Consider the following 57,671-nt stretch of genomic DNA (forward strand, 5'->3'; position numbering starts at 1 on the left):
ACCAAAGCTCGTACCTTTATCTACTGCTTTATGCAAATTCTCAATGACTTGCGGATTCTCATGTCCAAGAATTAATGGACCCCAGCTAAGTACATAATCAATATACTCATTGCCATCAATATCATAAATTTTAGAACCTTTACCATGGTCCATAAAAATTGCTGGCATATCTACAGATTTAAAAGCTCGGACAGGGCTGTTCACCCCGCCTGGCATCAATTGTTCTGCTTTCTTATAGGCTTCAATAGATTTTTCGTAACCCATCTTAATCCTCCTTCTGATCTAAATAACGACAAATATCTTTTGAGAAATAAGTGATAATCATATCAGCGCCTGCGCGTTTCATAGAAGTCATTTGTTCCATTACAATTTGTTCTTCGTTAATCCAACCTTGCATAGCAGCTGCTTTAGTCATGCTATATTCACCACTTACGTTGTATGCAATAACTGGCACATTTGTTCTTTCTCTGACATCTCTAATAATGTCTAGGAAACTTAATGCTGGTTTGACAATCATCATATCCGCGCCTTCATGTAAGTCGCTTTCTAATTCTAATAATGCTTCGCGACGGTTTGAAGGATCCATTTGATATGTTTTGCGGTCACCGAATGATGGTGCAGATTCAGCAGCATCACGGAATGGACCGTAGAAACTTGATGCATATTTAATACCATAACTCATAATAGGAATATTATAATATCCCGCTTCATCTAAACCTTTTCTGATTTCAGCAACGAATCCATCCATCATGTTACTTGGCGCGATAATATCTGCTCCTGCTTCAACTTGTGAAACAGCTGTTTTTACAAGCAATGGTAAAGATTTATCATTATCGACATCATGTGTATGTTCATCAATCAAACCACAATGGCCATGGTCTGTATATTCACATAAACATGTATCAGCAATCACTAACATATCTGGATATAATTGTTTAGATTTACGTGTTGCTTGTTGAATAATACCTTCATGTGCATATGCACCTGTACCTACGGAATCTTTTTCATTTGGAACACCAAAGAACATCACGCCTCTGATACCTAAATCATAAGCTTCTTTCAATTCTTCATCCAAACGATTCAAGCTAATTTGATAAATACCCGGCATGGAAGGGATTTCTTCTTTAACATCATCTCTTTCCACTACAAAAATTGGATAAATCAAATCTTCTTTTCTAACGTGATTTTCTCTGACAAGGCTACGAATTGTTTTATTGGCACGTAGTCTTCTATGTCTATCAAAACTCATTTATGATTCCTACTTTCTTTAATAATGTTTAACAATCCATCAATAGTTTGTTCATTAGCCATTTCAGCTTTATAACCAAACTGTTTTATTTTTTCAAAGGTAGGCTTTCCAATTGCATAATACGTATAATTTGCGCTTAAATTCGCCTCTTCAGCTTCTTCAAAAAAATAATTAGCAGCAGACGAACTTGCAAATGCGATTCCGCTTGCAAGTCCTCTTCTTAATAATGAAATGGCTTGTTCTATATTCTCAGTGTAAGCCTCAGGTTCATATAAATCTATTTTAACGACTTCGGCATTCTGTTCTTGAAGTTGAGTTTGTAGTAAAGGGCGTGCAGCCGCACTGCTAGGAATCAATATCCTATTACCTTTATTCACTGTAAATTCATTTATAAATCCTTCTTGTGAAAAATTTTCAGGAAAGAAATCCACAGTAATTCCATTCTGATTACAATACTTCTTGGTCTTCTCTCCGATAGCCGCTACATGAGTCGCATCAACCTTCGGATAATATTCATTGAAAAATTTCACAGCATTTTTAGAAGAAAAAATAATCCAATCATAATGGTCATTTAACAGTTCTTGATTAAATGATAACTTTTTCAATCTAATGAAAGGCAAATGGATTACTTCTTCAACATATTCATTTAAATTGCTGGTTTGTGTCATAATCACAGGTGCCGCCATTGCTACTCAACTCCAATGTTTATGAATTAAGATTCTTCATTCAGTGCATCGATAATTTCTTTTGCACCTTGTTCTTTTAAGATATTACTTACTTCTTTGCCTAATTCTACTGGGTCGTTTCCTGTAGCTGTTTGTTCATAACGTTCCTTGCCGTCTGTAGACATAATTAATCCCGTAAATGAAAGACGGCCATTCTCATCTTTTGTGGCATAACCGCCGATTGGTACTTGGCAGCTTCCATTCATTTCTTTTAAAAATGTACGCTCTGCTGTCACACATTCAGCCACGTCTTGATTATGAACTTTTTTCAGTAAATCTAATAACTCAGTATCATCACTACGGCACTCAATTCCAAGTGCTCCTTGACCGATTGCAGGCAAGAGCAATTCAGGATCAAGATATTCAGTAACGATATCATCTGACCAGCCCATTCTGCGTAAACCAGCGGCAGCTAAAATAATCGCATCATAATCGTCAGTTTCTAATTTGCTTAAGCGCGTATCAATATTACCTCTAATCCATTTAATTTCTAAATTAGGATATTTAGCGAGAATTTGAGCACCTCTGCGAAGAGAACTTGTTCCCACAATGCTTCCATCAGGTAAATCCGCTAATTGAACATGATTTTTAGAAATAAATGCATCGAACGGAATTTCTCTATCTGGTATACATCCTAAAGTTAATCCTTCAGGCAGTTCGCTTGGGACATCCTTTAATGAATGGATAGCCATATCTATTTCATGACTGAACAATTCTTGTTGGATTTCTTTTACGAATAAGCCCTTGCCTCCAACTTTAGACAATTGCTTGTCTACAATACGATCACCTTTAGTGACAATTTCTTTTATTTCTATTTCTAAGCCAGGTTCAGCTTCTTTTAACTTTTCTATAAATTGACGGCTTTGCGTCAATGCTAATTTACTTCTGCGCGAACCTACTACAAGCTTACGCATGCTCATTCCTCCGTTTCAATCTGGTCACTCACTAACCAAAGAAATTCGGAAAGTGAGAGATAAACAATAAATTAAACATACTTAACATATAAATCAGCATATTGAATAATACATAATTCAATGGGTTCACTAATCTTTTAGTTCTAATAATAATGTAAGCGACATAGCAAATCATTATTATAATAGATGAAATTACTTTGGGATCGAGGAGTATTTTAAAACCGATTGTCTGAAATCCCCACTGCGCACCTAGAATAACACCGATTATAAGAATAATTAAACCAATGAGTGTTGAATAAAACATAATCTTTTCTAAACTGAAGACACTGCCTATTCTAAAATACTTCTGATCAAAATGCTTCTGTTTAAGGTTACGATACTGAAGGATATATAATGCACCATTTACAAAAGCTAATGAAAAGAGCGCATAACTGATAATAGCTAATGAAACATGGATGATTAATAACTCATGGTTCACATTAAACTCAGCGTGACGTATAAATGACTCATTTGGTCGGAAAGTATGAATTGCCATTACTATAAAACCGATTGTATTAAATAAAAAGATGGAAAAATCAAGTTGCTTCACAACGCTGATGACTATCGAAATCGAGAGTATCAGCCAATTTAAAAAATAGAATACATCAAAAACTGAACCCAAAGGGACTGCATGTATACTATTGATATATAAAGATAAAGAGATTGTTTGACACAACCAAACAATCCCCAAAGTGTAGAAACCTACCATTCTAATTTTATGATTCTTTTTGAAGAAATCATAAAAATAGCAAGAAATACTAAGTAAATAAATCAGCAACGTTATTTCATGGAAACGTACGAAAAATACATCTTGCATATCATCACCATACTAAGGCTGTTTATTCAAAACCTAAAATATGTCGTGCCGAGAGTTTACGCTCTTTTTTCTCTAGACTTTTTTTGTATTCACTTTCAGCTTCAATATCAAAAATGTTTTGAAACAGCTCTAATTTTTCACTGCTATTCTTATCGTTACTCAATTCTTTAGCCTGTTTAATAGGATCTTTCAACATTTGGTTAATGATGCTTTTTGTATGTTTAGATATAACCTTGCGTTCACGCTCGCTTAAATCTGGTAATTTACGGTCGATACTCGCCATTGTATCTTGTTGGATATTCATGGCTTTTTCACGAAGTGCACGGATGACAGGAACAACACCTAACATATTGACCCAATCGTTATGTTCATTAATTTCGGTTGGTATTTGGTCCGCAATTTGTGCAGCAGCAGCTTCACGTTCTCTAAGGTTAGCATCCACCAATCCTTTCAAATCATCAATATCATAATTAAAGATATTCATATCAGATTCGATTGCTGGATCGATATCTCTAGGTACCGCTATATCAATTAAGACCATAGGCTCATGACGACGTTTTCTCAAAACTTTGTTCATCATATCTTGAGTAATAATATAATTTTGTGCACTTGTTGAACTGATAACTATGTCTGCATTTACAAGTAATTCATCTGAATCATTGATATCTGCATAATTTGTTTGATGTTTCTCAGCAAGTTGTTGTGCACGTTCTTTAGTTCTATTCACAACTGTAATATTTTCGAGGCCAGATCCTAGAAGATTAAGCAATGAAAGCTCACTCATTTCTCCAGCGCCAATAATAACTGCATGTTGTGATTTTAAATTTCCAAATACTTTTTTAGCTAATTCAACTGCAGCATATGATACACTGACCGCATTATCTGCGATATCTGTTTCATGATGCGCACGTTTAGCAAATGTAACCGCTTGTTTAAATAAATGATTAAAAATTGTACCAGTCGTACCTTCTTCTTGAGCAATAAAGAATGCATCACGCATTTGTCCTAGAATTTGCGTTTCCCCCAACACAATTGAATCTAGACCAGATGTCACTCTAAATAAATGCTCTACCGCTTCATCCCCTACCAAAGCTTCTGACATTGCTTTGATTTCTTCAACTTCTAAACCAAATTTACGTGCTAAAAAGCGTTGGATGTAATAACGTCCTGTGTGAATTTGGTCTGCTACCGCATAAACCTCTGTGCGGTTGCAAGTTGATAAAATAACATTTTCTAATATGGACTTAGTTTCAAATAAGTCCATATGTGATTCACGTATGGCATCAGCTTTGAAAGCAACTTTTTCTCTAAGTGCTACATCAGCGGTACGATGGTTGATGCTAATCGCAATTATATGCATTTATAACGCCCTCCATACTATTGACAATACTCATATTATAACACACATGTGACAACCTTAAAGTTATCAATCCACATTAATTATAAATATTCTAATCTAGCAAATGTTTCATTCATAATTTCGTCAAATTTCACCTATCACATATCTTTGCTGTCATAAAATTGTCAAATCTAGTTGTGGAAAATCATAAACAATGCTAAATCCGTTGTTATTTAAGCTTTCCCCACTTTTAGTATCATTAAAGCAAATTCTTCATTATAATTTTATCATGTAATAATTATTATAAATAACGTTGAATCGCATTCCAAATCGTCTGCTGATTTTTGTTATTAATAGATGAATAACTAATGATTGTATCTTCTTCTTCAAGTTCTAAGCGCTCCTTGATTGCTTTAAGATGCTTTTGAATTTTACCTTTAGCAATTTTGTCTTCTTTCGTAGCAATAACCAACACGGGCAGCTCATAATATTTTAAGAAATCATACATTAAAATATCATCTTCAGTAGGATTATGTCTGATGTCGATTAATTGGATGACTAATTTTAATTGTTCGCGTTGTGTAATGTACTTTTCAATCATTTTTCCAAACTGTTCGCGTTGTGTTTTACTTACTTTGGCATAGCCATACCCAGGCACGTCTACAAAAACTACCTGATCATCTATATTATAAAAATTTAAAGTTTGCGTTTTGCCTGGTTGTTGAGAAGTACGCGCCATATTTTTACGGCCTATCATACTATTGATAAACGTAGATTTACCTACATTAGAGCGGCCGCTTAATGCTACTTCTTCTAAACCCGTTTCAGGATATTGATCCGGCTTTACAGCACTAATCAATAATTCAATATTATTAGGATTTACTTCCATTTTCTCCCTCTTTCCTTTTAATAATTCTTATCTTAGTCGCGTTATATTATATCAGAATTTTACGAGGTTTTGATATTTTTTCTTCAAACAAAAAAATACACCCCAAACTACTCGTGATTGAGTAATTCGGAGTGTAGCATCAAATTATCAATTAAGCTGATGTTTTTTCTAAATTAACTTCATTACCTTCAGCATCATATAAATCTGGATTAGATTCGTTATTAATTGTATTTTCAGTAATAACCACTTTCGCAACATCTTCTGTTGATGGGATATCATACATAATTTCGATTAACGATTCTTCAATAATTGAGCGTAAACCACGAGCACCAGTTTTACGTTCGATTGCTTTTTCAGCAATTGCAGTTAACGCTTCTTCTGTGAATTCTAATTCAACGTGATCTAACTCAAGCATTTTTTTGTATTGTTTAACTAAAGCATTCTTAGGCTGAGTTAAGATATTTTTTAATGCAGCGATATCTAAAGTATCTAAGTTTGCAACGATTGGAATACGACCAATAAATTCTGGGATTAATCCGTATGATTGCAAATCTTCTGGACGAATGTGTTCAAGTAATGCACTTTCGTCGTATTTAGCTGCTTCATTGCTTGCAAAGCCGATTACTTTTTCACCTAAACGGCGTTTGATAACTTCGTCGATACCATCAAAGGCACCACCTAAGATGAACAAGATATTAGTTGTATCGATTTGAATAAATTCTTGGTTTGGATGCTTACGACCACCTTGTGGCGGTACACTTGCAGTAGTACCTTCTAAAATTTTAAGCAAGGCTTGTTGTACACCTTCACCAGATACATCACGTGTTATTGAAGTGTTTTCAGATTTACGTGCAATTTTATCGATTTCATCGACATAAATAATACCTTTTTCTGCTTTATCAATATCAAAGTCAGCTGCTTGTATTAAGCGCAGTAAGATGTTTTCAACGTCTTCACCCACATAACCTGCTTCAGTTAAGCTTGTAGCGTCAGCAATTGCAAACGGTACGTCTAACGTTTTAGCTAGTGTTTGAGCTAATAATGTTTTACCACTACCTGTTGGACCGATTAAGGCAACATTACTTTTTTGCAATTCTACCTCATCATCTTTAGGTCCAAGTTGTTGGATACGTTTGTAGTGATTATAAACAGCAACAGACAATGATTTTTTCGCTTTATCTTGTCCTATAACATAGTTATTTAATTGATCCATAATTTCTTTAGGAGTCGGTAAATCTGTGAATTCTTCTGTGGCTGTTTGAGCAAGTTCTTCTTCTACTATTTCAGAGCATAACTCAATACACTCGTTACAAATGTAGACACCGCTCCCTGCAACAAGTTTTTTAACTTGGTCTTGGTCCTTACCACAGAATGAGCATTTTAATTTTTCTTCATCTTCATTGAATTTGAACATTATTTTTTACACCCCTATTCCATAAAGACTATACTAAAACACTCTCAATGTTTCAATTGATGTGTTTATAACCTTTATATATATATTTCTATTTTGGGTATCCCTTTCTAATAAACTTTTGGGTAAATAAGCTTAAACAAGACACCACATCTCTTCGAAAAGATGGCTCGTATCGATAATATAATTTCATAATTTGAATATATCATTTACGCCAACTTATGCAACAAAATTGCTTACAAATACTATAACACAACTTAATCCAAATCAGAATTATTCCGATTATAAATCAAGTGTAGAGGATGAGATAGTAAATAATACTTATCTCACCCTCTACATGTCTAATTATAAATCTGATTCAATTTAATTATTGATCTTCTGATTTTTCTTCATCGTCTTTTGAAGGTTCAACTAATTTAGCTTCATCTAATAATAAGTCAATTACTTTTTTAACACGTACATCACCTTTAACGATATCAGTGCTGCCTAAAGTTTTCTTAATATCTTCAACTGAAATATTGAATTGAGTACTCATTGCTTCTAATTCTTTATCAACATCTTCTTCAGTTGCTTCAACTTCTTCTGCTTCTGCAATTGCAGTTAAAGTTAAATTAGTTTTAACGCGTTCTTCTGCGTCGTCTTTCATTTGTTCTCTCAATTGAGACTCGTCTTGTCCAGAAATTTGGAAGTAAGTTTCAAGATCTAAACCAGATTGTTGGATGCGTTGTGCAAATTCTTGCATCATACGATCTAATTCATTGTTAATCATAGCTTCAGGAATGTCTACTGTAGCATTATTAACTGCTTTGTTGATAGCTTCTTCTTTTTCATCGTTTTCAGCTTTGACTTTCTTTTCTTCAGCTAAACGTTTGCGAAGATTTTCTTTATATTCTTCAACGTTATCAGCTTCAGAGTCTAATTCATTAGCGATTTCATCGTCTAATTCTGGAACATTTTTATATTTGATTTCATTAATTTTAACTTTGAATGTTGCTTCTTTACCTGCTAATTCTTCAGCATGGTATTCTTCTGGGAATGTAACTTTAACGTCTTTTTCTTCACCAGTTTTTAAGCCAACAAGTTGTTCTTCAAAGCCAGGAATGAACATGCCAGATCCGATTTCTAAATCGTAACCTTCTGCTTGGCCGCCTTCGAATTGTTCGCCGTCAACATAACCATCGAAATCGATATTGACAGTGTCGCCTTCTTCAACTGCACCGTCTTCTTTAATTACCATTTCAGCTAAATGGCCTAAACTATGATCGATTGATTCTTGTAATTCTTCGTCAGTTAATTCAGCATTTTGTTTTTCAATTTCAAGGCCTTTATATTCACCAAGTTCAACTTCTGGTTGAACAGTTACAGTTGCATCGAATTTCAAATCTTTGCCTTTTTCGATTTGAGTCACGTCGATTTCTGGTTGATCAACAGGTTTGATACCTGTTTCTTCAATTGCTTCACCATAAGCTTCAGGAAGCAAAATATCTACTGCATCTTGGTATAAAGCTTCCACGCCAAAACGTTGTTCAAAAATTTGACGAGGTACTTTCCCTTTACGGAAACCAGGAATATTAACTTGTTTAACTACTTTCTTGAATGCTTGATCAATTGCTTGATCTACTTTTTCAGCTGGAACGGTAACTGATAAAACGCCTTGGTTACCTTCCTTTTTTTCCCATGTTGCTTTCATGTCCAAAAACCTCCATGATCTTCCTATTATAATTTTTTCAACTTCATCATTATAGCATACGTATAATGTGGTTACAAACGTTGTGTTTAAGGTGTTCAAGCACGATTAAACTTACCATACAATATTAATTTAGTACCCTATTTATTGCTTAATATTCTTTTCAACTTTTGAAATCCATGCATAGACTTCTTGGTTTAAATTATCAACAGATGCAAAGGATAAATTCAGCATTTGCTCAATATAATGATAAAATGTGTTCACCCATACGTTTACAGATGCTACTTCTTCTATCTCTAATGGATATAATGCAATTGCAAAACTTTGAAGCATTTGAGAAATTTCACTTCTTAATTGGTCACCATAGTTATCTTCGAATCTTTCTAACACTTTAGGTATCACGTGCTGTGTGAAAGAAGCGTACTCAAGTCCTGGCAATTGAGCCGGATAAACACTAAAATCGGTCTCATATTTGCTAAAGTCAACTTCTTTCTCGTATTGTCCTTTTTTGAGATACTCTAATATAATGGTTTGTACATTAGAATGAAAGTTGTGGCTGGATAGTAATTCTGCAAATGTATCTGTAAAGCCATATTGACCTTCATGCATTAAATCGAAAATTAAATATAATTGTTGATTCACATTTAATTCGGTAAATTGCTGTATTCTAGCAATATAATGTTTCTTGTTTTCATTTAACTGCATTTGTGCATCTTCTTTAATCGGATACAATTGCATCCGAATATTATGATCTTCAACTTGCTCAATAATTTGATTAAATACTTCTATACATTCATAGTACTGTCCTAATCCATGTAAACTTGTTATATAATAAATCATCAACTGATTGTATGCGTCGAAGCCTTGTTTTAATAGCACAATTGCTTCTTCTCTCAGCTCCAAATATTGTTCCATTCGCAACAGCATTTCACATTTTAATAATGCAAGTTCAGTTGTTAATTCAAATTCCTTTTCATATTTCATGAAAGTATCATACATTGGTTCATATTTTTCTTGTTCAAAATGTGTTTTAATATCTTTTATTAATTTTTCTTTGTTTTGCGGAAACGGAATGATATCTGACATTTATTACACCTACTTTTAATTAAAAGCTTTCAGTATTAAAGCACTCCACGTTTCAAAGTCATCGTAATTTTCAATACGTCCTTGGTGCATCCAGTTAATTTTAAGTGTATCTGTCTCTTTTACTTCTACATTTTGAGTATCCACTCTTATTTTGAACACAATACCTAAATGTACTTCTCCTACTTCGTTGGTATCATCGTTAATAAATCCAAGGTATTCCATGTTTTGAGTTTTGCTCGGACTTAACCCGATTTCTTCTTCTAATTCTCTTTGAGCATTGACGCGCAATACTTCATTAACATTTTGAGCATCCATGACATCATTCATATGTCCGCCGACGCCAATTGATGATTGACCATGCAAACGTTCTTCGCCGCCACCTGAAAGTCGTTCATATACTAAAGTTTCACCTTTTTCATTTTCTAACAGACAGTACGAAATCAATTGTTTATAATTCGGATCTTCTTCCATATCTCCACGTCGTTTAACTTCATATTGATCTAATGTATCAAAGATTTTTTCACCCATCGGATCATTTTTAGGTAAAAACCCATTAAAAGCGTTCTTTTCATGATTAAAAACAACTTCTCTAGGTACTACTATAATTTTTTCATCGAATTTAGACATCTTAATCTCCTTTAAGTTTTTGTTATGTACTTGCTTGTATTTTATCAAAAATTTCAAAAACCCGTAAAGTTGAACTCTATTATCATATAAAAAATACTCAATCATCGAATTTCTATCAATGATTGAGTATTTTAAAATAAGCTTATTTTAAAGCAGCTTTTGCTTTTTCTACTAATTCACCGAAAGCTTTGTCATCTGAAATAGCGATTTCAGAAAGCATTTTACGGTTGATATCGATGTCAGCTTGTTTCAAGCCGTTCATCAATTTAGAGTAGCTCATACCATGGTTACGAGCAGCCGCATTGATACGAGTGATCCATAATTTACGGAAATCACGTTTTCTTTGACGGCGGTCACGGAATGCGTATTGACCTGATTTCATTACTTGTTGTTTTGCTGTTTTATATAAAGTACGTTTAGCGCCGAAGTAACCTTTTGCTAATTTGATTACTTTTTTACGACGTGCTCTTGTTACTGTTCCACCTTTAACACGTGGCATATTAAATTCCTCCTTGGTTATGTTTATAACACTTATATTTTAGTTGTTTTAAGTGATGGCAACCTTTGTTTTAAAGCTGTTGCTCACTGATTTTGTCATCTATACGATCAATTATTTTTTGTAAGCTAATAATTGTTTTACGCGTTTCATATCACTTTTAGATACTAAGCTAGCTTTACGTAATTTACGTTTTTGTTTAGTGCTTTTGTTAGCGAATAAGTGAGATGTGAAAGCTCTTGAACGTTTTAATTTACCTGAAGCAGTTCTTTTAACACGTTTAGCTGCTCCGCGGTGTGTTTTCATTTTAGGCATAATGAAATTCCTCCTATAAATTTTAAAAAGTTATTTTTCTGCTGTTGGTGCAAGCATGATAAACATTTGACGGCCTTCCATTTTAGGTCGTTGTTCAACTGTAGCGATATCTTTGCATTCGTCTGCAAATTTTTCTAATACACGTTGACCAATTTCCTTATGCGTAATGGCACGTCCACGGAAACGAATTGAAACTTTACATTTATCACCTTTGTTCAAGAATTTACGTCCGTTTTTCAACTTAGTTTGGAAATCATGTTCCTCAATTGTTGGGCTTAAACGAATTTCTTTAACATTGATAACTTTTTGTTTCTTCTTCATTTCTTTTTCTTTTTTCTGTTGCTCGAATTTGTATTTGCCGTAATCCATGATACGAGCAACAGGAGGTTTAGCATTTGGTGCGACAACTACTAAATCTAAACCTACACGTTCAGCCATTTCTAATGCTTCACGTTTTTGTTTTACACCGATTTGTTCACCGTCTTGACCAATGACACGAATTTCTCTTGCGCGAATTCTTTCGTTAACTTGCGTTTGATCCTTTGCTATGGTTAACACCTCCGTTATATTTACGAAATATCCCAAGTAAAAAGAGCGGACACAGAAGTGCCCGCTCTTTTTCCATTACTCAACATGATAAGATTATCACGTTGTATTGGACCTGCCAACAGCTTTTATGCGTCGCTACAGGTGAGAAGCGGGAAGCTTCTACTTGGTTCGTTTCGTATTCAACGTATATAATCATATCAACTCTATTACACAAAGTCAATCATTATTTTATTTTTTATTTGAATTGGTTCATATCCACGTCTTGACGTAAGTCTACATCTTTTAATGGAATTTTTTTAGTTTTGTATCTTAGTTTATGATAAATGAAGAATGCTAAGAAAACTGGAATTCCCATATAAGTGATGATAAATCTATTCGGATCAAAATGACCTGTTTTAATGAAATCAACATCTTGTCCAATGATTACAATGACACATAATATACCTGCAAAAATCGGACCAAACGGGAACCATTTAGCTTTGTATTTCAATTCATATTTACTGTGCTGCTGTACATTAAATGCACGGCGGAAACGATAATGGCTGACTGCAATTCCGACCCAAGCGATAAAGCCTGTCATACCACTTGCTGCTACAATATACTCATAAGCATCTCCACTTAATTTTTGTACTAGGAAAATAATTACTACTACAAGTCCTGTAGCGAATAGTGAGATATAAGGCACCCCGCTATTGGATGTTTTTCCAAAGGCTTTCGATGCCAGTTTATCTTTACTCATTGAGTATAGCATTCTTGTAGAAGCGTACATTCCTGAGTTACCAGCCGATAATACTGATGTTAAGATAACAGCATTCATAAATGATGCTGCAAATGCTAATCCTGCATTTTTGAAAACTAATGTAAACGGTGAAGTAGCAATGCTATCTCCGCCGCCCATAAGTGCTGAGCTAGAATATGGAATTAACATACCAATAATGAAAATAGCTAAGATATAGAATAACAAAATTCTCCAGAATACTTGTTTAATCGCTTTCGGCACAGCTCTTTCAGGGTTCTCAGATTCTCCTGCAGTAATACCAATTAATTCAGTACCTTGGAATGAGAATCCAGCAATTAAGAACACACCTAAGATAGATAATAAACTGCCTCCTAAGCTGCCTCCGAGAATTGGACCGTCTCCGGATGTAAAGACTTCAAATCCGATAAATTTACCGCCCATAATACCGAAAATAGTTAATAAGCCGATAATGATAAAGATAACAACAGTTACCACTTTAATGAGCGCAAACCAATATTCACTTTCACCATAAACTCTTACTGATAATGAGTTCAAAGCAAAAATAATGATAATAAACAGAACGCTCCAGCCCCAAGCTGGCATTATTTTCATCGGTTCCCAATATTGAATCACTTGTGCTGCAATTGTCACGTCAGCCGCTACTGTAATCACCCAGTTAAACCAGTAGTTCCATCCTAGTGCAAATCCAAGTGATGGATCGACAAAGCGTGTCGCATAAGTACTGAACGAACCTGAAACTGGTAAATAAGTGGCCATTTCTCCAAGTGATGTCATTAAGAAGAATACCATGATGCCTATAATTGAATATGCAAGTAAAGCCCCTAACGGCCCTGCATCATGAATTGCACCGCCAGATGTCATAAATAAACCTGTTCCAATACATCCGCCGATTGCAATCATAGAAATATGGCGATCTTTCAGGCCTCTTTGTATGCCTGCATCTTGACTAGTTTTATTTTCCATAAACGTTTCCTTTCCTAGGATTAGAGGCTTGCAAATAAAATAAAAAACAATGGTTGCAAATCCAAGATATGCAACCATTGTTCGACTTTATAAATATACGGTAGCACATCACATTTTGTGACAGTCCAGCTTCTATTCGAAAACTGTCCCAATATACAATAGTTATGGTTATTATATATTTCGGCATCTTTGCCTTTAACTCATTCAACCTACGCTCCACACAGCTTCTGATAAGTTACTCATCAAAGATGCAACCTCTAACACTTTTTTTAATATTTATTCAACTACATTGTAATATACCTTAATACCTCAGTTATTTCAAGGTCTTATTGTTGTCTTTGTTTTTTCAAACGAATTTCATCAACTAAATTCCAAATGAATTCATCTTTTTCTACAGTTTCTTGATCTTTAGAACCATATTTTCTAACGTTTACTTCATTATTTTCAATTTCTTTATCACCAATTACAAGTTGATAAGGAATTTTATGCATTTGTGCTTCACGGATTTTATATCCCATTTTTTCATTACGGTCATCGATTTCCACACGTACGCCTTGAGATTTCAATTCATCTTGAATTTGTCTTGCATAGTCGTAGTGCAAATCAACGTTTACTGGAATAATTTCAACTTGTTTTGGTGCTAACCAAGTTGGGAATGCCCCTTTTGTTTCTTCAGTTAAGAAGGCAACAAAACGTTCCATTGTTGAAACCACACCACGGTGAATAACTACCGGACGATGTTCTTCACCATCTTTACCGATATAAGCAAGTTCGAATCTTTCAGGCAATAAGAAATCCAGTTGTGCAGTTGATAAAGTTTCTTCTTTACCCATAGCTGTTTTAACTTGAACATCTAATTTAGGACCGTAGAATGCCGCTTCACCAATTGCTTCTTCATATGGCAAGCCCATTTCATCAACGGCTTCTTTCAACATCGCTTCTGCTTTTTCCCACATTTCGTCATCGTCAAAGTATTTAGCTTTGTCTTCAGGGTCACGATAACTTAATCGGAAGCTGTAATTTTTAAATCCGAAGTCCTCATATACATCAAGAATTAATTCAACAACGCGTTTGAATTCTTCTTTGATTTGATCTGGTCTTACAAAGATATGAGAGTCATTTAAAGTCATACCGCGAACACGTTGTAAACCTGATACTGCACCACTTGCTTCATAACGATGCATTGTACCTAATTCTGCAATACGAATCGGCAAATCTCTGTATGAATGCGGTTTATTTTTGTAAATCATCATATGGTGCGGACAGTTCATTGGTCTCAAGACCATTTCTTCTGTTTCATCCAATTTCATTGGCGGGAACATGTCGTCTTGATAATGATCCCAGTGTCCGGATGTTCTATAAAGATCAACATTGGCTAGTACAGGAGTATATACGTGGTCATAGCCTAATGCAACTTCTTTATCTACAATATAGCGTTCAATTTCACGACGAATTGTAGCACCGTTCGGCAACCATAATGGTAAACCTGCACCTACAAGTTGACTATTCATAAATAAGTCTAATTCTTTACCGATTTTACGGTGGTCACGCTCTTTACGTTCTTCCAACATTTTCAAGTGTGCTTTTAAATCTTTTTTATCGAAGAAAGCTGTACCATAAATACGTTGCAGCATTTTATTGTTGCTGTCACCTCTCCAATAAGCACCTGCAGTTGATAATAATTTGAATTCTTTAATTTTAGAAGTAGATGGAACATGTACACCGCGACATAAATCAGTAAATTCGTCTTGTGTGTATAATGTTACTGATTCGTCTTCTGGTATCGCATCAATTAATTCCAATTTATAAGGATCATCTTTGAAGAATGCTTTTGCCTCTTCACGACTCACTACTTTACGTTCAATTTTATAATTTTCATTCACAATTTGCTTCATTGTTTTTTCAATTTCAGGAAAATCATCTGAAGAGATTTTGACATCTGTATCGAAATCATAATAGAAGCCGCCGTCAATTACTGGTCCTACTCCGAATTTCACGTCTCCATACAAACGTTTTAATGCTTGTGCCATTAAGTGAGCAGTAGAATGACGTAAAACTTCTAAAGCTTCGTCACTTCCTGGAGTTACAATTTCAATTGATCCATCTTCTTCTAATGGACGAGTCAAATCCACCATTTTGTCGTTGAATTTACCAGCCACTGCTTTTTTACGAAGTCCTGGGCTGATAGACTGAGCAATTTCCTCAGTAGTAATACCTTTATCAAACTCTGTACTGTTTCCGTCTGGGAAAGTAATATTGATTTTATCCATTCATAAACGCCTCCAATATATAATCCTCTACGTAAAAACAAAAAAACCTCCTCCCAATAAAGGGACGAGGTTATCGCGATACCACCCTAGTTCAGATAAAAACATGATTCCCGCATGTACTTATCTATCTCTGCATAAGATAACGGTCTTGAGCCGGATATTCATTACGAATATCGATATCAACGAGGGAGTAATCAATTGCTATGATAACTGTATTCTCATCACCAACAGTTTTCTGTGTATCAGGAAACAATTCATCTTATCCTCGATTTGTTTACGTTAATTCAGATTTAATTCTATTATAACTCATTTTTTCAAAATTTCAATCGTCACGATAATTCTCGCCGACAAGTTCATACGGTGCTGCCAATGATTTAATACGTTCCATAATTCTAGCGGCTTTGGTTTTTTCTGCACCATTACGTGTGATAGAAAGATGATGTTCAAGTTCATCAAAATCTAAATTTGAACTGAACAGCGTAGGAAGTTCGTGTACCATACGATAATGAAGTAATGGTCCGATGACTTCATCTCTCACCCATGGCGTTACTTCTTCTGCACCAATATCATCCAGCATCAATATATTCGCTTCTCTGATCCGTTGTAATTTCTTCTCAAATGAATCATCTTTGAATCCGTTTTTTAAAGTACGAATAAATTCAGGTAGATAAACGATAGTTGAAGGAATTTTTTGCGACTTTAATTGATTAGCAATAGCACCTAGAATAAAAGACTTACCCGTCCCAAAAGAACCATAAAGATATAAGCCTTTCACATTCTCTTTTCCTGCAATAACATCCTTACAAAACTTATCCGCTACCATTGCAACATTTAATCTGTCACGCTTGTCCATATAAATATCTTTTAATTTAGCATTCAAAGTATCTCGCTGCATATGATGAGAGGTAATGAGATGTGCTTCTCGCTGTTCCTCATCGTGTTTGATCTTACATGGACACGGAAGATATTTGATTTTAATCCGTCCATTTTCAATATAAAGTTCTGGTACATGTCCTTTCACAAAGTTAGGACAGTCAGCAAAATCATGTCCGTCATAATGCTTCTGCTGATCTTTATATTCTTGCAGAATATTTAAATCTTCATCAATCATTCGATTGGTTAATTCAGCTCGATGATTTTCTAAAAACTTTTTGACATCTGGATCGTTAATAACGTCCTTTTTAATCTTTTCGAATCGCTTTTGAAAATCAGGAGAAGTTTGCATTATATTACTGAAACGTTTCATTCGTCATCCTCCTTCCATGTTTCTTTTAAATGTTTAAGAAAGTTTGCTCTATCTTGAGCCAGGCTTTGATCTTCAGCATCATCTGCTTTTCTTTTATTTTTACCGCTTCTCTTCTTATGTTCTCCTTTAATCAGCCAATCAGGAGTAAGTTCCTTCGAGGCAACTTGCTGACCATAATTCTTAAATCTTGGCGGATTAGTATTTTGTTTAGCTTTACGTTGTTTTTCAGCTTCTTTCATATCCATCACATGTGCATGTGCTTCAGCGGCTGAAGATAGTTCTTTCTTCTTCCAATTAGAAGCTATTTCTTGGATATAAGTCTTCGGCAATTGCATATCATTATTGAGCATTACGTATTGAAGCAGCATATTGATAACACCAAACGGCAATTGTTCTCTCACTATTAAATCTTCCACCAGATATTTCTGTTTCAATGTAGGTTCAGATTTTGCCCAACTTGTCAGCATATCAATCGGACTTGTAGCATCCATCAACTTAAACCAGCTCTCATATTCTTCTGGTGTCTGAGGTGCTCTAGTCAACTCAATAACTTCTTCTTGCTGTTGGGGCGTTGTAGGTACATTGGCTTTAGCTTCTAAAGCGGGCAATTGATTTTCATGCTCAATGGCATAAAAAGACCGCGCTTGTTTGCGCAACTCTTCATATGAGATACGTTGATTGCTGGTAAGCGATTTTAAAATAAGTCCTTTCATTCCTTCTGGTGTAATACCATATAAAACGGCAAGTTGTGTTATCAGACCTTTCGCTTGCTCTTCAACAATTTCTGAACTGACAAAGTGATTGCTCAATAGTTGGTAAAGTGATTCAAAGTCAAATTGCACTCTATCTAAATTAATTCCTTTGTAAGAAGCGGTTTGAGTAATATTATTTTTCTGAACATTATCGAAAGCTTGATTAGGAACTTTGAAAACATCTGTAAAATTACGTGTAACCTCTTGATAATCACTTAAATCCATTTGAGTATGTTCAAAGTAACGTTTCAATTGGTGATAACGTTTATTCTCTACTTCTTTATAGAGATAAACAGAAAGCATAGGATCATTGAAAAATTGTTTAGGAGTTGGCGGTTGCACTAATTCATATACAAAATGTGAATTATCTTTGTTATGTTTCACAAATGTTTTAATTAAACCAATTGCTTCTAACCGGTTCATTTCCTCACGAAAAACTCCTAGATTAATTTTCAATTCACTCATAATGACATAATGAGTGGATGCTTGATTATGCTTAGGATTCGCAAACTGTGATAAGTAATGATATACACCAATCGCTCTCGTACCGATTAATGGAGTAAACAAACGGTTCAAAACCTCTAATTGGGCTTCTGATAATTTTTCAGATTGTAACACATTAAACGGATCTTGAGGTCGAATACCGAAATCGTCTTGGTTAAACATAATTAATTGTCACTCCGATTATTCTTTTCTTGCAAGATGCCTTGCATAGATTCCAGTAATTGGTCAACATCTTTAAATTCTTTATAAACAGAGGCGAAACGAACATAGGAAACTTGATCAACATGCATCAGCAAATTCATCACATGTTCCCCGATTTCTCGAGATGAAACTTCGGCTTGTCCTTCATCTCTTAAACGCCATTCTACTTTATTCGTAATATCTTCTAATTGCTGATAACCGACTGGACGTTTCTCACATGAACGAACTAGCCCATTTAAAATCTTTTCTCTTAAGAATTGCTCACGTGTCCCATCTTTTTTCACAACGATTAACGGACTCATTTCGATATGTTCGAATGTAGTAAATCGGGTACCGCAATTTTCACATTCTCGTCGTCTGCGAATTGCATTGGCTTCGTCTGCATGTCTTGAATCCACTACACGAGAATGTGTTGAATTACATTTAGGGCATTTCATTCATTTTCACCTCTCATATTAATTATGCCTATTATACTATAATCTTACTTAACACAAAAGAAAGCGGAACTTTTCAAATTTTTCAAAGCAAAAACCAGCTGATTGGAGCCCTACTTCCAATCAGCTGGTTTAATATATGACAGCAGCAATGATTAAGCTGTTGCTTTTTCTTTAGTATTCAATAATTCTCCGATTTCTACTGCGATATCAACGACACGGTTTGAGTAACCCCATTCGTTATCGTACCAAGCGATTACTTTTACTTTTTTATCATCCATTACTAATGTAGACATTGCATCAACAATAGCTGAGTTAGGATTTGTATTAAAGTCTACTGAAACTAACGGCTCGTCTGAAACAGCTAAGACACCATTTAAATCAGCATCTTCAAATGCTTGGTTCACTTCTTCAGCTGTAACTTCTTTTTTCAAGTCTACAACTAAGTCGACTAATGAGACGTTTTTAGTTGGTACACGAAGTGCCATACCATGTAATTTACCTTCTAATTCTGGTAAAACTTCTTTAAGTGCTTTTGCAGCGCCAGTTGATGTAGGGATAATACTTTCGTTGCAAGAGCGCGCACGACGTAAATCTTTATGTGGGTTATCAATATTTTTTTGGTCATTTGTAATAGCATGTACTGTTGTCATCAATCCGTTTTCAATACCGAAATTATCATTTAATACTTTGGCAACTGGACCGATACAGTTTGTTGTACATGAAGCATTACTGAAAATGTCATACTCTTCAACATCTAAGTTATCGTTATTTACGCCTTTAACAACCATTTGTACATGACCACCTTTTGAAGGCCCTGTCAATAATACTTTTTTAGCGCCAGCATTGATATGTGCTACTGCTTTGTCACCATGGTTGAATTTACCTGTAGCTTCTATGACAATATCGATATCTAATTCTTTCCAAGGTAAGTTTTCTGGGTTACGGTCTGAAACTAATTTAATATCATGACCATCGATACGAATACCGTTTTCAGTCGGTACTACCTCACCATCATATTTACCATGAGTCGTATCGTATTTTACTAAATGTGCAATTGTTTCTGGAGGATAGCTCGCATTAATCGCTACTACATTTAAATCATCATTTTTAGAAGCGATACGTAGTACCATACGCCCAATACGTCCCATTCCGTTAATTGCAATATTCGTTGTCATAAAAAGCACCCCTCGTTTTATATGTGTTATACTTTATGGAATCAGTATAGCATAATTCCGTAAAAATGAAAGCGTTTTACAAAAATAAACAAAAAAATTACTTATCATTTATGATAAGTAATTTTACTAAGGATATACGAGGATGAAAAGGCTTACTTATTTTCCTATTTCTTCTTGATTCTCCGCAGTTTGTTGAATATATCCTTCATCCATCAATAATTGTTCTAGATTTTGTTTTAATTCTAATAAAGTGCCGCGGTTATCGATGACATGGTCGGCCATACGTTGTTTTTTATCAATAGAAATTTGACTATAAACTCTAGCTTTAGCTTCTTCTTGAGATAAATCATTACGTTCCATTAATCTTTCTACTTGGATACTTTCAGAAGCATATACCAACCAAGTTTCATCAACGGTATCTTGAAGATTATTTTCAAAAAGCAAAGGAATGTCCATAATCACATTGTAACCTTCACTTAAATATTTCTCTTTTTGATTCTCCATAATTTCTCTAACAATAGGATGTACAATTTGGTTCAGCTCTTTACGTTTCTCAGCATCATTAAAAACAATTTCTCCGATATATTTGCGATTCATTTCTCCGTTGTCATCAATAGCTTCTTCCCCGAAGACTTGTTTTACTTGCTGTAAACCTTCAGATCCTTTTTCAACCGCTTCTCTAGATGCTACATCCGCATCTACAATTTTAAATCCATGTGCTGCTAACAACTCTGATACTGTCGATTTCCCAGTACCAATTCCGCCTGTTAAACCAATTACTTTTCCCATAACATGTCTCCTTCGTTCTATTTTTGACAATGCGGGCAGTAATGTGAGTTTCTGCCTGCTATCACTTTAGTATGAATAGGTCCGCCACATACTGGACAGACTTTCTTTTTATAAACCTTTAAATAATGCTGCATTTGACCCGTTTTGCCATCAGCATGACGGTATGAAGATACACTTGTACCGCCATTTTCAATACCTAAACATAAAACTTTTACTACTTCATTAAAGACACGCTCTTGTTCCTCTTCTGTTAATGAATAAACAGGACGTTCAGGGTCGATCTTTGCATTGAATAAAGCCTCGCAAGCATAAATATTTCCGCAACCCGCAATGACTTTATGATCTAATATCACCTGTTTAATAGGTTTCTTATGATAAGTTTTTGTATTCAACTGATGTTTGTAATGCGCAAATGCATTTTCATCAAACGGTTCAGGCGCCATGTCGGAAAAAGAAGAATGTACAGATAAATCTGCTACATTCTTAATTTCTCCGAAACGACGTATGTCTGAAAAGATAAGCTGTTTGCCATTACTCAACTTAAAATTAACATGCCAGTGTTTTTTATAGTTCGGGACAATAATATCATCTAACGTATCTACAATGAAAAAGCCGCCTGACATCCCTAAATGACTCACAAGCACCCTTTTATCTTCGTCTGTTTCAATATAAAAGAGAATATACTTGCTTCTACGCTCTATACGTGTAATTTTATATCCTTCTGAATACATTTTAAACATCGGCAAATCCATTTGTTTAATAATCGTATCTTTGCCGATTTCTTTACCTTTAATCACAGCATCTGAAAATTCTACTTCTTCAATATACTGATTTATTGCTAACGGTTCAATGCCGCGTTTTACATGTTCTACTTCTGGTAATTCCGGCATTTATATACCTTCTTTCTATTTTGCATCATACCAAGTTGGACCATAGTTGGTATCCACTTGTAATGGTACATCTAAATCTATTGCATTATCCATAATATCTTCAATAAACTTGCTGAAAGCTTCAACTTCTGCTTCTGGAAGTTCAAAAATCAATTCATCGTGTACTTGTAAAAGTAAATGTGCATGAAAGTCTTGATTCTGAATTTCCTTATCAAAATTGACCATTGCTAATTTGATAATATCCGCAGCACTACCTTGTATCGGTGTATTCATGGCAGTTCTTTCTGCAAAACTTCTGCGGTTAAAGTTACGGCTCGTAATATCAGGAATATATCTGCGACGATGTAAGAGTGTTTCTACATACCCTTTCGCTTTCGCATCTTTAACAATATCGCTCATGTATTGTTTGACCCCTGGGAAACTATCTAAATAGTCATCGATAAATTGTTTTGCAGCTTTTCTAGAAATTCCGAGACTTTGGCTTAAGCCGTAATCACTAATACCATAAACAATACCGAAGTTGACTGCTTTAGCTTGGCGACGCATTAATCCATCGACTTCATCCGGTTCTACACCAAACACTTTCATGGCAGTGGCCGTATGGATATCATGCCCCTCTCTAAAGGCTTTAATCATACTTTCATCTTGTGTAATATGTGCCAGCACTCGTAATTCGATTTGTGAATAGTCAGCTGAGAGAATGACATTACCTGGTTCTGCAGGTTTAAATGCTTTTCTTATTCTTCTTCCTTCTTCTAAGCGGACTGGAATATTTTGTAAGTTCGGATCAACAGAAGATAAGCGTCCAGTCTGTGCCAAAGTTTGATTAAAGTGCGTATGAATACGATGGTCTTTTTGTATTACCTTTTGCAGTCCTTCTATATAAGTGGACTGTAATTTAGAGAGCTGACGATATTCAAGTATATCATCAATAATAGGATGTTCTCCTTGTAATTGCTCAAGCACATCTACTGCAGTAGAGTAACCTGTTTTAGTCTTTTTAATCACCGGTAATTCAAGTTTTTCAAATAGTACAACTCCCAGTTGTTTTGGTGAATTGATATTAAAATCTTCCCCAGCTGCCTCATGAATGCGTTCAATAAGGGTATCCAACTTTCCTTGAATTTCTTTTTCCATTTCTTGCAGTTCGTCAACATCTGTATAAATTCCTAGTTCTTCCATTTCTCCTAAAATACGAGCGAGTGGAAGTTCTAATGACTTAAAGAGTTCAAGTTGATTGTATTCTTCCAGTTGGTCATACATTAGCGGTGTGCTTGCAGAGATAGCATCTAAAATGGCTGCAATATAAGGGTTCATCACTTCATCGTCAGGTATTAGACGTTTACGGCCTTTACCGTAAATATTGACCGCTTCAGCCACATAATTCTGGCCATAATGCTGAACAACAGAATAGACATCATCGATACTTCTGGAAGGATCTAAGATATAACTTGCTAACATGACATCAAAAGCAATATTTTGAATATTTATATTTAATCGATGCGCTTCAGCATATGTTTTCTTAGCGTCATAAACCAATTTTCGCGTGTTTTTATCTTCCAGCCATTTGACCAATTCAGGATAATTTCGAATAGTATCGGCATCGATTACAACAAAGTGACCATCAGCCTTTAATCCGAATTTAAGAATATCAGCTGTTAAATAGTCTCCTTCACCTACTTCAAAATGCACTGCTGCTTCAGATAAATCATTGAAATCAATATTATTAAAGTCGTGTTCCACTTCATATTCACGTTTTTCTTCAGTTTTATCTTCTGCATCTACATCAATTTGATTCAACATTTGTTTGAAATCTAATTCTTTAAATAAATCAATTTTCGCTGTTTGGTCCACTTCTTCAGGGAGTTTTGTGTCTTTTAAAGTGACTTCAATTGGACTGTCTCGTTTGATAGTCGCTAACTGTTTGCTCATTAAAGCATCATCATGACCATTTTCGAGTTTTTCTTTTAATTTTTTACCTGAAACTTCATCTATATGTTGATAGAGATTTTCTACAGAGTCATATTGATTCAGTAATTTGATTGCTGTTTTTTCACCGACACCAGCTATTCCAGGGATATTATCAGAAGTATCTCCCATTAATCCTTTCATATCAATAATCTGTGAAGGTTGTAGGCCGTTATACTTTTCAGCAATGAATTCAGGTGTGTAATGGTCGACATCTGTTACGCCTTTTTTTGTATAATATATCGTTACATTTTCAGAAGCTAATTGCGTCAAGTCACGATCTCCTGTAACAATAATCGTTTTGATACCTGCTTTATCTGCTTCTTTACTCAAAGTCCCAATAATATCATCTGCTTCATAATTCTCCAGCTCGTAATGCTTAATTTGATACGCATCTAATAATTGGCGAATTAAAGGGAACTGCTCGCTCAATTCTGGTGGTGTCTTTTGACGTCCACCTTTATAATCACTGAAAGTTTGATGTCTGAATGTGGTTTTACCTGCATCAAATGCTACTAAAAAGTGCGTCGGCTTCTCTTCTTTTTTAATTTTTTCTAATAACATCGCGAAACCATAAATAGCATTGGTATGGATACCCGCACGATTTGTCAAAAGAGGTAAAGCATAAAATGCGCGGAAACTTAAACTATTTCCATCAATTAATACTAACTTTTCCACGTTATAACCTCCTGAATTGATTTAATTCTATTTTATCATAAGTATATCTGTGCTCATAAAATTAGCGCCGGATTTATATCCGACGCTATTACATATTATGAATTTCGTGTTTTATTATCGAAGAAAATAATACGGAAAGTGGTACCGACATCTAGTTCACTTTCAATTTGTATGCGGCCTTGGTAAGCTTCAACAATATGTTTAGTGATTGATAAACCAAGTCCTGTACCTCCAGAGTCTCTGCTGCGCGCCTTATCCACTCTATAAAAGCGTTCAAAAACATGCTTTTGATCTTCAGGAGCTATACCGATGCCATGGTCTTCCACTTCTAAAATTTTCTTATCACCTTGACTAGCAACTCTTACAAAGACAGTACTTTCATTCGGTGAATAATTAATCGCATTACTGACTAAGTTTGTAACCACTTGTGCAATCTTAGAAGCTTCAGCATCAATATGAACGTCCTCTTGTATATTGGCGTCTATAGTAATATCTTTTCTTTGAGCGTAAGCATATAACGTATCAACAGTGGTTTGTGTAACTTCTGATAAGTTTACACGTTCTGTTCTGATTTCAGTTTGTTGCTCAATATGTGATAAGTCCAACAAATCTTCAACCAGAGATTCAATACGGTTAGATTCTTTTAAAATGATATTTAAAAATTCATCTAACAAATGTTCATCTTCTTTTGCCCCGTCAATTAATGTTTCAGCAAATCCCTTTATCGAAGTAATAGGTGTCTTCAATTCATGGGATACATTCGCTACGAATTCACGACGCAGATTTTCGAGTTTCTTGAGACTTGTAATATCATGGAGTACAACCACCATACCTTGAAGCCTTTTTTTATTACGAGATAAAATCGGAACACATGCTGTGTCGAAATACTTTTCATGAACATTATTAATATAAATTTCAACTTGTTCATTAATCGTCTTTTCAGTTTTAAAGGCGTTTATAATCAACGTATTTAACTTGCCTTTAATTACGCGATTATAATTTTTATTCACTACGCTCGCTTCAGGATTGAACATATCGTAATAAGCAGTGTTGGCTACTACAATTTTACCGTATTTATCAATCATTAATACTGAGCTTGGAATATTTTCTAAGGTCGTTTTCAAACGATTAGATTGAATCTTTTGTTCATTATGCATCTTTTGCAAACGACGTGCCAGTTCATTGGTCGTTACAAAGAGATCTCGTGTTTCTTTCACATTACTTTCTGGAACACGGATATGATAATGTCCTTGAGCCAACAGTTTAGTTGCGTAAGTTACATCATTAATAGGTCTGATATAAGTTCTATTGATGTTTCTAACAATTAAAAATACCACTGCCAATATAAACATTCCTATAATTACGATGTATTTCCAAGCTTCAAACTGCAACTGGGAAATTTCATTATTGTATCCTGAAATAATAATATGATGGTCATTATCAATATATTTATAGGTAAACCGATGATTTCCTTTATGCGTGTCATAAATTAAATTGGATGGATTACCGACAACATTAATATTTTCATTTGCAGGTACATTATTCCCCGCTTTGAATAAAACTTTATGATTTGAATTGCTATGTATAGAAATCGCAAAATCATTCAATCGTGCGTATTCTTCAATAGCTTTGTTTTGATGTGCTTTATAAGATGCGTTTACTCTTTCTGAATCATTCTTTAAGTTTTCACTATCTCTGCTTGATATCGTCGTATAAATAGCATGATTGATGAGCAAACCTAAAGCAATGAGACAAGAGACAATCAGTGTTACCAGTGTAAGCAGTAATCGGGTATAAAACTTCAATTAGCAGATTTAGGTCTTTCTAATTTATAACCTAAACCACGGACCGTTTTAATTAATTTTGGCTGCTTAGGGTTTTCTTCTAATTTATCTCTCAAGTGACTGATATGCACATCTACAATACGCGAATCACCTGTAAATTCATAATTCCATACAGAGTTCAGCATATGTTCTCTAGTAATTACGCGGCCTTGACGTTCGATTAAATACAATAACAATTCAAATTCTTTAGGTGTCAGCTCTAATAATTCATTATTTTTATATACTTCAAAATACTCGGGTCTAATCTTGATAGAACCAATGATAACATCCTCATTATCATTTTCTTCTTCTTGAACACTTTGAACTTGTTGAGAACGTCGCAAAATAGCTTTTACACGCGCAACTACTTCTCTTGGTGAAAATGGTTTAGTCATATAATCATCTGCACCAAGCTCTAAGCCTAGCACACGATCAAACTCGTCATCTTTGGCAGTCAACATTAGAATAGGAACTAAGTTCTTATCTGAACGAATCGTTTTACAAACTTCAATGCCGTCTAATTTTGGAAGCATTACATCTAAAACTACTAAATCTGGCTGTACATCATTTACTTTTTGAAGCGCCTCTTCTCCATCATAAGCAACTTCTACAATGTAACCTGCAGTTTCCAAATTATATTTCAGTAAAGTTACAATTGATTGTTCATCGTCGACTACTAAAATTTTTTGTGACATGGTCGTACCCCCTGTGTATTTTTCAACCTAATTATAACTTATATTTTCATAAAGATAACATACTATGTATTAACTTTACAGAAACTTAACAATTGATTAACATTCTATAATTTTTATTTTGAAAAAGAAATAAGAGGAGATGGGACAAATGAATGTCTCAAACTCCTCCTTTTTGAAGTGGTAGCAACTAAGTGAATAGAAAATAATCTTGATTCATATTATTCTGTGCCACTTACCACATTAGATTATAGATTTTTAATTAATTCTTCAGCAAATTCTGATGTTTTAACTTCAGTTGCACCATCCATTAAACGAGCAAAGTCGTAAGTTACAACTTTAGATGCAATTGTTTTTTCAATTGAAGCTGTAATTAAGTCAGCTGCTTCTTGCCAACCTAAGTGTTCTAACATCAATACAGCACTTAATAATTCAGATGAAGGGTTAACTTTATCTAAATCAGTATATTTAGGTGCAGTACCGTGTGTTGCTTCAAAAATCGCGTGACCAGTGTCATAGTTGATGTTCGCACCTGGAGCAATACCGATTCCTCCAACTTGAGCTGCTAATGCATCAGATACATAGTCACCATTTAAGTTCATAGTTGCAACTACATCGTATTCAGCTGGACGAGTCAAGATTTGTTGTAAGAAAATGTCAGCAATAGAATCTTTAATGATGATTTTACCATCTGCTACGGCTTGATCTTGAATTTTGTTTGCTTCTTCTTTACCTTTTTCATCCACTAAACGATCATATTGTTGCCATGTGAATACTTTGTCGCCGAATTCATTTTCAGCTAAATCGTAACCCCATTGTTTGAAAGCACCTTCAGTGAATTTCATGATGTTACCTTTGTGTACTAAAGTTACTGATTTGCGGTTGTTATCTAAAGCGTATTGGATTGCAGCACGCACAAGACGTTCTGTACCTTCTTTAGAAACTGGTTTCACACCGATACCTGAAGTTTCAGGGAAGCGGATGTTTGTTGCACCCATTTCTTCTTGTAAGAATTTAATTAATTTCTTAGCTTCTGGAGTGCCTTCTTTGAATTCAATACCTGCGTAGATATCTTCTGTGTTTTCACGGAAAATAACCATATCAGTATCTTCTGGACGTTTAACAGGTGAAGGTACACCTTTGAACCAACGTACAGGACGTAAGCAAGTAAATAAATCTAATTCTTGACGTAATGCAACGTTTAATGAACGAATTCCGCCACCGATTGGTGTAGTTAGCGGTCCTTTGATAGCAATTAAATATTCTCTGATTGCTTCAAGTGTTTCTTCAGGAAGCCATTTCCCAGTATTATCATACGCTTTTTGGCCTGCTAAAATTTCTTTCCATTCAATTTTCTTGTCGCCATTATAAGCTTTTTCAACTGCAGCGTCTAAAACACGACGAGATGCTCTCCAGATGTCTGGGCCGATTCCATCACCAATGATGAATGGAATAATTGGATTGTTCGGTACTAATAAACCGTCTTCTTGTTTAACAATTTTTTCTGGTGCCATTAATAATTCCTCCGTAACTTAATTAATAAGGTGTTTCAATTTCAGAATCAAAAATAATATATTCTATCTTTCTTCGATTGGAACATATACACGATTAGTTTCGCCAATATATTTTGCACGTGGTCTCATAATACGATTATCTCTGTATTGTTCAAAGATATGTGCTAACCAACCTGAAGTACGGCTGACCGCAAATATTGGAGTAAATAAATCATGCGGAATATTCATACTATGATAAACAGTCGCACTATAGAAATCGACGTTGGCAATAATACCAGTACGTTCTTTCATAATATCTTCAATTTTCACTGAGATATCATATAAGTGTTTTTGACCTGTTTCATCTGTAATTTTCTTACTCATTGTTTTCAAGTATTTCGCACGTGGATCGCCATCTTTATAAACACGGTGACCGAAGCCCATAATTTTTTCTTTATTTGCGAATTTTTTGTCTAAATATGGTTCTACATCATCAACTGATTTGATTTCAGAAAGCATATTCATTACGCGTTCATTAGCACCGCCATGTAAAGGCCCTTTCAATGAACCGACTGCAGCTACGATACCTGAGTACATATCTGATAATGAAGATACTGCACAACGTGCTGTAAATGCAGAAGCATTCAATTCATGGTCAGCGTGTAATACCAATGCTTTGTTAAATGCTTCTTCTTCGATATCAGTAGGCACTTCCCCACGTAACATGTACAAGAAGTTTGCTGCATAGCTTAAACCTTCTTTAGGTTTAATAGGTTCTTTTCCTTCACGAACGCGTTGGAAAGAAGCTACTAACGAAGCCATTTTAGCTTGAATTCTAATAGCGCGTTCTAATTTTTCTTCATCAGTTTCACCTTCAGCATTTTCATCAAAATGCGCAATGTATGAAACTGAAGTTCTTAATGCTGTCATCGGATGTACATTATTAGTAGCATAGTCTTCAAAGTGTTCATATACTTTGTCATCTAATGTAGCATACTCGTATAACTTTCTTTTCAATTCATCTAACTCGTCTTGCGTAGGAAGTCTATAGTTCCATAATAAAAAGATAATTTCTTCAAATGATGCGTTTTCTGCTAAATCATCGATGTCGTAACCGGCATATGTCAGTTGGCTATCGATAATTGAGCTCACTTTTGTTTCAGCTGCAATTACCCCTTCTAAACCTTTTTGCAATTCTGCCATATTAATTTCCCCTTTTCTATAACAAATTGAAATGGCTTTCATTTAGTATTATATCCAATTATCGCGATTTTGTGAACAATTAAGCAACTCTTATAAACATGTAAATCTACATACTTATCAAGTGTTTATGGAAGAATAGTCTAGTTATAGCCTTGCATACGTGCACTTATTACATTTTAATTGTTTTAAGTTCCTTAAAACATAGTTTTAGGATATGTCATTTTAAATATTTATCATTCATAATAACTATATTTCATTGCGAATTGCATGAAAATTTGTATTATTCTCAAAAAACATTTGTCATTACCTTCAAATATGTGCATAATATTGATGAGGTGCAAAAAGGGAGTTGTTTGAATATGGCAAATAATAATTTACAAAGAGAACTGAGCAATCGTCACATTCAACTGATTGCTATCGGCGGAGCAATTGGTACAGGGTTATTCTTAGGGGCTGGACAAACGATTGCTATGACAGGTCCTTCCATATTACTAACATACATTATCGTTGGATTAATGTTGTTTATGTTTATGAGAGGATTAGGAGAAATTTTAATTTCAAACACCAATTTTAAGTCTTTCGCAGATGTTACAAATGAATATATCGGGCCTTTTGCAGGATTTGTAACAGGATGGACATATTGGTTCTGCTGGATTATCACTGGAATGGCCGAAGTTACAGCCGTTGCGAAATATATAAGTTTCTGGTGGCCGGCTATACCTAACTGGGTAAGCGCACTATTCTGTGTACTATTACTTATGGTATTTAACTTATTCAGTGCTAAAATTTTCGGGGAATTAGAATTTTGGTTTGCAATCATCAAAGTTACTACTATTATCGTACTTATCGTTGTAGGCCTTGTCATGATCTTCATGGCCTATAAAACACAATTCGGGCATGCTTCATTTACTAATTTATATGAACATGGTATTTTCCCTAAAGGAGCTACAGGATTCTTCATGTCCTTCCAAATGGCAGTGTTCTCCTTTGTTGGTATAGAAATCATCGGGGTAACTGCTGGAGAAACTAAAGATCCTACTAAGACAATACCTAAAGCAATTAACAGTGTACCAATGCGTATCCTTTTATTCTACGTCGGTTCATTAGCGGTGATTATGTCAATCATTCCATGGAATAAAATGGATCCTTCAGAAAGTCCATTTGTTCGTTTGTTTGCCTTAGTCGGCATTCCGTTTGCAGCTGGAATTATCAACTTTGTAGTATTAACTGCTGCTGCATCATCTTGTAACAGTGGTATTTTCTCTAACAGCCGTATGTTATTTGGTTTAGCGAGACAAGAACAAGCACCACCGATTTTCAGATCTACAAATAAAAATGGTGTACCTCATATCGCAATTTTAGTTTCTTGTGCGCTATTATTAGTGGCTGCTTTACTTAACTATATCTTCCCAGATGCTACATTAGTATTTACTTATGTTACTACTATTTCAACAGTACTATTCTTAGTAGTATGGGGATTAATCACTTATGCATATATTCGTTATCAAAAACGTGATCCAGAACAACATAAAAATTCAATTTATAAATTACCTGGCGGAAAAATTTCTGGTTACATCATTTTATTATTCTTCGTCTTTGTACTAGGATTACTTTTCGTCAACCCAGTAACACGCGTAGCAATCTTTATTTCACCTGTTTGGTTTATTCTTCTAGGATTTATGTATTGGAGATATACGCAACAAGTGAAGAAACATAATGGTTAAATTTTTATAGAAACAAGCACCTTTATCCATTAAATACGAATGAGCACCTTCTATAGAATTGTGGCGGTTCCAAAAGTTCAACTTTTCAGGACAGCTACACTTTCTACAGAAGGTGCTCTTTTTTTATTTCTCATTTTCATTAATATAAGTCGGCAGCAGTTGTGTAAAGTAATCAATGAATTGCAAATAGGTAGCCTTGTTAACGTACTCATTTACTTGATGTGCAGTAGCACCAGGTCCAAAGGTTAAGAATGGATAGTCTTCATCTTTACCACGTAACAAATTCGAAGCATCCGTTACCCCAGGCATCGGTGTGATACCTAATGTTTTATTAAACATTGCTTCCCCTAGTCGATGTCCTAATTCTATTAGCTTATTTTTACCAGTGGTCAGGGCTGGTTCTAAGTCAAGATAAATATCCGCTTCTAATTGTGCTCCTTGCTCATTTTCCTTATCTAAATAGTGTTGAAATAATTGTTTTACTTGTTCATTATTGTATTCAGGCACCGTCCGGATATTAAACTCTGCAGTAGCTTTATCTGGAACAGAATTGACTTGAGTGCCTCCATTGAATATTGTATTAGTAATAACCAGACCAGATAACATGTTTCTGACTTTGTTCATATCGGTATCATTATCAAGTACTGAAGCCAATCGTTTTTCAAATTTTGAACAATCTATTTGATTCATTGGCTGAGTTTGTATAATTTCTTCGTAAGCGTTATCTATATTTTGTACGAAATTCATTAATGGTTTAATGGCATTTTGTCCTGCAATAGGCATAGAACTATGCGCAGCTTTTCCGGTAGAATTAACTCTATAATCCATTGATCCTTTATTCGCATATATCAAGTTGTTTTCTGTTGGCTCTGCAATTAATAACGCATCTACATTATCCATATAACCTTTTTCATAGAGTTGTTTGGAGCCCAATTGTTCCATTTCTTCACCTGAAGTAGCCATGAATTGAATAGATCCTTTTTTCAATAAATGCTGCTCATGTATCTCTATGAAAGCGATGGCAAGTGCTGCTAAGCCAGATTTCATATCTGCTGCTCCACGACCATAAAGCTTTTCATTCTCTTCAGTAAGTTCGAATGGAGGATAATCCCATTTATCGATATCTCCTTCCGATACCACATCCATATGGTCTGAAATGCCCATAACCGGATGACCTTCACCAATTTTTGCAATTAAATTCGCTCTGTTAGGACTGATTGAATCAATTTCTGATTCAATACCATGCTGAGCAAACAATTCTTTTAAGTAGTTAGCGACTTTAATTTCATTGTCATTCACACGTTTTATTTTTACGATATCTGCTAGGATTTGTACTTTTTCTTCATTTGAAAAGACTGCTGTCAAAGTGTCTCAACCTCCTGTAACTGGCCTGAAATTTAAATTAATCTAGTTCGCGTCTTATAATCAATCAAAAATTCATCGTTTTTATGGTGCATAGAGAAAAAGCTGAAGCCACGATATAAAACTCAGTCTATTTTCCCACACAAGCACTTTAACATTTATAGTTAGCTAAGCAAACTAATTTGATAAGCAATAAATATAATAAAAAACGAACTGCATCTTCAATTTTCATGAAGTATACAGTTCGTTTAATTGATTAATATTTAATTACATTCGGTTATTATAGCACGTTTGCATAACCATCATAGACGCGACCAGTATTTGCATCAACTGTAATCACTACATCATTAGCAATTAATTTAGTAGCATTATTAGCACCTACAATTGTTGGAATACCTTGTTCTAAACCGATGATAGCACTTGGAGAAGTAATTCCGCCTTCTTCAGCTACTAATCCAGCAGCTTGTTCGATATATGGTACAAATGTTTCATCTGTAGAGTGTGTCACAATAATTTTATTTGAAAGATCTTTGCCTTCTAATTCAATAGCATCTTGGACTACGACTGCATTTCCTACTACTGAGTTACGGCCGACACCTTGACCTTTCACAATTTCATCGCCTACTAAATGTAATTTCATCATGTTAGTAGTACCTTTTTCACCAGTTGGAACACCAGCAGTGATGATTAATAAATCACCGTTTTGTACGCGACCTGTTTCGATAGCTGTAGCTACTGCATTGTTTAATAATGCATCAGTAGTTTTACGTCCTTTTTTAACTACTGGGAATACGCCCCAAACTAACGCTAATTGTCGAGCAGTTTCTGGACTTGGTGTAACAGCGATAATATCTGAATGTGGACGGAATTTAGAAATTGTTCTAGCAGTTGAACCACTTTCAGTTGCAGCCACAATTGCTTTTACTTTTAAGTTTAAAGCTGTGTGTGCTACAGAAACACCAATTGCATTTACAAGGTTAGTTTCTTCAAGTTTAGTTCTGTCATTCAATAATTTTTTATAATCTTGAGCTGCTTCAGCAGCAACCGCGATATTTCTCATTGCTTTCACTGCTTCTTCAGGATATAAACCTGCAGCAGTTTCACCTGATAACATTACGGCATCTGTTCCATCGTAGATAGCGTTGGCAACATCACTTGCTTCGGCTCTTGTAGCACGCGGGTTACGTTGCATAGAATCTAACATTTGAGTTGCTGTAATAACAGGTTTACCTAATCTATTACATTGTCTGATTAAGTCTTTTTGGATAACTGGTACATTTTCTGGTGGAATTTCTACACCCATGTCACCACGAGCTACCATCAAGCCATCAGATACTTCTAAGATTTCTTTAATGTTATCAATACCTTCTTGGTTTTCAATTTTAGGAAGAATACTGATGTTAGTATTGCGTTCTTCTTCTAAAATTTTACGGATATCTAACACGTCACTTGGACGACGCACAAAGCTTGCTGCGATGAAGTCTACATGTTCATCGATACCGAAGCGGATATCGTCTGCGTCTTTTTCAGTGATACCTGGTAAATTAACTTTGACATTTGGCAAGTTAACGCCTTTTTTGTTTTTAATTTCACCAGAGTTTAATACTTCGCAAAGTACTTCGCCCTTTTCTTTATCTTTAGCTTTAACTTCTAATTCTACTAAACCATCATCAAGTAAAATGAAAGAACCAATTTCAACGTCGTTAATTAGATCTTCATAAGTTACTGAGAATTTTTCAGCAGTACCTAATACTTTATTCATGCTGACAATAACTTCATTGCCTTTTTCTAAATTAATCACGCCGTTTTCCATATCATGAGTACGGATTTCTGGGCCTTTAGTATCAAGCATGATAGCAATTGTTTTCTCTAAACGCTGTGAAACTTTACGAATGCGGTCGATACGCGCTTTGTGTTCAGCATGATCACCATGTGAGAAGTTCAAACGCGCAACATTCATTCCAGCTTTCATTAATTTTTCTAACATTTCTTCAGATTCTGATGCAGGTCCAATCGTACATACGATTTTAGTTTTTCTCATTATTAAAGCCTCCTAATAAATTCACTATAAATTAAATAGATAGTTCTTGAGCAAGTCTATACATTTCTGTATCGAATTTACTTACTTTAGTATTGAAGATTTCTTCAAACTTAGTTTGAGTAAGCTGGTTTTGCTTGATGCCTACGCCCAATGCTGTTTTACCTTCCATCAGCAGTTCTACTGCATGGCCGCCCAATCTTGAAGACAATACTCTGTCTTGTCCAGTAGGGCTGCCGCCACGTTGCATGTGTCCTAGAACTGAAACACGTGCATCTACATGAATATATTTTGCTAATTCATCAGCACATTCTTGTCCGCTCATCACTCCTTCTGCCACGATGACAATAGAGTGTTTCTTACCGCGTTTGATACCCGTTTCAATTTTTTCAGCCACATCTTTAATATCTGTTTTTTCTTCAGGAACGATAATTGTTTCTGCTCCTACAGCTAAACCAGCCCAAAGTGCAAGATCACCACAATCTCTACCCATTACTTCAACAATAAAAGTACGAGCATGGCTTGATGCCGTATCTCTGATTTTATCGACAGATTCAATAATTGTATTCAATGCTGAATCAAAACCGATTGTAAAATCAGTGCCTGGTATGTCGTTGTCAATTGTACCCGGTATACCGATAGTTTGAATTTCAGGACACTCTTCGCTAATGCGTTGGGCTCCTCGATAACTACCGTCACCACCGATAACAACAAGACCGTCTATACCTCGTGACCGTAAATTCTTAATTGCACGTGCACGTACCTCTTTGTCCTTGAATTCAGGGCAACGTGCTGAGAATAAGAAAGTACCGCCTCTTTGGATAATATCTCCGACAGATCCTAATTCAAGTTTCTTAAGATCATCATTGATTAATCCAAGATAGCCTTGATACACACCATAAACTTCAATCCCATTATAAATGGCAGTACGCACAACTGCTCGAACAGCAGCATTCATTCCCGGTGCGTCTCCGCCACTTGTTAAAACTGCAATTTTTTTCATGACGACTGACCTTCCTAACTTGTATGATTTACATTAAAAATACCATAAAAATAGTGGCTTATCCATAGAAATACAATGCATTCTATAATGTAAACGTTTTATATTTATGATTTCAAAATATAGCCATAATCTTTATTATATTTTTGCGTAAAACTATAGATAATAATAGTTTATTTTATAAAAAACATCAGATTCATTGTTTATCATTAGTATCAAACTGCAGACTATTAATTCAAATAAAAAAGAGACACTACACATCTTCTAAAATAACGTGTAGAATCTCTTTACCCTTATTATTCTTTAAATTCACCAATTTGGCGGAATTTTTCAAAACGGTCATCTGCTAATGCTTGACCAGATAAGTCTTTAAGTTCTGCTAATTGCTTAGTGAAAGCGCTTTTAATTTTTTCAGCTTGCGTAGCAATGTCTTTGTGCGCTCCACCTAAAGGTTCTTGAACAACCTCATCAATAATTTGTAATTCTTTCAAATCAGGTGCAGTAATTTTCATTGTTTCGGCAGCAATTTTAGAAAGATTGCTATCTTTCCATAGAAGTGCGGCTGCTCCTTCTGGAGAAATCACAGAATATGTACTGTTTTCCAGCATCAATACACGGTTAGCAATACCAATACCTAAAGCACCGCCGCTACCGCCTTCACCTATTACAATTGTAATAACCGGCACTTGCAAACTTGCCATTTCAATCAAGTTTCGTGCGATAGATTCACTTTGACCTCTTTCTTCAGCCGCTTTACCAGGGTAAGCCCCCTTAGTATCTATAAAAGTAAAAATAGGACGGCCGAATTTCTCAGCTTGTTTCATTAATCTCAAAGCTTTGCGATAACCTTCCGGATGAGCCATTCCGAAATTACGATAGATATTATCTTTAGTATCTTTACCACGTTGTTGACCGACTACAGTAACTGGTTGACCATTTAAATAGCCGATGCCGCCAATCATTGCAGGATCATCACGATAATTTCTGTCCCCATGCAACTCCATAAATTCATCAAAGATATATGGAATATAATCTAAAGTTGTTGGTCTTTCTTGCAATCTTGCTAATTGAACACGATCCCAAGGTTTTAAATGCATGTAAATTTTTTCAGTTTCTCTTTCTAAAGACGCTTCAAGCATATCGATTTCATCTTGTAAATCAACATCATTTTTCTCTTGAGATTCTTTCAAAGCATCTATTTTATTTTTAATATCAAATAATGGCTTTTCAAAATCAAGCATCTTTGTTCACCTCTTGTCCCTCATGCATTTTCAGAATTGATTCTAAAGTACTGCGCATTTCTTTACGGTGTACCACTTTATCTAATTGGCCGTGTTCTAACAAGAATTCAGCAGTTTGGAAATCATCCGGCAGTTTTTCATTGATTGTTTGTTCAATCACTCGGCGACCTGCAAATCCAATTAAAGCTTTAGGCTCTGATAAATTGATATCTCCAACTGAAGCGAAACTTGCAGATACACCACCTGTAGTCGGATTTGTAATGTATGAAATATATAATAAACCAGCATCAGAATGACGTTTCAAGGATACACTGGTTTTCCCCATTTGCATCAATGAGATAATCCCTTCTTGCATTCTGGCACCACCACTTGCTGAGAATAAAATAAATGGTAAGCGATGCTCTGTACAATAATCTATAATACGACATATTTTTTCACCTACTACAGAACCCATGCTTCCCATTCTGAAACGGGCATCCATCACTGCTACCCCATATGGGATGCCTCCAAGTTCTGCAGTACCTGTTACGACTGCTTCATCCAATCCTGTTTTTTCCTGATCTTTTTTTATTTTTTCTTCATATCCAGGAAAATCTAAAGGATTTGCAGAAGTCATACCTTTATCAAACTCTTTAAAAGTACCTTCATCTGAAATAGCCTCAATACGTTTATATGCAGTTAATGACAAGTGATGGTCACAATTGAAACATACATTGAGATTTTCAGAAAGTTCTTTAGTATACATGATTTTTTTACATTTCGGACATTTTGTCATGATACCTGTTGGAACATCGTTCTGTTTCGAATCTTGAACAGTAACATATTTTTTCTTTTTACTGCCACGATTAAAAAAATCTTTAAACATTGGTCAACCTCCACATCACTATTATGCCGCTTCAAACCGCATAACAGCTCTTTGAAAAATAAATTTCTAATTAAATATCAGTTAATCTCATCGTTTTATTGTATATTTCATCTGGATCAACTTCAACCCTAGACACTCCAGACTCCATTGCTGCACGTGCTACATTGCGTGCAACTGATGGTGCAACACGTCTGTCAAATGGCGCTGGAATACAATAATCTGGTGATAATTCATCAGGCTGAATTAAATCTGCAATTGCTGAAACCGCTGCTTGTTTCATTTTTTCATTGATATGCGTCGCTTCCACATCTAATGACCCTCTGAAAATACCTGGAAAAGCTAAAACGTTATTAATTTGGTTAGGGTAATCAGAACGTCCTGTACCCACTACTTTAGCCCCTGCTGCTTTAGCATCATCCGGTAGAATTTCAGGATTCGGATTCGCCATTGCAAAAATAATACTGTCTTCATTCATTGATTTTACCATATCTTTGGAAAGCGCGTTTGCTACAGATACACCGATAAACACATCTGCTCCCTGAATGACATCAGAAAGTTTGCCCTCTTGTTTATCTTTATTCGTCCATTCAGCCACAAAATCTTTAGTTGGATTCATGCCATAAGAACGTCCTTCATAAATAGCACCCTTAGAGTCGCACATAATCATATTTCTCACGCCATAAGAGTATAAGAGTTTAACTATAGCGATACCTGCTGCTCCTGCCCCGTTTAGGACTACTTTAATATCTGATAGAGATTTGTCTGTAACTCTTAATGCATTGATTAAACCTGCCATAGTTACAATAGCTGTACCATGTTGATCATCATGAAAGACTGGAATTTTCGTTTCTTTTTTCAAGCGATTTTCAATTTCAAAACAACGTGGTGCTGAAATATCTTCTAAATTGATACCGCCATAATTAGGTTGGAGATATTTGACTGTTTTAATAATTTCTTCTGTGTCAGTAGTATCTAAGGCAATCGGCACGCCATTGATACCCGCAAAGCTTTTAAATAATACAGATTTACCTTCCATAACAGGAATACTTGCTTCTGCTCCGATATTACCAAGTCCTAATACTGCAGTACCATCAGTTACTACTGCAACTGTATTGCCTTTAGCAGTGTAATCAAAGACTTTACGCGGATCTTCATAGATTTCTTTACAGGGCTCTGCGACACCTGGAGAATAAGCTAAACTCAATTCTTCTTTGTTCGTAACTTTAACTTTCGGGGTAACTTCTAGTTTCCCTTGATGCTTTTTGTGCATTTCAAGTGCTTCATCTCTTAATGACAAGTCAATCGCTCCTTTTTCAACATTTATGTGATTTGAATGAATCCATTCATTTTAGTCTTAATAATAATATATGATTCAATATAAAAACTGTGTTTATACCTTTATATCATACATTTTTTTGAATTAATTTCAAAATATAGACGATTATAACACATCAACTACTCTTTCAATGAGTGCTTTCTAATTACTTGAGGTACCATCGTTAATATTTTATAAAAAACGGGCTTAAGACAAATTAATGTCCTAGCCCGTCGTTAAATAATTCTAATGTTTTCAGGAGGAATAGTGGCCATAAAGTCCTCAAGTGCTTGAATATCTCGCTCTATATAGCCTATTTTCTCCATTTGGTTGTTTTTTGTGTGATAAAGATTAACCGGGATAGAATTGTTACTTGCCTCATCATCTGAAGCTAAATTCAATTCTTCCTCAGCGATATTACGCAAAACCAGCATTTTAGCATGTTGAAATTTTTGTTTTTCATAATGATCTAACGTATCAAGATGATTAATAATTAACTGCATTTGGTTCTGTCGCTTTTCAAATTTACCGCTCCCAATGAACATTTTGCTTTCTTCTAATATATCTTCTATTTGTTTAAAAACATTAGGGAAAATGACTCCGTCTAATGTATTGGTGCCATCATTTAAAGTTACGAATGCCATAGGTTGACCATTTTTAGTACGGATTCTATTAATTTTATCTATTTGTACTAAAATCGGCTGATTATTTTGAGCATTAGAAAGCTTATAAATCCCTAATAATTGCTTGTTCTTAAACATTTTTTCTACTGGGTGTTTAGAGATATAAAATCCAAGATGCTCTTTTTCAAAATCACTGAGCACCTGATCTGGCAATTCTTCTTTTTCTTCATAACTTTCTTTAGGCGTTACAAATTCAAATAACAATTCATCTTGTTCAACATTGCTAGCACCATCTAAGACTTGGTCTAAGGTTGATAAAAGGGTTGCACGATTTTCTTTGAAGTGGTCAAACGCACCTACTAGTATGAGTGCTTCAAGCAGTTTACGTGTCTTCACTCTATTTGGTAATCTTCTAGTTAAGTCAAAGAAATCTTTATATTTTCCACGTGCATAACGTTCATCTACAATGGCCTTCACGCTTTGAAAACCCACTCCCTTTACGGCGCCCAATGATAAGTATATTCCTTCTGATGTTGCTTTATAGTACCAGTGGCTTTCATTAATATCCGGTGGTAATATTTTTAAGTCCATAGATTTAGCTTCTGTTATCATTAACTCAGTCTTTTTCTCGTTGCCGATAGAATTCGTAAGGATATTAGCATAGAAATAATTAGGATAATGCACCTTTAAATAAGCCATAATATAAGCGACTTTAGAATAACTTACAGCATGTGCTCTTGGAAAACCGTAATCGGCAAATTTCAGTATTAAATCAAAGATTTGCTTGCTCAGTTGCTCTGAATATCCATTTTGATTGGCACCTTCAACAAAATGTTGTCTTTCACTTTCTAAGACTGCTCTGTTCTTCTTACTCATGGCACGTCTCAATATGTCCGCTTCGCCATAGCTGAACCCAGCGAACTTACTGGCAATTTGCATAATCTGTTCTTGATAAATAATGACACCGTAAGTATTTTTCAGAATGGGTTCCAAATCAGGATGCAAATACTGCACTTTCGAAGGATCATGGCGACGCGCAATGTAAGTCGGAATTTCTTCCATTGGACCAGGTCGATAAAGTGAAGTCATCGCCACAATATCTTCAAAGTGCTGTGGCTGCAATCTCTTCAAAGCCTGTCTTACACCATCTGATTCTAATTGGAACAATCCCGTAGTATCGCCGCGAGAAAGCATTTCAAACACTTGGTTGTCATCAAAAGGGATCGCTTCAGTATCAATAGACACGTTTAAATCTTTCTTAACTTGATCAATAATTTGATGAATGATAGAAAGGTTTCTTAATCCTAAAAAGTCAATTTTCAATAAGCCTAACTTCTCATCTTCAGTCATCGTCCACTGAGTCAGCAGTCCAGTATCCCCCATTAATAAAGGGACATGCTCATATAAAGGACGATCATTGATAATGATACCCGCAGCATGTGTTGAAGTATGGCGTGGTAAACCTTCTAATTTCTTACTTAATTCAAACCATTTTTCATGACGATGGTTACGATGTACAAATGCCTTAAAATCTTCATTTTGATATGCTTCGTTCAAGGTAATACCTAATTTAGAAGGAATTAATTTAGAAATTTCACTTAAAGTTTTTTCTTCGAAACCCATAATTCTACCAACATCTCTAGCTACAGCCTTTGCGAGCAAATGACCGAAAGTTACAATACCTGAAACGTGATATTCACCATATTTTTCTTGAACATATTGAATGACCTTTTCTCGACGCGTATCTTCAAAATCAATATCAATATCTGGCATTGTGACACGTTCTGGATTTAAAAAACGCTCAAAAAGCAGGTTATAGTGCAATGGATCAATCGTTGTAATGTTCAACAAGTAACTCACTAATGAACCTGCAGACGAACCCCGTCCTGGACCGACCATTACATTATGTGTTTTAGCGTAATGTATTAAGTCACTTACGATTAGAAAGTAATCTTCGTACCCCATCTTAGTGATAATATCGAATTCATATTCTAATCGTTCACGGTAAGCAGGTTGATCTAAATCCATTTCTTGTAAAGATTGTTCCAACAGACGCCATAAATATGTTTTAGAAGAAACATTGTCTGGTATTGAATATTGAGGGAGAAGCGGCTGGTGATAGCTTATTTCAGCAGTACAAATATCTGCCAGCGATTCAGTGTTTTCTATAATATCTGCAGAAAGTCCTAAATCTTGTACTTCGCTTTGAGAGTAAAAATGCGCATGTTCATCATTCTCTGGATGAACTAAATCTATCGTTTGATTATCTTTAATCGCTTTCAAAGCACTTACAGTATCCGCATCGTCCGGATTCAAATATCTGGCTTCTTGCATGTAAACTCGGTTTAAATCCAGTCTCTCAGCTGCTCCGCTACTTTGATGGTCTACATAGACATCTTGATACTCAACGAAATTTTGTACCAGATTTAATTGTTCAGAAGTGACATTCTTAAAAATAAGCGCTAAATCTTCTTGATAGCGTTTCAGCCATTCTAACGGTGTAACTTGCTTTTCCTGCACTTTGATAGCGGATGATAATTGATACAGTGATTTTAAACCTGTTTCATTTTTAGCTAGCAAAACTGTTTCTACTTCTGTCAAACCATCACTTAAATAAATGGTCATACCGAAGATTGGCTTAATCCCTGCCTTAATACTTTCATCATAAAATTGAGGAACAGCATGCAGTACGTTTGTATCTGTAATGGCTAAAGCTTCGTATCCTTCTTGTGCAGCCTTTTGGATAATATCCGAAACTTTCAAACTTGAATTCAACAAGTCATAAGCGGTATGAATATTCAGATGTGCTTTCACTGCAAACAGTCCCCCTTTTTTATTGGTTGTCTAGCGCTCTTTGATTCAATTCTGCGACAAGTTTATCAAACGCTTGCCAATTGTCTACAGAGACTCCTGATGCGTTCGGATGGCCGCCTCCGCCGAATTGTTGAGCAATATCATTGATAACAATACCTTTTGAGCGTAATCTGCAACGAATCTCTGTACCTTCATCTACTGCAAATACCCATATTTTCAAGCCTCGCAAATCAGAAATAGTATTCACAAATTGAGAAGCTTCATTAGGCACTAAGCCATATTGATCTAAGACATCTTTAGTAATTTGAACTTTGGCAAATCCATTCTCGTTGAGATCAAAATTTTGTAAAACATAACCTTGGAAAGGAGCCAATTTAGGATCTTTTTCAGCCATTTTGTTTAACTCTGCACTGTGGTCAAATGGATATTTCAGTAATTGCGCTGCAACTTGCATAGTATGCGGCGTGGTATTATTAAAGAAGAAACGTCCTGTGTCTCCTACAATTCCTAAATACAATAAGCGTGCAGTGTTTTCATCAATAATTGATGTGTCATTAAAATGTGTAATCATATCAAAGATAATTTCACTAGTAGATGAAGCCTCAGTATTTACATAATTGATTTCTCCGTATTGATCTACTGGAGGATGATGATCAATTTTTATTAACGCTTGGCCTTTATCATAACGTTGATCGTCAATTCTAGGAGCGTTAGCTGTATCACAGACAACCACTAATGCTCCTTTATAGTCATCATCTTTCACTGCATCAAATGTTCCCATAAAATCTAGTGAAGGTTCACTTTCTCCTACTGCAAAAATATTTTTATCTGGAAATTTCAATTGCAGATAAGATTTCAAACCTAATTGTGAACCGTATGCATCCGGATCTGGACGCACATGTCGATGAATAATAATTGTGTCGTATTGAGAAATTTTATCCATTATTTCATTAAAGTTATTCATTTTTCTTTTCATTCTCCTTTTCTAACTTTCAAGCATCTGACAGATTGTTAATGCTTTAGCTACAGGTGTTTGCCCGTTCATCATACTGACTTCTATTTTAGCAAAGTGTCTGCCTATATCTAACATGTTGTATTGTATTTCTAATTCTGTTTCTATAGAAACTGTTTTCAAATACATAATACTTAAGCTTTCTATCATGACTTCTTGCTTCTTAAGCTGTCGCATCTTATAACGAATAGTTTCTTCGATAATCGCTACGAAGGCCCCTTTACTTAAAGTGCCGTATTGACTAGTTAATTGAGGCGCTACATCTACAGTAATACTATCTTTATTAATTGAAATATATTTTGCGACCTGATCATTGATCGTTTCACCGACTTGAGGTTGTCTGCCAATAAGCTGCATGGCGCGCAAGACGTCTTCTCGAGATACTACGCCTAACAGCTTTTTGTTAATAGTTGTAACAGGCAATAATTCAATCCCTTCCCAAATCATCATATGTGCACAGCTCGCGACTGTAGTAGAGTTCTGTACATTCAACACTGGTTTAGTCATAACACGTTGTATACTTTCATCTGAATCTTTAGCAATAATATCTTTACTGGTAACGATACCGACTAATTTCCAGTCTTTATCTACAACAGGAAATCTGGAATGTCCGGTTTTTTGAGATTGTTGTTTTAAATCTGATACCAGCATATCTTCTTTAGCAACTGTCTCTTCTGTTACCGGTTTAACGATATCTTCAACAATTAAAATCTCTTTACGTATAATTTGATTATACATTGCTCTGTTAATCATATTGGCCACTAAATAAGAATCGTAATTTGAAGATAGAATCGGTAAATTATGCTCGTCAGCATATTTCTTGATTTCAGGCGTCGTATTAAAGCCGCCTGTGATAAGGACTGCACTACCGTGTTTTAAAGCTTCTAATTGTACATCTGTTCGATTTCCTACTATCAATAAAGTATGCTTCGTTAAGTATTTCACCACGTTTTCTAATTTCATGGCTGCAATCGCAAACTTAGTCAACGTATTATGCAAACCGTCTCTGCCTGCTAATACTTGTCCATCAATAATTTTCACAATTTCACCGAACGTCAGATGTTCAATTTGTTCGCGACTCTTTTTTTCAATTCTAACTGTTCCTACTCTATCGATTGTTGCGACTAGTCCTAATTGCTCAGCATCTTTGATTGCGCGATAAGCTGTGCCTTCAGAGACTTCTAAATCTTTGGCTATTTTTCGTACAGAGATTTTCTTACCTACTGCTAAAGATTCAATATGCGCAAGAATTTGTTCATGTTTTGTCATCTAACTTCCCTCATTCTCTGCTTTCTCTTATTCTTTATTATAACTTGCTTTACTCGAAAAATCGAAACAATATCACAAGTGATTTTAACATTTAGTTACTGCGTTCTCTAATATAAGAATTTAATTTACCTAGAAATAGGTTATTAATTATTAGAAGATAAATTTAATTGGAAAAATTGTTACATCTTTATTAGAATAAGAAGTAAGGAGGGGTTGAGATGTATAAAAACATTTTACTCGGTGTTGATACGGATTTGGAAAATAAAAAAGCACTAAAAAATGTCCAAAAATTATCTGGTGAAGGCACAATAGTTACAATTTTAAATGCAATTTCAGAACAAGATGCTCAAGCATCTATCAAAGGCGGTACTCACTTAAATGAATTAACTGCCGAACGCAGCAAAGATTTACAGCCGACTCGTGATATTTTAGATGAATATGGCATTGATTATGATGAAATTATTGTTCGCGGCAACCCTAAAGATGAACTCGTGAAATTTGCGAATAGTGGCGACTATGATATTTTAGTTGTCAGCAACCGCAAAGCACAAGAGAAAAAGAAATTTGTATTAGGCAGTGTCAGCCATAAGGTCGCTAAGCGTGCTTCCATTCCTGTATTAATCGTGAAATAGTAAAAAAGCTTGTACAGAATTTTGCTGTACAAGCTTTTTTGATAAATTTAGAAATTTAATCAAATTTCACTTCTTCACCTGGTTTTAAAATTTGAACTTCACCTTTATTAACTAACTTTTTAAATTCCTCAGGATCTTGTTCAATGTAAGGGAAAGTATTGTAATGAATTGGAACCGTAATTTTAGGCTGAATAAATTCATTAATAGCATAGCTTGCATCATCAATTCCCATTGTGAAATTGTCACCGATTGGTACGAAGCATACATCGACTGGGTGACGATCAGCAATCAATTTCATATCACTGAATAATCCAGTATCGCCACAATGATAAATTGTTTTGCCATCAATTTCTAAAATAAGTCCTGTTGACGCACCTAAATAAGCAGGAATACCATCTTCATTCGTTAAACTAGAACTATGGAAGGCTTGTACATATTTCACTGAGCCGAATTCAAATTCCCATTTACCGCCGATATTCATTGGATGTACATTTTCCACACCTTGTGAGGTAGAAAGATAATCGGCAACTTCAGCGAGCCCTACTACCGTCGCATTATTTTTCTTCGCAATGTCAACTGTGTCTCCGAAGTGATCGCCGTGGCCATGCGTTAGTACAATATAATCAACTTCTACGTCTTCTGGGTTTAAATCAGATAACTCATTACCACTAATAAATGGATCTACAATAACTTTCTTACCGTTTGCTTCAAAATAAATTGTTGATTGTCCATGAAATGATAGTTTCATTCATTAATCCCCCTATGTTCATTTTGTTATTTATAGTATAACATCTTCCCTCTTTTCCTTAAAAACAATCCCGCACCTTTTGAATTATACTGAAATGTAGACTAAACTATAATTAATTATGAAAATGGAGGTTGAAGGATTGTGAAGATTGATGAAATTGTAAAGGAAATTCGTAATCAAGATGCGGATGCTGCTTGGATTACCACACCATTGAACGTATTTTATTTTTCAGGATACTTAAGTGAACCGCATGAACGCTTATTAGCTTTATTAATTACTGCGGAAGGTGAACAAGTCTTATTCGTACCGAAATTAGAAGTAGAAGAAGTTAAAGCTTCTCCATTTAAAGGTAAAATCGTCGGCAATGCTGACGGTGAAGATCCATTCAAATTAGTCAATTATCATTTCGACAAACTACTTGTTGAAAATGAACACTTAACATTAAAACGTCAAAAAGAATTAATCGATGGTTTCGGTGTAGAAACATTCGGCGATATTGACGGAGCTATTAAAGCACTTAGAAATGTGAAAACTCCGGAAGAAATAGACAAAATTAAAAAAGCAGCTGAACTTGCTGACAAATGTATTGAAATCGGGGTGGATTTCTTAAAAGAAGGTGTCACTGAAAAACAAGTTGTCCGTCATATTGAATATGAAATCCAAACTAAATACGGCGTAGATCAAATGAGCTTCGATACTATGGTGTTATTTGGCGATCACGCAGCATCACCTCATGGTATCCCAGGCGAACGTACGCTTAAAAACGATGAATATGTATTGTTTGATTTAGGCGTGGTTTATGAACAATATTGCAGTGACATGACGCGTACAGTTGCTTTCGGCACACCTGATAAAAAAGCCAAAGAAGTATATGATATTGTACTTAAAGCTGAAAAAGAAGCTATCAACATGATTAAACCTGGTGTTGTCATTGGTGATGTAGATAGAAAAGCGCGTGGTATTATTGAAGAAGCGGGCTATGGCGAATATTTCTTACACCGCTTAGGTCATGGATTAGGATTAGAAGAACATGAATATCAAGACGTAGCAGGCCATAACACAAATAAATTTGTTCCTGGAATGGTCGTTACTGTTGAACCTGGTATTTATGTACCAGAACTAGTTGGCGTTCGTATTGAAGATGACATTTTAGTTACAGAAGATGGTCATGAAGTTTTGACACACTATGAAAAATAAAGATTTTTAAGTAGAGAGCGCAAGAGAAATTGTATTTGCTGAAATTTTTTCGTTGCGCTTTGGCAAAAATTTGTATTTAGCAAATTTTTCATATAGATAGCTGCAGTCGTTGAAGTAAACAGGAGTTGAGACATGATGATATGGTCTCAACTCCTGTTTGTGTGGCAGTGCGGAGGACGTGGGGGTGAATCTAGACACTTCCCAAAAACTTGTGTCTAGATTACGTCTTTCCTCCCATTATCGCGCGATTTCAAAAATCTCCAGCACCTCTCCCGCCCATCTTTTCAAACCAAAAAAAGCCCCAACGCATTCTGTAAAACCCTAAACAGAATGGTTGGAGCTTAATTTATGATGTTTGTTGAGACAATTAATTATCGTCTCAATGACATCCCATTAATTTTAATAATAAAATTAAACTAATGCTTTATCTACTGGTGTATACGGAAGATCAAGTGCTTTAGCGACGCCTTCGTTTGTTACTTTGCCGTCGTAAACATTTAATCCTAATGATAATGGTTGGTTATCACGTAATGCATCTAAATAACCTTTGTTTGCAATTTGCAATGCATAAGGTAATGTTGCATTATTTAAACCAACTGTTGAAGTACGTGGAACCGCACCAGGCATGTTTGCAACTGCATAATGAACTACACCATGTTTGATATAAGTTGGATCATCATGAGTTGTCACATGGTCAGATGTTTCGAAGATTCCACCTTGGTCAATAGCGATATCAACCATAACAGAACCGTCTTTCATTTGTTTAACCATGTCTTCAGTAACTAATTTTGGAGCTTTAGCACCAGGAATTAATACTGCGCCGATTACAAAGTCACTGTTTACTACAGCTTCTTCAATATTTAATGGGTTAGACATGATAGTATTAACACGTCCATCAAATAAATCTTCAAGCTCTTGTAAACGTTTAGGGTTAACGTCTAAAATTGTTACGTTTGCGCCTAAACCTAAAGCGATCTTAGCAGCGTTTGTACCTGCTTGGCCACCACCGATAATTGTTACATTACCTTTAGGAACGCCAGGAATACCAGAAAGTAAGATACCTTTACCGCCATAGAATTTTTGCAAGAATTGCGCACCGATTTGCGCAGCCATTCTTCCTGCAACTTCACTCATTGGTGTTAATAATGGTAAAGAGTTATCAGGCAATTGAACTGTTTCATAAGCAATTGCTACAACTTTCTTCTCAGCTAATTTTTCTGTTAACTCTTTGTCGTTTGCCAAGTGTAAATAAGTGAACAAGATTAAGTCTTCTCTGAAGTATTGATATTCTTCTTTGATTGGTTCCTTAACCTTGATAACCATTTCTACATCCCAAGCTTCACTAGCGCTGTTTACAATTTCAGCACCTACAGCTTTATAATCTTCATCCGTGAAGAATGAACCTTCTCCAGCAGTGTGTTCGACAAGCACAGTATGCCCTTTCTCTACTAATGCATGCACACCACTTGGTGATAAACCTACTCTGTTTTCATTATTTTTTATCTCTTTTGGAATACCTATTTTCATTCCGTACACCTCCCATGCATTATCGTAACGCGAAAGCGATGGAAGCGCAATCATTATGGCTATAATTATTGATAAGTTTAAATTATTACGAATTATAAGATTATTGTAACCTTCAATAAATTGTAAATATTTAACTTAATATAATCATTTCTAATATTCTGTAAACTGTGCTAAAATAAAATTGAATAGAAGAAGGAGGTCATTTACGATGTTAACTTACAAACATATTTTAATCGCTGTTGATGGATCGCAAGAAGCTGAATGGGCATTCAATAAAGCGGTGGAAGTTGCAAAACGTAATGATGCTAAACTCATTATTACAAATGTTATTGATTCAAGAACTTATACTTCTTATGAGGTATATGATGTACAATTCACTGAGAAATCTAAACAATTCTCTGAAGAGTTACTTAAAGGGTACAAAGAATTCGCTCATGAAGAAGGCGTGAAAGATGTAGAAACATTATTAGAGTTTGGTTCTCCTAAAGCAATTATTCCTAAGAAAATTGCTAAAGAAGTCGATGCAGACTTAGTAATTTGTGGTACATCTGGTTTAAACGCAGTTGAAAGATTTATCGTTGGTTCAGTTTCTGAAGCAATTGTACGCCACTCTCCTTGTGATGTGTTGGTAGTACGTACAGAAGAAATGCCTGAAGATTTCCAACCACAAGTTGCGACTGAAGAATTACGTAAACAATATCAAGCAAAATAAAACCATCTATCATTTAAATGATTACGAGGGGCAGAGACATAATGATGTCTTTGCTCCTCATTTTTTTGCATTAAAAAACAATCCATCTGATAGGAATTGGGACAAATTAAAGTTCCAACCTCTATCAAACGGATTGTTCTTTTTTTAATTATAGACTACCGAATTTAACAGCGTCTCTTGCTATCATGACTTCTTCATTTGTAGGAATTACAATGACTTTTACTGGTGAGTGAGGGTAATTGATAAATCCTTCAGTGCCATGCAACTGAGAATTTTTCTTAGGATCCCAATACACACCCATGAATTCTAATCCTTCTAAAACACGAGCACGTACTTCATCAGAGTTTTCCCCTACTCCTGCAGTAAAGATAACGACATCCACACCATGCATTTTTGCTGCATAAGAACCAATGTATTTATGAATACGTGATGCGAACACATCTAAAGCAAGTTGCGCGCGTGTTTTACCTTCTTCAGCATCTTGTTCTAAATCGCGCAAATCACTTGAAGTACCTGAAATACCAAGTAAACCTGATTCTTTATTTAAGATGTCTAATACTGCTTCAGCACTTTTACCTGTTTTTTCCATGATGTATGGAATTAAGGCTGGATCAATATCACCTGAACGTGTACCCATTGTTACACCTGCTAAAGGTGTGAAGCCCATTGAAGTATCTACTGATTCGCCGCCGTCGATTGCAGCGATTGAAGCACCATTACCGATATGACATGAGATAATACGTAATTCTTCAATCGGTTTGCCGAGAATTTCAGCTGCACGTTGTGATACAAATTTATGACTTGTACCGTGGAAACCATATTTACGAATACCATAGTCTTTATAATAGTGGAACGGTAAGCTGTATAAATAAGCTTGTTCAGGCATAGTTTGATGGAAGGATGTATCGAATACTGCCACATGCGGAATTCCTGGCAATAACTTACGGAACGCACGAATACCCATCAAGTTGGCCGGGTTATGCAATGGCGCAAGTTCTGTTAAAGATTCGATTTGTTTTTCCACATCGTTTGTTACTAATGCTGATTCAGGGAAAAGTTCACCGCCATGTACTACACGGTGGCCTGTTCCATCGATATCATTGATATCACGAATAATGCCTAAATCAATTAAGTTATCTAACATGACATTAACAGCTTGTACGTGGTCATTAATTTCCTTTTCATCCGAAAATTTACGACCGTCGTATTCAACAGTTATCTTTGAGCCTTTAAGACCGATTCTTTCAATTAAGCCTTTACTGACTAATTTTTCTTCAGGCATTTCGATAAGTTGAAATTTCAATGATGAGCTGCCTGCGTTAATCGCTAAAACTAAATTTGACATAAGAGTATGCCTCCAATTTTTCCATTTTCTTTTACCATATCTATTTAACCATTAATACAGTGCAAATACAAGATTGTTACAGTTAAAATTTGTGATGATTTTGTTGCAGCCATTCATTCAATTCACCCATAAATTTTTGGAATTGTTGTGGTGCTTTGAAATCTGGAATATTCGCTAACAACACCTCTACAGAGTGCGTTTCGCCTTGTTCTTTTTTCTGCAGAATTAAAATAGATTTACGAGAATTTTCACTTTTGAATAGTGTTTTCGGTAAGTTAAGGAATGCTTGCATTTCAGTATCTGTAGCAATAAATTTTTCAAGCTGTTTCACTTCATTACCTTCAAAAATATTACTTGGTACTACTAAGAAGGCATAGCCGCTTCCTCTCAACGCTTCCATAGCCTGCTCAATTAAAAGATAATGCGCATAACTGTGTCCTTCTTCAAACCCAAGTTTCATCTCATGACTGCGATCATCTACAGGATAATACCCTACAGGAAGGTCACCGATTACCACATCTGCCTCCTCAAACGGTAAAGGCATAATGGCGTCTTGAGGATAAACATCGAAAGGTATTTCTAAGAAATTAGCGAGATGGACACTTACACGTGAGAGTACAGGATCAACTTCAACCAAGTGATGCATCAATGTCTGATCTTTCAATACTTCATGCACTGTCGCACTCAAATGGCCGCTTCCGCTGGTTAAGTCTACAATATTCAGTTCTTTCTTGCCTTCAGTGAAGCGCTCAACCAAATAACCCAAAATCAACCCAATAGAATCAGGTGTGATTTGATGATTCGCTTGGATTTCTTGCTCTTGCATCAAACTTAAATAAGCAAACTGGAACGCTTTACGTCTATCAGCAAGTGTCGCCTGTTCTAGCAACTCGCGATTATTTTGATAAATTTCCTCCATTGCTAAACCCAGGTTCTCAATAAAACTCTGTCCGTTCTCCTCATTCAAAGCCTTTGTTTTATCATCTAATTCATGAAACAACCGTTCCATGATTGTTTTTTCTTCAGCCATATTATAACCCTTCCTAAAAAGACTGCTCATAATCAATAAGTACTACTAGCACTAATTATGAGCAGTCTGATTTAATATTTATTTATAAGAAATCACTTATATTTTAGTCTAATTCTTTATAAGCTTTTAAAGCTGAATCGAAATCAGGGAAGTCAGTACCTTCACTCACAATTTCAGAATAAACAACTTTGTTATCTTTATCTAACACGAATACTGAACGTGCTAATAATTCTAAGCCTTCCATTAACACGCCGAAGTTTTTACCAAATGAATGTTTTTGATAATCACTTAATAAAACAACATTATCTAAGCCGCTTGCTGCACACCATCTTTTTTGTGCGAAAGGCAAGTCTTCAGAAATAGTCAATACAATGCCGCCTTCTTCAGAAGAAGCCTCTTCGTTGAATTTACGTGTTTGTTTGTCACATACACCTGTATCAATTGAAGGTACTACACTGATTAATTTCTTCTTGCCATCATAATCTTTAAGTGTCACTTCTTCTAAATCGTTGTTCACAACTGTAAAGTCTGGTGCTGTTTGACCTTCTTCTATCGGGTTGCCTGATAATGTAACGGGATCTCCGCCGAATGCAATTTGTACCATAAAATAAACGACCTCCTAAGATATTGTTATTTATTTCTCATACCCTCATTATAACGATATCAATCTTAGAAAACCAACGATTATGGTTTCTCAATTCAGATTTTTCTTGAAAAAGAAAACCTTAGAAAGAAGCTCATCCTTGAAAGCATTTCGTACAGAAATTCTACATAAAAAGGGGAGCGGGAAAGAAATAATTTTGATTAAAATTATTTCGTCTTCCCGCCCCGGCAAGGCTAACTAGAATAGAAAAAGCTTGGAACAAGCGTATTTTCTATTCAGATAGCTACTGCCAATTCAAAGAGAAAAGCTGAAATATTTTAATATCTCAGCCCCACTCCCATCTTCAACAGATTATGACAGCCACTGTTGGACATAATCATAAATATTTTTTAGAATCAATGCACTTGTGACGATTACAAATAGCGCTTTGACATATCCTACGCCTTGTCGTAAAGCAAATTGCGCACCAGCATAGGAGCCAGCAATCATACTTACTGCCATCAATAAACCAATGCCATAATCCACTTTGCCTAGAATCATGAAGAGCATCAGTGCTCCAACATTAGATGCAAAATTTAAAACTTTCGCATTGCCTGCTGCACTTAAAAAGTCAAAACCGACAATTAATAATGTAAATAAGAAGAATGATCCTGTACCGCCGCCTAAAAAGCCATCATAAAAGCCGATACACAACAATACGATTGTAAATATAAAGGCTTTGCCTGGCGAGAGTTTTTGATATGTTCTGATACTGCCCCAGTCTTTACGCATCAATGTATAAATCATTACCACAGTTAAAATCACAATCACTAGCGGTTTTAAAACAGATGCAGGTAAAAACGAGGCCAAACTTGCACCACCTGCTGCTGCTATAAATATAAAGGGAAATAACTTCCCGACAATCTTTAAATCTACTTTCCCAGAACGAATAAATTTTACAGCACTGGTTAAAGAACCAAATGAACTTGCTAATTTATTCGTGCCAAGAGCAACCGCTGGCGGCAGCCCAATAGCTAATAAAGCGGGTGTTGAAATTAATCCCCCGCCGCCTACAACCGAATCTATGAAAGCAGCGAGAAATCCAAATACTATAATAATGATAATTAATGTTAGGTCCCATTCCATGTTGAACTATCCCCTTTGTCTGAATGATGTTAGTTCATTAGCTTAGAATAAATCTTGCATTAATGTTTCAGTATCTTTATCCTTTTGACTTTGATAATTTTTATTAATTTCAATTGTTTCTACATTATCTACTGCACGTTGAATCATTTCACTGAAATCGAAGACCCCTTCATATTTCTCTACTTTTTCGAAATCAGGTTCTGTAACGGGATTCTTAGGTGTAAATATTGTGCAGCAATCTTCAAATGGTTGAATGGAAGTTTCAAATGTTCCATATTCTTTCGCTTTAATAACAATATCTTCTTTGTCGAGTGTGAGCAGCGGACGTAAAACAGGTGTCGTCGTCACATGATTGATTGCATACATGCTCTTCAATGTTTGACTCGCTACTTGTCCTAAATTTTCACCATTCACAATCGCATCCGCTCCGATTTGGTGTACAACTTTATCTGCAATGCGCATCATCATTCGACGAGTAGAAGTCATAGTATAACGCTCATGCACCACTTTATTGATTTGTTTTTGTACTTCTGTAAACGGTACAACATGCAATTTAATCGGACCGACATGTTCAGCTAGAATACGTGTTAATTCAATGACCTTTTCTTTCGCTTTTTCACTTGTAAAAGGCGGACTATGAAAATGAATGGCTTCAATTGTAACGCCGCGACGCATAATCTCCATTCCTGCTACTGGTGAATCAATACCGCCAGAGAGCATCAATAATGTTTTGCCGCCTGTACCAACTGGCAAACCGCCTGCCCCTTCAATCACACGATCATAAATATAAATCGCATCTAAACGAACTTCTGTTTTGATAATGTGGTCTGGCTGGCGTACATTTACATGAACTTGGGGATTATGTTCTAAAACTGCTCCCCCTAAAATACGTTGTAACTGATACGTATCATATGGAAATTGTTTATCTGAACGTTTGACATCAATTTTGAATGAATCACCTTCTGCATAAGCTTCAGCAAAATCACTCGCTTGTGCTTTAGCCACTTCTAAATCTTTTTCTATTTTCATCACAGGACTGATAGATTTAACGCCGAATACCTTACTGATTCGACGCATCATTTCTTCGATATCCGCTTCAGGTGTTACTTCAATATACATTCTGTCTCTATTTGCTTTAACTGTATAACCTTGCAATGGCACTAACGCTTGTTTTACATTTGAGCGTAATTTATTCACGAACATTTTTCGGTTCGCACCTTTAAGCGTCAACTCGCCATATCTTACTAATATATGATCGTACATCATGGTTTTAACAACTCCTTCATTTCCTCATAAACTTTTTCAAAAGCGGTTTTGAATCCTTGGATATCCGCTTCACTGGTCAAAGCTCCCATAGAAATACGAATACTGCCTTCAATTTGTGATTCTGATACTCCCATCGAGAGCAACACTTCATTTAAGTGGCCTCGTTTAGATGAGCATGCACTCGTAGTAGAAAGCATTACATTTTGTTTGGAAAATGCATTCACTAGTACCTCGCCTTTCACCCCGTCAAATCCGACATTCAAGATGTGAGGCGCGCTATTTTCAGGTGAATTGATTTTCACTCCTCTGAAAGCATGCAGAAAAGTACGCAATTCGTTATTATATTGGTGTAAACGTGAATTGAGCGTATCACGTTGTTGTACTGCTTGCTTTAAAGCTTTCACGATAGCAATATCAATAGGCAGATTTACTGTTCCGCTTCTTAATCCATATTCTTGCCCTCCGCCATGAATAACGGGTTCCAGATTATGAATATTGCGTGCTAACAATAAACCTTGTCCCTTTAATCCATTAAATTTATGACCGCTGAAACTCATACTGTCTACACGATTAAATGTTAATGGAACTTTACCAATAGCTTGAACTGCATCTACATGAAAATGCGCTTTAGGATAATCATTCAGTATCTTGGCAATGTCGGCAATCGGTTGCTCTTGTCCTGTTATATTATTGACTTGCATACATGTTACCAAGCCTACATTGCTAGACATTAAAGCTTTCAAATGTTCTAAATCAATTTTCCCCTCTTGCGTAACATTGACGTATTTTAATTTGAAACCTTCTTCTTCTAAATGGCGCATGACTTCTAATACAGAAGCATGTTCGATAACGGAAACAATAATTTCATCCGCGAAAGGTTTTCTATTATAAGCCGCTCCTTTCAACGCCATATTATTGGATTCAGTTGCGCCACTCGTAAAGATAATATCGTAACGATTTTCTAGTCCTAAAATACGATCGATTTGCACTTTCGCTTGTTGTAATAATTGTTCTGCTTGCAATCCCGCTTGGTGCGGACTATTGGGATTAAAATATAAATCTTGATTGACTTTCACAAAAGTATCTAATACGTCTTGTGCAGGTTTAGTTGTTGCTGCATTATCTAAATAAATCACTTATAAGTCACTTCCACTAATATTAATTCTCTTTCTACTCCGGTTCGCTTCCAATTTTTATATTTTACCATATCTCGACAATTTCTCAATACGCAAAAATCCCTGGAAGCTTGGCATAGCCTCCAGGGATTTATATTAAACTGCTATTGATTTTGAGAAATTACTTCATCTTCAATTCGTTGTGAGATACCAGGGTCTACTGAATCTAAAGCTTGTTCAGCAATTTCAATTGCGCGTTTGTAACGGTTGTTCTTGAATAAGCGTTCCGCTTCATTCAGACTCTTATCAATGCTGCTGTCATCTTTACGGTAGCGGTTGCCGTATTGGATTAATTTTTCAGCAAGCACAGCATTTACAAGGACATCTGTTGCTTCATTTTCAAAATTATTCATATGAAGTACTACTTTCGTCACTTTATCTTTCAAATGTTTGACATTGATAGGGCGTTCACTGAATTGACTGTTAATTTCTCGCACTTCATGGTCGATTTCATTCTTCATAATAATGAAACGTTCAGGTACGCTTGTTAAGTTTGAAGCAAGTAATCGGCGATAAATTTCTTCTTTCTTAGATTGGACACGTAGAATGTTATCTTCTGCCTCAGCTTCATCTTCACGTAACTGTATTAAGTGATTTTGAAGTTTTTCTTGCTTTTCATTAATAACTTGAACGTGCTCTTCAATATAAGCTAAATTATCTTGAACTTCACTATAACGTACAGCTGATTTCGCCATTTCTTTCAAGATATCATCATATACAGCAATTAAATTTTGAATTTCGTTCTCAAATTGACGTACATTTTGAATATCTGTTTCATTAATATAGTAATTTTCACGCACATATTCAATTTCAGTTTGTAGTGTATAATTCATTTCTTTCGCTTTGAATAAATCACTTGTGATGACTTCTTTCGTTTCATCCACTTGGTTCTTAGCTTTGACTTCATGTTCAATTAAATCATACATTTCATCAAGCTGTTCATTAATATTAATCAATTTGTTATTTGCTTCTTCTAACTCTAAGCGACTAATCATCGGTTCTACAAAACTTAACTCAGTTTTTAGCGTTTGTAATGTACTATCGATTTTCACATGGTCCA

At 35.4% G+C, this 57,671-nt stretch carries 49 protein-coding genes, 1 riboswitch and 1 other annotated feature (2 of these 51 cut by a window edge); of the genes, 4 read left to right on the plus strand and 45 right to left on the minus strand.

The genetic code is table 11. The annotated features are described in order from the left end of the window. The 27 genes from hemL to CNQ82_RS08305 all read right to left on the minus strand — a co-directional run. On the minus strand, nucleotides 1–264 hold the 5' portion of the coding sequence (hemL, locus tag CNQ82_RS08175; RefSeq protein WP_123144874.1) for a glutamate-1-semialdehyde 2,1-aminomutase. 1,026 nt of this gene lie to the left of the window's left edge; the window shows 264 of its 1,290 coding nt (coding positions 1–264); it begins with the start codon at nucleotides 262–264; its stop codon lies off the left edge, out of view. A gap of 1 nt (nucleotide 265) precedes the next feature. After that, nucleotides 266–1,249: a porphobilinogen synthase gene (gene hemB / locus CNQ82_RS08180; protein ID WP_123144875.1), complete on the minus strand. Its 984-nt coding sequence runs from the start codon at nucleotides 1,247–1,249 to the stop codon at nucleotides 266–268. Further along, nucleotides 1,246–1,935, minus strand: a complete 690-nt coding sequence (locus CNQ82_RS08185) for a uroporphyrinogen-III synthase (protein ID WP_123144876.1) — start codon at nucleotides 1,933–1,935, stop codon at nucleotides 1,246–1,248. Before CNQ82_RS08185 ends, hemB begins: the two co-directional genes overlap by 4 nt. Before the next feature lie 26 nt (nucleotides 1,936–1,961). Further along, entirely contained in the window at nucleotides 1,962–2,888 is a 927-nt protein-coding gene (gene hemC / locus CNQ82_RS08190; RefSeq protein ID WP_123144877.1) for a hydroxymethylbilane synthase, read from the minus strand. A 31-nt stretch (nucleotides 2,889–2,919) separates the two neighbouring features. Next, nucleotides 2,920–3,744: a cytochrome c biogenesis protein gene (ccsA, locus tag CNQ82_RS08195; RefSeq protein ID WP_123144878.1), complete on the minus strand. Its 825-nt coding sequence runs from the start codon at nucleotides 3,742–3,744 to the stop codon at nucleotides 2,920–2,922. Nucleotides 3,745–3,766: 22 nt separating this feature from the next. Then, entirely contained in the window at nucleotides 3,767–5,104 is a 1,338-nt protein-coding gene (hemA, locus tag CNQ82_RS08200) for a glutamyl-tRNA reductase (protein WP_123144879.1), read from the minus strand. A 280-nt stretch (nucleotides 5,105–5,384) separates the two neighbouring features. Further along, nucleotides 5,385–5,972: a ribosome biogenesis GTP-binding protein YihA/YsxC gene (yihA, locus tag CNQ82_RS08205; RefSeq protein ID WP_123144880.1), complete on the minus strand. Its 588-nt coding sequence runs from the start codon at nucleotides 5,970–5,972 to the stop codon at nucleotides 5,385–5,387. A 151-nt stretch (nucleotides 5,973–6,123) separates the two neighbouring features. Beyond that, nucleotides 6,124–7,386: an ATP-dependent Clp protease ATP-binding subunit ClpX gene (clpX, locus tag CNQ82_RS08210; protein ID WP_123144881.1), complete on the minus strand. Its 1,263-nt coding sequence runs from the start codon at nucleotides 7,384–7,386 to the stop codon at nucleotides 6,124–6,126. A gap of 364 nt (nucleotides 7,387–7,750) precedes the next feature. Further along, nucleotides 7,751–9,073, minus strand: a complete 1,323-nt coding sequence (tig, locus tag CNQ82_RS08215) for a trigger factor (protein WP_123144882.1) — start codon at nucleotides 9,071–9,073, stop codon at nucleotides 7,751–7,753. 141 nt (nucleotides 9,074–9,214) lie between these two features. Continuing rightward, the gene (locus CNQ82_RS08220; RefSeq protein ID WP_123144883.1) at nucleotides 9,215–10,156 is read right to left on the minus strand and encodes a hypothetical protein; all 942 of its coding nucleotides are present in this window, start codon (nucleotides 10,154–10,156) and stop codon (nucleotides 9,215–9,217) included. Nucleotides 10,157–10,171: 15 nt separating this feature from the next. Beyond that, complete coding sequence (locus CNQ82_RS08225) at nucleotides 10,172–10,783, minus strand: NUDIX domain-containing protein (protein ID WP_123144884.1); 612 nt, start codon at nucleotides 10,781–10,783, stop codon at nucleotides 10,172–10,174. Nucleotides 10,784–10,925: 142 nt separating this feature from the next. After that, nucleotides 10,926–11,282: a 50S ribosomal protein L20 gene (rplT, locus tag CNQ82_RS08230; protein ID WP_015900530.1), complete on the minus strand. Its 357-nt coding sequence runs from the start codon at nucleotides 11,280–11,282 to the stop codon at nucleotides 10,926–10,928. A 111-nt stretch (nucleotides 11,283–11,393) separates the two neighbouring features. Further along, nucleotides 11,394–11,594: a 50S ribosomal protein L35 gene (rpmI, locus tag CNQ82_RS08235; RefSeq protein WP_015900531.1), complete on the minus strand. Its 201-nt coding sequence runs from the start codon at nucleotides 11,592–11,594 to the stop codon at nucleotides 11,394–11,396. A 30-nt stretch (nucleotides 11,595–11,624) separates the two neighbouring features. After that, the gene (gene infC, locus CNQ82_RS08240) at nucleotides 11,625–12,152 is read right to left on the minus strand and encodes a translation initiation factor IF-3 (RefSeq protein ID WP_123144885.1); all 528 of its coding nucleotides are present in this window, start codon (nucleotides 12,150–12,152) and stop codon (nucleotides 11,625–11,627) included. A 22-nt stretch (nucleotides 12,153–12,174) separates the two neighbouring features. Next, nucleotides 12,175–12,314, minus strand: a sequence feature (ribosomal protein L20 leader region). A 64-nt stretch (nucleotides 12,315–12,378) separates the two neighbouring features. Beyond that, entirely contained in the window at nucleotides 12,379–13,866 is a 1,488-nt protein-coding gene (locus CNQ82_RS08245; RefSeq protein ID WP_123144886.1) for an amino acid permease, read from the minus strand. Between the two features lie 93 nt (nucleotides 13,867–13,959). Beyond that, nucleotides 13,960–14,134, minus strand: a riboswitch (Lysine riboswitch). A 58-nt stretch (nucleotides 14,135–14,192) separates the two neighbouring features. Beyond that, nucleotides 14,193–16,136 carry a threonine--tRNA ligase gene (thrS, locus tag CNQ82_RS08250; protein WP_123144887.1) on the minus strand — a complete coding sequence of 648 codons (1,944 nt, stop codon included), beginning with the start codon at nucleotides 16,134–16,136 and terminating at the stop codon, nucleotides 14,193–14,195. A gap of 322 nt (nucleotides 16,137–16,458) precedes the next feature. Then, nucleotides 16,459–17,382 carry a primosomal protein DnaI gene (gene dnaI, locus CNQ82_RS08255; protein WP_123144888.1) on the minus strand — a complete coding sequence of 308 codons (924 nt, stop codon included), beginning with the start codon at nucleotides 17,380–17,382 and terminating at the stop codon, nucleotides 16,459–16,461. After that, the gene (locus CNQ82_RS08260; RefSeq protein ID WP_123144889.1) at nucleotides 17,379–18,800 is read right to left on the minus strand and encodes a replicative helicase loading/DNA remodeling protein DnaB; all 1,422 of its coding nucleotides are present in this window, start codon (nucleotides 18,798–18,800) and stop codon (nucleotides 17,379–17,381) included. The genes dnaI and CNQ82_RS08260 overlap by 4 nt, the downstream gene beginning before the upstream one ends. A 2-nt stretch (nucleotides 18,801–18,802) precedes the next feature. Beyond that, nucleotides 18,803–19,276: a transcriptional regulator NrdR gene (nrdR, locus tag CNQ82_RS08265; protein WP_095104823.1), complete on the minus strand. Its 474-nt coding sequence runs from the start codon at nucleotides 19,274–19,276 to the stop codon at nucleotides 18,803–18,805. A 152-nt stretch (nucleotides 19,277–19,428) separates the two neighbouring features. Further along, entirely contained in the window at nucleotides 19,429–20,451 is a 1,023-nt protein-coding gene (locus CNQ82_RS08270; protein WP_095104821.1) for a glyceraldehyde-3-phosphate dehydrogenase, read from the minus strand. Between the two features lie 156 nt (nucleotides 20,452–20,607). After that, nucleotides 20,608–21,240, minus strand: a complete 633-nt coding sequence (coaE, locus tag CNQ82_RS08275; protein ID WP_123144890.1) for a dephospho-CoA kinase — start codon at nucleotides 21,238–21,240, stop codon at nucleotides 20,608–20,610. 17 nt (nucleotides 21,241–21,257) lie between these two features. Further along, nucleotides 21,258–22,130, minus strand: coding sequence for a bifunctional DNA-formamidopyrimidine glycosylase/DNA-(apurinic or apyrimidinic site) lyase (mutM, locus tag CNQ82_RS08280; protein WP_123144891.1), 873 nt, complete (start codon nucleotides 22,128–22,130; stop codon nucleotides 21,258–21,260). A 15-nt stretch (nucleotides 22,131–22,145) separates the two neighbouring features. Then, nucleotides 22,146–24,776 carry a DNA polymerase I gene (gene polA / locus CNQ82_RS08285; protein WP_123144892.1) on the minus strand — a complete coding sequence of 877 codons (2,631 nt, stop codon included), beginning with the start codon at nucleotides 24,774–24,776 and terminating at the stop codon, nucleotides 22,146–22,148. Between the two features lie 95 nt (nucleotides 24,777–24,871). Next, nucleotides 24,872–26,581: a two-component system histidine kinase PnpS gene (gene pnpS, locus CNQ82_RS08290; protein WP_123144893.1), complete on the minus strand. Its 1,710-nt coding sequence runs from the start codon at nucleotides 26,579–26,581 to the stop codon at nucleotides 24,872–24,874. Then, on the minus strand, nucleotides 26,578–27,294 hold the full coding sequence (locus CNQ82_RS08295; protein WP_123144894.1) for a response regulator transcription factor: 717 nt from the start codon (nucleotides 27,292–27,294) through the stop codon (nucleotides 26,578–26,580). Before CNQ82_RS08295 ends, pnpS begins: the two co-directional genes overlap by 4 nt. Before the next feature lie 245 nt (nucleotides 27,295–27,539). After that, on the minus strand, nucleotides 27,540–28,805 hold the full coding sequence (gene icd / locus CNQ82_RS08300; RefSeq protein WP_123144895.1) for an NADP-dependent isocitrate dehydrogenase: 1,266 nt from the start codon (nucleotides 28,803–28,805) through the stop codon (nucleotides 27,540–27,542). Nucleotides 28,806–28,868: 63 nt separating this feature from the next. Next, a complete protein-coding gene (locus tag CNQ82_RS08305; protein ID WP_123144896.1) occupies nucleotides 28,869–29,987 on the minus strand; it encodes a citrate synthase in 1,119 nt (372 codons plus the stop codon). A gap of 359 nt (nucleotides 29,988–30,346) precedes the next feature. Between CNQ82_RS08305 and CNQ82_RS08310 the strand changes: the two genes are divergently transcribed. Continuing rightward, entirely contained in the window at nucleotides 30,347–31,711 is a 1,365-nt protein-coding gene (locus CNQ82_RS08310; RefSeq protein ID WP_123144897.1) for an amino acid permease, read from the plus strand. 123 nt (nucleotides 31,712–31,834) lie between these two features. Here the strand turns inward: CNQ82_RS08310 and CNQ82_RS08315 are convergent, their stop codons facing one another. The 9 genes from CNQ82_RS08315 to CNQ82_RS08355 form a co-directional block, all read right to left on the minus strand. After that, nucleotides 31,835–33,076: an ArgE/DapE family deacylase gene (locus CNQ82_RS08315; RefSeq protein WP_123144898.1), complete on the minus strand. Its 1,242-nt coding sequence runs from the start codon at nucleotides 33,074–33,076 to the stop codon at nucleotides 31,835–31,837. Between the two features lie 277 nt (nucleotides 33,077–33,353). Continuing rightward, a complete protein-coding gene (gene pyk / locus CNQ82_RS08320; protein ID WP_095104801.1) occupies nucleotides 33,354–35,114 on the minus strand; it encodes a pyruvate kinase in 1,761 nt (586 codons plus the stop codon). Between the two features lie 31 nt (nucleotides 35,115–35,145). Continuing rightward, on the minus strand, nucleotides 35,146–36,114 hold the full coding sequence (gene pfkA / locus CNQ82_RS08325) for a 6-phosphofructokinase (RefSeq protein ID WP_095104800.1): 969 nt from the start codon (nucleotides 36,112–36,114) through the stop codon (nucleotides 35,146–35,148). 293 nt (nucleotides 36,115–36,407) lie between these two features. After that, nucleotides 36,408–37,352: an acetyl-CoA carboxylase carboxyltransferase subunit alpha gene (locus CNQ82_RS08330; protein ID WP_123144899.1), complete on the minus strand. Its 945-nt coding sequence runs from the start codon at nucleotides 37,350–37,352 to the stop codon at nucleotides 36,408–36,410. Continuing rightward, nucleotides 37,345–38,217: an acetyl-CoA carboxylase, carboxyltransferase subunit beta gene (accD, locus tag CNQ82_RS08335; protein WP_123144900.1), complete on the minus strand. Its 873-nt coding sequence runs from the start codon at nucleotides 38,215–38,217 to the stop codon at nucleotides 37,345–37,347. Before accD ends, CNQ82_RS08330 begins: the two co-directional genes overlap by 8 nt. 70 nt (nucleotides 38,218–38,287) lie before the next feature. Next, entirely contained in the window at nucleotides 38,288–39,514 is a 1,227-nt protein-coding gene (gene ystJ, locus CNQ82_RS08340; RefSeq protein ID WP_123144901.1) for an NADP-dependent malic enzyme, read from the minus strand. Nucleotides 39,515–39,768: 254 nt separating this feature from the next. Then, nucleotides 39,769–42,969, minus strand: a complete 3,201-nt coding sequence (locus tag CNQ82_RS08345) for a DNA polymerase III subunit alpha (protein WP_123144902.1) — start codon at nucleotides 42,967–42,969, stop codon at nucleotides 39,769–39,771. 19 nt (nucleotides 42,970–42,988) lie between these two features. Continuing rightward, a complete protein-coding gene (locus CNQ82_RS08350; RefSeq protein ID WP_123144903.1) occupies nucleotides 42,989–43,933 on the minus strand; it encodes a DHH family phosphoesterase in 945 nt (314 codons plus the stop codon). A 21-nt stretch (nucleotides 43,934–43,954) separates the two neighbouring features. Next, nucleotides 43,955–45,250 (minus strand): DRTGG domain-containing protein, encoded by a 1,296-nt coding sequence (locus CNQ82_RS08355; protein ID WP_123144904.1) that lies wholly within the window; start codon nucleotides 45,248–45,250, stop codon nucleotides 43,955–43,957. Between the two features lie 218 nt (nucleotides 45,251–45,468). On the opposite strand from CNQ82_RS08355, the gene CNQ82_RS08360 reads away from it, so the two are divergent. Continuing rightward, nucleotides 45,469–45,882 carry a universal stress protein gene (locus tag CNQ82_RS08360; RefSeq protein ID WP_095104788.1) on the plus strand — a complete coding sequence of 138 codons (414 nt, stop codon included), beginning with the start codon at nucleotides 45,469–45,471 and terminating at the stop codon, nucleotides 45,880–45,882. 55 nt (nucleotides 45,883–45,937) lie between these two features. On the opposite strand, the gene CNQ82_RS08365 is transcribed toward CNQ82_RS08360, so the two are convergent. Beyond that, nucleotides 45,938–46,630, minus strand: coding sequence for a metal-dependent hydrolase (locus tag CNQ82_RS08365; protein WP_123144905.1), 693 nt, complete (start codon nucleotides 46,628–46,630; stop codon nucleotides 45,938–45,940). 138 nt (nucleotides 46,631–46,768) lie between these two features. Between CNQ82_RS08365 and CNQ82_RS08370 the strand changes: the two genes are divergently transcribed. Beyond that, nucleotides 46,769–47,827 (plus strand): M24 family metallopeptidase, encoded by a 1,059-nt coding sequence (locus CNQ82_RS08370; RefSeq protein WP_240624944.1) that lies wholly within the window; start codon nucleotides 46,769–46,771, stop codon nucleotides 47,825–47,827. A 411-nt stretch (nucleotides 47,828–48,238) separates the two neighbouring features. On the opposite strand, the gene ald is transcribed toward CNQ82_RS08370, so the two are convergent. Further along, nucleotides 48,239–49,354, minus strand: coding sequence for an alanine dehydrogenase (gene ald, locus CNQ82_RS08375; RefSeq protein ID WP_123144907.1), 1,116 nt, complete (start codon nucleotides 49,352–49,354; stop codon nucleotides 48,239–48,241). A 208-nt stretch (nucleotides 49,355–49,562) separates the two neighbouring features. On the opposite strand from ald, the gene CNQ82_RS08380 reads away from it, so the two are divergent. Then, on the plus strand, nucleotides 49,563–50,066 hold the full coding sequence (locus tag CNQ82_RS08380) for a universal stress protein (RefSeq protein WP_095104782.1): 504 nt from the start codon (nucleotides 49,563–49,565) through the stop codon (nucleotides 50,064–50,066). 148 nt (nucleotides 50,067–50,214) lie between these two features. Here CNQ82_RS08380 and CNQ82_RS08385 read toward each other — a convergent pair whose 3' ends face one another. The 7 genes from CNQ82_RS08385 to ezrA form a co-directional block, all read right to left on the minus strand. After that, nucleotides 50,215–51,411, minus strand: coding sequence for an acetate kinase (locus CNQ82_RS08385; protein ID WP_123144908.1), 1,197 nt, complete (start codon nucleotides 51,409–51,411; stop codon nucleotides 50,215–50,217). 82 nt (nucleotides 51,412–51,493) lie between these two features. Beyond that, entirely contained in the window at nucleotides 51,494–52,441 is a 948-nt protein-coding gene (locus CNQ82_RS08390; protein WP_123144909.1) for a class I SAM-dependent methyltransferase, read from the minus strand. 103 nt (nucleotides 52,442–52,544) lie between these two features. Further along, on the minus strand, nucleotides 52,545–53,045 hold the full coding sequence (gene tpx, locus CNQ82_RS08395; protein ID WP_123144910.1) for a thiol peroxidase: 501 nt from the start codon (nucleotides 53,043–53,045) through the stop codon (nucleotides 52,545–52,547). 351 nt (nucleotides 53,046–53,396) lie between these two features. Continuing rightward, a complete protein-coding gene (locus tag CNQ82_RS08400; protein WP_123144911.1) occupies nucleotides 53,397–54,170 on the minus strand; it encodes a TSUP family transporter in 774 nt (257 codons plus the stop codon). A gap of 42 nt (nucleotides 54,171–54,212) precedes the next feature. After that, nucleotides 54,213–55,436 carry a tRNA uracil 4-sulfurtransferase ThiI gene (thiI, locus tag CNQ82_RS08405; protein ID WP_123144912.1) on the minus strand — a complete coding sequence of 408 codons (1,224 nt, stop codon included), beginning with the start codon at nucleotides 55,434–55,436 and terminating at the stop codon, nucleotides 54,213–54,215. Next, entirely contained in the window at nucleotides 55,433–56,572 is a 1,140-nt protein-coding gene (locus CNQ82_RS08410; protein WP_123144913.1) for a cysteine desulfurase family protein, read from the minus strand. The genes thiI and CNQ82_RS08410 overlap by 4 nt, the downstream gene beginning before the upstream one ends. Nucleotides 56,573–56,715: 143 nt before the next feature. Beyond that, nucleotides 56,716–57,671: the 3' portion of a septation ring formation regulator EzrA gene (gene ezrA / locus CNQ82_RS08415; protein WP_123144914.1), read on the minus strand. It continues 745 nt past the right edge of the window; only the last 956 of its 1,701 coding nucleotides appear in the window; its start codon lies beyond the right edge, outside the window — the gene reads right to left on this strand; its stop codon occupies nucleotides 56,716–56,718.

This window comes from Staphylococcus debuckii (genome assembly GCF_003718735.1).
Lineage (GTDB): Bacteria > Bacillota > Bacilli > Staphylococcales > Staphylococcaceae > Staphylococcus > Staphylococcus debuckii.

Bases quoted from the DNA above. Each gene is read 5' to 3' on its own strand.
- CNQ82_RS08270 (WP_095104821.1), bottom strand. From the start codon at position 20,451: ATGACAACGAATATTGCAATTAACGGAATGGGACGTATTGGGCGTATG.
- rplT (WP_015900530.1), bottom strand. From the start codon at position 11,282: ATGCCACGTGTTAAAGGTGGAACAGTAACAAGAGCACGTCGTAAAAAA.
- CNQ82_RS08310 (WP_123144897.1), top strand. From the start codon at position 30,347: ATGGCAAATAATAATTTACAAAGAGAACTGAGCAATCGTCACATTCAA.
- CNQ82_RS08185 (WP_123144876.1), bottom strand. From the start codon at position 1,935: ATGGCGGCACCTGTGATTATGACACAAACCAGCAATTTAAATGAATAT.
- tig (WP_123144882.1), bottom strand. From the start codon at position 9,073: ATGAAAGCAACATGGGAAAAAAAGGAAGGTAACCAAGGCGTTTTATCA.
- ccsA (WP_123144878.1), bottom strand. From the start codon at position 3,744: ATGCAAGATGTATTTTTCGTACGTTTCCATGAAATAACGTTGCTGATT.
- CNQ82_RS08225 (WP_123144884.1), bottom strand. From the start codon at position 10,783: ATGTCTAAATTCGATGAAAAAATTATAGTAGTACCTAGAGAAGTTGTT.
- CNQ82_RS08220 (WP_123144883.1), bottom strand. From the start codon at position 10,156: ATGTCAGATATCATTCCGTTTCCGCAAAACAAAGAAAAATTAATAAAA.
- CNQ82_RS08380 (WP_095104782.1), top strand. From the start codon at position 49,563: ATGTTAACTTACAAACATATTTTAATCGCTGTTGATGGATCGCAAGAA.
- CNQ82_RS08390 (WP_123144909.1), bottom strand. From the start codon at position 52,441: ATGGCTGAAGAAAAAACAATCATGGAACGGTTGTTTCATGAATTAGAT.
- thrS (WP_123144887.1), bottom strand. From the start codon at position 16,136: ATGGATAAAATCAATATTACTTTCCCAGACGGAAACAGTACAGAGTTT.
- pyk (WP_095104801.1), bottom strand. From the start codon at position 35,114: ATGAGAAAAACTAAAATCGTATGTACGATTGGACCTGCATCAGAATCT.
- CNQ82_RS08400 (WP_123144911.1), bottom strand. From the start codon at position 54,170: ATGGAATGGGACCTAACATTAATTATCATTATTATAGTATTTGGATTT.
- CNQ82_RS08305 (WP_123144896.1), bottom strand. From the start codon at position 29,987: ATGGCAGAATTGCAAAAAGGTTTAGAAGGGGTAATTGCAGCTGAAACA.
- mutM (WP_123144891.1), bottom strand. From the start codon at position 22,130: ATGCCGGAATTACCAGAAGTAGAACATGTAAAACGCGGCATTGAACCG.
- nrdR (WP_095104823.1), bottom strand. From the start codon at position 19,276: ATGAAATGCCCTAAATGTAATTCAACACATTCTCGTGTAGTGGATTCA.
- ald (WP_123144907.1), bottom strand. From the start codon at position 49,354: ATGAAAATAGGTATTCCAAAAGAGATAAAAAATAATGAAAACAGAGTA.
- hemB (WP_123144875.1), bottom strand. From the start codon at position 1,249: ATGAGTTTTGATAGACATAGAAGACTACGTGCCAATAAAACAATTCGT.
- CNQ82_RS08245 (WP_123144886.1), bottom strand. From the start codon at position 13,866: ATGGAAAATAAAACTAGTCAAGATGCAGGCATACAAAGAGGCCTGAAA.
- hemA (WP_123144879.1), bottom strand. From the start codon at position 5,104: ATGCATATAATTGCGATTAGCATCAACCATCGTACCGCTGATGTAGCA.
- CNQ82_RS08360 (WP_095104788.1), top strand. From the start codon at position 45,469: ATGTATAAAAACATTTTACTCGGTGTTGATACGGATTTGGAAAATAAA.
- CNQ82_RS08350 (WP_123144903.1), bottom strand. From the start codon at position 43,933: ATGAATAACTTTAATGAAATAATGGATAAAATTTCTCAATACGACACA.
- CNQ82_RS08355 (WP_123144904.1), bottom strand. From the start codon at position 45,250: ATGACAAAACATGAACAAATTCTTGCGCATATTGAATCTTTAGCAGTA.
- CNQ82_RS08295 (WP_123144894.1), bottom strand. From the start codon at position 27,294: ATGTCACAAAAAATTTTAGTAGTCGACGATGAACAATCAATTGTAACT.
- CNQ82_RS08260 (WP_123144889.1), bottom strand. From the start codon at position 18,800: ATGTTTAACCAAGACGATTTCGGTATTCGACCTCAAGATCCGTTTAAT.
- hemC (WP_123144877.1), bottom strand. From the start codon at position 2,888: ATGCGTAAGCTTGTAGTAGGTTCGCGCAGAAGTAAATTAGCATTGACG.
- CNQ82_RS08330 (WP_123144899.1), bottom strand. From the start codon at position 37,352: ATGCTTGATTTTGAAAAGCCATTATTTGATATTAAAAATAAAATAGAT.
- thiI (WP_123144912.1), bottom strand. From the start codon at position 55,436: ATGATGTACGATCATATATTAGTAAGATATGGCGAGTTGACGCTTAAA.
- CNQ82_RS08365 (WP_123144905.1), bottom strand. From the start codon at position 46,630: ATGAAACTATCATTTCATGGACAATCAACAATTTATTTTGAAGCAAAC.
- accD (WP_123144900.1), bottom strand. From the start codon at position 38,217: ATGTTTAAAGATTTTTTTAATCGTGGCAGTAAAAAGAAAAAATATGTT.
- clpX (WP_123144881.1), bottom strand. From the start codon at position 7,386: ATGTTCAAATTCAATGAAGATGAAGAAAAATTAAAATGCTCATTCTGT.
- rpmI (WP_015900531.1), bottom strand. From the start codon at position 11,594: ATGCCTAAAATGAAAACACACCGCGGAGCAGCTAAACGTGTTAAAAGA.
- coaE (WP_123144890.1), bottom strand. From the start codon at position 21,240: ATGGGAAAAGTAATTGGTTTAACAGGCGGAATTGGTACTGGGAAATCG.
- tpx (WP_123144910.1), bottom strand. From the start codon at position 53,045: ATGGTACAAATTGCATTCGGCGGAGATCCCGTTACATTATCAGGCAAC.
- yihA (WP_123144880.1), bottom strand. From the start codon at position 5,972: ATGGAAGTAAATCCTAATAATATTGAATTATTGATTAGTGCTGTAAAG.
- CNQ82_RS08385 (WP_123144908.1), bottom strand. From the start codon at position 51,411: ATGTCAAATTTAGTTTTAGCGATTAACGCAGGCAGCTCATCATTGAAA.
- pfkA (WP_095104800.1), bottom strand. From the start codon at position 36,114: ATGAAAAAAATTGCAGTTTTAACAAGTGGCGGAGACGCACCGGGAATG.
- dnaI (WP_123144888.1), bottom strand. From the start codon at position 17,382: ATGAAACGTTTCAGTAATATAATGCAAACTTCTCCTGATTTTCAAAAG.
- icd (WP_123144895.1), bottom strand. From the start codon at position 28,805: ATGGCACCAGAAAAAATTGTTAAACAAGAAGACGGTTTATTAGTACCG.